General features: G+C 65.4%; 48 protein-coding genes (1 of these 48 running past the window's edge). 14 read left to right on the top strand and 34 right to left on the bottom strand.

What is annotated here, in order from left to right:
- Positions 1-10: the 5' end (the start) of a response regulator gene (locus B9N72_RS06315; RefSeq protein WP_085275735.1), read on the bottom strand. Its footprint begins 560 nt before the window's first position; 10 of the gene's 570 nt are visible here — the first part of the coding sequence; its start codon is at positions 8-10; the stop codon falls past the left edge of the window.
- A 583-nt stretch (positions 11-593) separates the two neighbouring features.
- Entirely contained in the window at positions 594-1,982 is a 1,389-nt protein-coding gene (hflX, locus tag B9N72_RS06310) for a GTPase HflX (RefSeq protein ID WP_085275585.1), read from the bottom strand.
- Between the two features lie 242 nt (positions 1,983-2,224).
- On the opposite strand from hflX, the gene B9N72_RS06305 reads away from it, so the two are divergent.
- Positions 2,225-3,493, top strand: a complete 1,269-nt coding sequence (locus tag B9N72_RS06305) for a DEAD/DEAH box helicase (RefSeq protein ID WP_234985894.1) — start codon at positions 2,225-2,227, stop codon at positions 3,491-3,493.
- A 122-nt stretch (positions 3,494-3,615) separates the two neighbouring features.
- Here B9N72_RS06305 and B9N72_RS06300 read toward each other — a convergent pair whose 3' ends face one another.
- Complete coding sequence (locus tag B9N72_RS06300) at positions 3,616-5,250, bottom strand: trimethylamine N-oxide permease (protein ID WP_234985893.1); 1,635 nt, start codon at positions 5,248-5,250, stop codon at positions 3,616-3,618.
- A 491-nt stretch (positions 5,251-5,741) separates the two neighbouring features.
- Between B9N72_RS06300 and B9N72_RS06295 the strand changes: the two genes are divergently transcribed.
- Positions 5,742-6,341, top strand: a complete 600-nt coding sequence (locus B9N72_RS06295) for a TMEM175 family protein (RefSeq protein ID WP_085275584.1) — start codon at positions 5,742-5,744, stop codon at positions 6,339-6,341.
- Between the two features lie 117 nt (positions 6,342-6,458).
- Here B9N72_RS06295 and B9N72_RS06290 read toward each other — a convergent pair whose 3' ends face one another.
- Together B9N72_RS06290 and B9N72_RS06285 are read right to left on the bottom strand one after the other, a co-directional pair.
- Entirely contained in the window at positions 6,459-7,361 is a 903-nt protein-coding gene (locus B9N72_RS06290) for a ribose-phosphate diphosphokinase (RefSeq protein ID WP_085275583.1), read from the bottom strand.
- Entirely contained in the window at positions 7,358-8,863 is a 1,506-nt protein-coding gene (locus tag B9N72_RS06285) for a thymidine phosphorylase family protein (RefSeq protein WP_085275582.1), read from the bottom strand. The genes B9N72_RS06290 and B9N72_RS06285 overlap by 4 nt, the downstream gene beginning before the upstream one ends.
- Before the next feature lie 273 nt (positions 8,864-9,136).
- Here B9N72_RS06285 and mgtA point away from each other — a divergent pair, with 273 nt between their 5' ends.
- Together mgtA and B9N72_RS06275 are read left to right on the top strand one after the other, a co-directional pair.
- Entirely contained in the window at positions 9,137-11,716 is a 2,580-nt protein-coding gene (gene mgtA, locus B9N72_RS06280) for a magnesium-translocating P-type ATPase (protein ID WP_085275581.1), read from the top strand.
- 327 nt (positions 11,717-12,043) lie between these two features.
- Positions 12,044-13,537, top strand: coding sequence for an AMP nucleosidase (locus tag B9N72_RS06275; protein WP_085275580.1), 1,494 nt, complete (start codon positions 12,044-12,046; stop codon positions 13,535-13,537).
- A 24-nt stretch (positions 13,538-13,561) separates the two neighbouring features.
- Here the strand turns inward: B9N72_RS06275 and B9N72_RS06270 are convergent, their stop codons facing one another.
- From B9N72_RS06270 to B9N72_RS06260, 3 genes are all read right to left on the bottom strand, one after another.
- On the bottom strand, positions 13,562-15,544 hold the full coding sequence (locus B9N72_RS06270) for a sigma-54-dependent Fis family transcriptional regulator (RefSeq protein WP_085275579.1): 1,983 nt from the start codon (positions 15,542-15,544) through the stop codon (positions 13,562-13,564).
- Positions 15,545-15,796: 252 nt separating this feature from the next.
- A complete protein-coding gene (locus B9N72_RS06265) occupies positions 15,797-17,371 on the bottom strand; it encodes a GMC family oxidoreductase (RefSeq protein WP_085275578.1) in 1,575 nt (524 codons plus the stop codon).
- A gap of 59 nt (positions 17,372-17,430) precedes the next feature.
- Positions 17,431-17,976: a gluconate 2-dehydrogenase subunit 3 family protein gene (locus B9N72_RS06260; RefSeq protein ID WP_085275577.1), complete on the bottom strand. Its 546-nt coding sequence runs from the start codon at positions 17,974-17,976 to the stop codon at positions 17,431-17,433.
- 546 nt (positions 17,977-18,522) lie between these two features.
- Here B9N72_RS06260 and B9N72_RS06255 point away from each other — a divergent pair.
- Positions 18,523-19,614, top strand: a complete 1,092-nt coding sequence (locus B9N72_RS06255; RefSeq protein WP_085275576.1) for a 2,3-butanediol dehydrogenase — start codon at positions 18,523-18,525, stop codon at positions 19,612-19,614.
- Between the two features lie 86 nt (positions 19,615-19,700).
- On the opposite strand, the gene tatA is transcribed toward B9N72_RS06255, so the two are convergent.
- The 7 genes from tatA to B9N72_RS06220 all read right to left on the bottom strand — a co-directional run bounded on the left by tatA (position 19,701) and on the right by B9N72_RS06220 (position 24,369).
- The gene (gene tatA / locus B9N72_RS06250; RefSeq protein ID WP_085275575.1) at positions 19,701-19,868 is read right to left on the bottom strand and encodes a Sec-independent protein translocase subunit TatA; all 168 of its coding nucleotides are present in this window, start codon (positions 19,866-19,868) and stop codon (positions 19,701-19,703) included.
- Between the two features lie 87 nt (positions 19,869-19,955).
- Positions 19,956-20,531 carry a VOC family protein gene (locus B9N72_RS06245; protein ID WP_085275574.1) on the bottom strand — a complete coding sequence of 192 codons (576 nt, stop codon included), beginning with the start codon at positions 20,529-20,531 and terminating at the stop codon, positions 19,956-19,958.
- Between the two features lie 71 nt (positions 20,532-20,602).
- Entirely contained in the window at positions 20,603-21,328 is a 726-nt protein-coding gene (locus B9N72_RS06240; RefSeq protein ID WP_085275573.1) for a lipoate--protein ligase family protein, read from the bottom strand.
- A 2-nt stretch (positions 21,329-21,330) separates the two neighbouring features.
- Entirely contained in the window at positions 21,331-22,032 is a 702-nt protein-coding gene (locus B9N72_RS06235; RefSeq protein WP_085275572.1) for a dihydrolipoamide acetyltransferase family protein, read from the bottom strand.
- A gap of 3 nt (positions 22,033-22,035) precedes the next feature.
- The gene (locus B9N72_RS06230) at positions 22,036-22,281 is read right to left on the bottom strand and encodes a biotin/lipoyl-containing protein (protein WP_085275571.1); all 246 of its coding nucleotides are present in this window, start codon (positions 22,279-22,281) and stop codon (positions 22,036-22,038) included.
- 13 nt (positions 22,282-22,294) lie between these two features.
- A complete protein-coding gene (locus B9N72_RS06225) occupies positions 22,295-23,332 on the bottom strand; it encodes an alpha-ketoacid dehydrogenase subunit beta (RefSeq protein ID WP_085275570.1) in 1,038 nt (345 codons plus the stop codon).
- Positions 23,333-23,358: 26 nt separating this feature from the next.
- Positions 23,359-24,369 carry a thiamine pyrophosphate-dependent dehydrogenase E1 component subunit alpha gene (locus B9N72_RS06220; protein ID WP_085275569.1) on the bottom strand — a complete coding sequence of 337 codons (1,011 nt, stop codon included), beginning with the start codon at positions 24,367-24,369 and terminating at the stop codon, positions 23,359-23,361.
- A 692-nt stretch (positions 24,370-25,061) separates the two neighbouring features.
- On the opposite strand from B9N72_RS06220, the gene B9N72_RS06210 reads away from it, so the two are divergent.
- From B9N72_RS06210 to pcaG, 5 genes are all read left to right on the top strand, one after another.
- A complete protein-coding gene (locus B9N72_RS06210) occupies positions 25,062-26,735 on the top strand; it encodes a PHA/PHB synthase family protein (protein ID WP_085275567.1) in 1,674 nt (557 codons plus the stop codon).
- A 330-nt stretch (positions 26,736-27,065) separates the two neighbouring features.
- On the top strand, positions 27,066-27,407 hold the full coding sequence (locus B9N72_RS06205) for a zinc ribbon domain-containing protein YjdM (RefSeq protein WP_085275566.1): 342 nt from the start codon (positions 27,066-27,068) through the stop codon (positions 27,405-27,407).
- Positions 27,408-27,519: 112 nt separating this feature from the next.
- A complete protein-coding gene (locus tag B9N72_RS06200) occupies positions 27,520-29,415 on the top strand; it encodes a putative bifunctional diguanylate cyclase/phosphodiesterase (protein ID WP_085275565.1) in 1,896 nt (631 codons plus the stop codon).
- A 291-nt stretch (positions 29,416-29,706) separates the two neighbouring features.
- Positions 29,707-30,447, top strand: a complete 741-nt coding sequence (gene pcaH, locus B9N72_RS06195) for a protocatechuate 3,4-dioxygenase subunit beta (RefSeq protein WP_085275564.1) — start codon at positions 29,707-29,709, stop codon at positions 30,445-30,447.
- Positions 30,444-31,073: a protocatechuate 3,4-dioxygenase subunit alpha gene (pcaG, locus tag B9N72_RS06190; RefSeq protein ID WP_085275563.1), complete on the top strand. Its 630-nt coding sequence runs from the start codon at positions 30,444-30,446 to the stop codon at positions 31,071-31,073. The genes pcaH and pcaG overlap by 4 nt, the downstream gene beginning before the upstream one ends.
- 132 nt (positions 31,074-31,205) lie before the next feature.
- On the opposite strand, the gene B9N72_RS06185 is transcribed toward pcaG, so the two are convergent.
- Positions 31,206-33,731: a PEP/pyruvate-binding domain-containing protein gene (locus tag B9N72_RS06185; protein ID WP_085275562.1), complete on the bottom strand. Its 2,526-nt coding sequence runs from the start codon at positions 33,729-33,731 to the stop codon at positions 31,206-31,208.
- Positions 33,728-34,378 (bottom strand): TetR/AcrR family transcriptional regulator, encoded by a 651-nt coding sequence (locus B9N72_RS06180; protein WP_085275561.1) that lies wholly within the window; start codon positions 34,376-34,378, stop codon positions 33,728-33,730. The genes B9N72_RS06185 and B9N72_RS06180 overlap by 4 nt, the downstream gene beginning before the upstream one ends.
- Before the next feature lie 154 nt (positions 34,379-34,532).
- Between B9N72_RS06180 and B9N72_RS06175 the strand changes: the two genes are divergently transcribed.
- Entirely contained in the window at positions 34,533-35,483 is a 951-nt protein-coding gene (locus B9N72_RS06175) for a LysR substrate-binding domain-containing protein (protein WP_085275560.1), read from the top strand.
- A 78-nt stretch (positions 35,484-35,561) separates the two neighbouring features.
- Here the strand turns inward: B9N72_RS06175 and B9N72_RS06170 are convergent, their stop codons facing one another.
- From B9N72_RS06170 to B9N72_RS06135, 8 genes are all read right to left on the bottom strand, one after another.
- Positions 35,562-35,990: a universal stress protein gene (locus tag B9N72_RS06170; RefSeq protein WP_085275559.1), complete on the bottom strand. Its 429-nt coding sequence runs from the start codon at positions 35,988-35,990 to the stop codon at positions 35,562-35,564.
- A gap of 15 nt (positions 35,991-36,005) precedes the next feature.
- The gene (locus B9N72_RS06165) at positions 36,006-36,743 is read right to left on the bottom strand and encodes a TerC family protein (protein ID WP_085275558.1); all 738 of its coding nucleotides are present in this window, start codon (positions 36,741-36,743) and stop codon (positions 36,006-36,008) included.
- Between the two features lie 218 nt (positions 36,744-36,961).
- A complete protein-coding gene (gene pcaC / locus B9N72_RS06160) occupies positions 36,962-37,348 on the bottom strand; it encodes a 4-carboxymuconolactone decarboxylase (protein WP_014087559.1) in 387 nt (128 codons plus the stop codon).
- Positions 37,349-37,379: 31 nt separating this feature from the next.
- Positions 37,380-38,159, bottom strand: a complete 780-nt coding sequence (pcaD, locus tag B9N72_RS06155; RefSeq protein ID WP_085275557.1) for a 3-oxoadipate enol-lactonase — start codon at positions 38,157-38,159, stop codon at positions 37,380-37,382.
- A gap of 2 nt (positions 38,160-38,161) precedes the next feature.
- A complete protein-coding gene (locus B9N72_RS06150) occupies positions 38,162-39,505 on the bottom strand; it encodes a 3-carboxy-cis,cis-muconate cycloisomerase (RefSeq protein WP_085275556.1) in 1,344 nt (447 codons plus the stop codon).
- 117 nt (positions 39,506-39,622) lie between these two features.
- Positions 39,623-40,825 carry a 3-oxoadipyl-CoA thiolase gene (pcaF, locus tag B9N72_RS06145; RefSeq protein ID WP_085275555.1) on the bottom strand — a complete coding sequence of 401 codons (1,203 nt, stop codon included), beginning with the start codon at positions 40,823-40,825 and terminating at the stop codon, positions 39,623-39,625.
- Positions 40,826-40,833: 8 nt separating this feature from the next.
- A complete protein-coding gene (locus tag B9N72_RS06140; RefSeq protein WP_085275554.1) occupies positions 40,834-41,490 on the bottom strand; it encodes a 3-oxoacid CoA-transferase subunit B in 657 nt (218 codons plus the stop codon).
- Positions 41,491-41,502: 12 nt separating this feature from the next.
- Positions 41,503-42,186: a 3-oxoacid CoA-transferase subunit A gene (locus B9N72_RS06135; RefSeq protein WP_085275553.1), complete on the bottom strand. Its 684-nt coding sequence runs from the start codon at positions 42,184-42,186 to the stop codon at positions 41,503-41,505.
- A 623-nt stretch (positions 42,187-42,809) separates the two neighbouring features.
- On the opposite strand from B9N72_RS06135, the gene B9N72_RS06130 reads away from it, so the two are divergent.
- The 3 genes from B9N72_RS06130 (at position 42,810) to aroQ (ending at position 46,141) form a co-directional block, all read left to right on the top strand.
- Positions 42,810-44,747: a bifunctional sugar phosphate isomerase/epimerase/4-hydroxyphenylpyruvate dioxygenase family protein gene (locus tag B9N72_RS06130; protein WP_085275552.1), complete on the top strand. Its 1,938-nt coding sequence runs from the start codon at positions 42,810-42,812 to the stop codon at positions 44,745-44,747.
- Between the two features lie 91 nt (positions 44,748-44,838).
- Complete coding sequence (locus tag B9N72_RS06125) at positions 44,839-45,672, top strand: shikimate dehydrogenase family protein (RefSeq protein WP_085275551.1); 834 nt, start codon at positions 44,839-44,841, stop codon at positions 45,670-45,672.
- Between the two features lie 13 nt (positions 45,673-45,685).
- A complete protein-coding gene (gene aroQ, locus B9N72_RS06120) occupies positions 45,686-46,141 on the top strand; it encodes a type II 3-dehydroquinate dehydratase (RefSeq protein WP_085275550.1) in 456 nt (151 codons plus the stop codon).
- An 81-nt stretch (positions 46,142-46,222) separates the two neighbouring features.
- Here aroQ and B9N72_RS06115 read toward each other — a convergent pair whose 3' ends face one another.
- From B9N72_RS06115 to B9N72_RS06075, 9 genes are all read right to left on the bottom strand, one after another.
- On the bottom strand, positions 46,223-46,969 hold the full coding sequence (locus B9N72_RS06115; RefSeq protein ID WP_085275549.1) for a 4'-phosphopantetheinyl transferase family protein: 747 nt from the start codon (positions 46,967-46,969) through the stop codon (positions 46,223-46,225).
- A gap of 199 nt (positions 46,970-47,168) precedes the next feature.
- A complete protein-coding gene (locus B9N72_RS06110) occupies positions 47,169-48,185 on the bottom strand; it encodes an NAD(P)-dependent oxidoreductase (protein ID WP_085275548.1) in 1,017 nt (338 codons plus the stop codon).
- Positions 48,186-48,207: 22 nt separating this feature from the next.
- Entirely contained in the window at positions 48,208-49,230 is a 1,023-nt protein-coding gene (locus B9N72_RS06105) for a TauD/TfdA family dioxygenase (RefSeq protein ID WP_085275547.1), read from the bottom strand.
- A gap of 212 nt (positions 49,231-49,442) precedes the next feature.
- Positions 49,443-51,950, bottom strand: coding sequence for a non-ribosomal peptide synthetase (locus B9N72_RS06100; RefSeq protein WP_085275546.1), 2,508 nt, complete (start codon positions 51,948-51,950; stop codon positions 49,443-49,445).
- Position 51,951: 1 nt separating this feature from the next.
- Positions 51,952-54,411: a Pls/PosA family non-ribosomal peptide synthetase gene (locus tag B9N72_RS06095; protein WP_234985892.1), complete on the bottom strand. Its 2,460-nt coding sequence runs from the start codon at positions 54,409-54,411 to the stop codon at positions 51,952-51,954.
- 14 nt (positions 54,412-54,425) lie between these two features.
- On the bottom strand, positions 54,426-55,439 hold the full coding sequence (gene sbnB, locus B9N72_RS06090) for a 2,3-diaminopropionate biosynthesis protein SbnB (RefSeq protein WP_085275544.1): 1,014 nt from the start codon (positions 55,437-55,439) through the stop codon (positions 54,426-54,428).
- Between the two features lie 11 nt (positions 55,440-55,450).
- Complete coding sequence (gene sbnA / locus B9N72_RS06085) at positions 55,451-56,482, bottom strand: 2,3-diaminopropionate biosynthesis protein SbnA (protein WP_085275543.1); 1,032 nt, start codon at positions 56,480-56,482, stop codon at positions 55,451-55,453.
- Between the two features lie 413 nt (positions 56,483-56,895).
- On the bottom strand, positions 56,896-57,312 hold the full coding sequence (locus B9N72_RS06080) for a cupin domain-containing protein (RefSeq protein ID WP_085275542.1): 417 nt from the start codon (positions 57,310-57,312) through the stop codon (positions 56,896-56,898).
- A 29-nt stretch (positions 57,313-57,341) separates the two neighbouring features.
- A partial coding sequence (locus B9N72_RS06075) for a carboxymuconolactone decarboxylase family protein (protein ID WP_085275541.1) occupies positions 57,342-57,671 on the bottom strand: 330 nt, incomplete at its 5' end.

Raw genomic sequence — 57,671 nt, 5'->3', positions numbered from 1 at the left:
AAATACGCATGGTCTGACCCCTCTCTTCTGACATCTTGTTGGCAAACGCGGGCGGGCAAAATCCCCGCCAGTGGATGAAACTTTCATGGAGTGAGCAGTATGCAGAAGTTGGCCGCACGCCGTTATCGTGGTTAGAAGCGCTGGGGCGTAGGTGAAACCGGTCAAAAACGTGTAGGGGTTCGACGACAAGTCGCTGGATGAGCATGCCGGCCTGCTGTTGCAGTCATCCCTGCAACTAACAGGCTTTTTCAACAACTTTGCAGAAAGATTGGGGTTTTCAGGAACGCTGTGTCTATTCGGCTTCGTTGCAAGCACACAAAAATGAAAAAAGCCTTGTTTGGCAAGGCAGGAAGTTTTCACTAACGTTGCATCCCTACAGTAGGTTTTCTAAGTTATTGAAAACCTTATTCATACAGTTGAGAAATACACCAAAGCAGGGCGTAACCTTGTAAAGTTACGTTTTGCTTTACTCATGCGGTAAGCCTACCGAAGTTCGCGGACCCCTACCGGTTCGCTTACTTCTGGAACAACGCCCCCGGCTGGCCATGGGAAAGGCCTGAGCGGTTTGGCTCAGGCGCTGCTTAAACCACGCCTCAGACTTCCCAATATTCCTTTTCCCGGCCCTGCGAGCCGGGATTGAGCTGCTCGTGCAGACTGCGCAGTCTTTCCGGCTCGCCACGCACGCGGAACCAGCTGCCCTCTTCCTCGGCACGCTCATCCAGCACCTGGCAGTGGCTGTAGATTTCGCCGCGCAACTGCTGAGCCGACCACGGCAGCAGCAGCTCGTCTTCCACCAGATCCCGCTGGAAGAAGGAGACGATGGCCGCGTGCAGGCTGGCCACTTCTTCCGGACGACGCGCACTCATCACCACGCAGCCCGGATAGCGTTCCTGCAGTTCGGCAGTCCAGGCAGCCTGCTCGGCTTCATCACCAACATGGTCGATCTTGTTGAACACGCAAATGCGCGGCACTTCGTCGGCGCCGATTTCCTGCAGCACCTCGTCGGTCACTTCCAGCTGGCGCTGGAAACCGGGGTCACTGGCATCAATCACATGCAGCAACAGCGCCGCATCCAGCGCTTCTTCCAGCGTCGACTTGAAAGAGGCCACCAGTCCGTGAGGCAGGTTCTTGATGAAGCCGACAGTATCGCTGACCAACACGCGCGGCACACTTTCCGGGTGGAGGGCACGCACCGTGGTGTCCAGCGTGGCGAACAGCTTGTTGGCCACTAGCACCTCGCTGCCGGTCAGCGCCCGCATCAGCGTGGACTTGCCGGCATTGGTATAACCCACCAGTGACACCCCGCCCAGGCCCTGGCCCTGACGTTCCAGACGGCGCGCGCGCTGGGTCTTGCGCTCCAGTTCCATGGCGATGATTTCGCGTTGCAGCTCGGCGATGCGATCACGGACCTTGCGACGGTCCAGCTCGGTATGCGATTCACCGGCACCACGACCACCCGTACCGCTGCGCTGCCGGCCTTGCGGACCGGCCAACTTGGCCGCTTCGCGCAGGCGCGGAGCCATATAGCCAAGACGGGCGATTTCCACCTGCGCGCGTGCCGCGCGCGAGCGGGCATTGCGATGGAAAATCTCCAGGATGACCATGGTGCGGTCCATCACCTCGCAACCAATGGCCAGTTCCAGATTGCGCGCCTGCGACGGCGAGATTTCGTGGTCCACCAGCAGCACGTCGAACTCGACAGTACTGGGGTCCAGCTCTTGAGGTTCTTCTTCCAGTTCGTCGTTGCGGATGCCTCGATTGACGAACATGCTGATTTCTTCCAGCTTGCCCACGCCCAGATAGGCCGTGCGGTCGAAGCTGTTACGCTTTTGAACAAAGGTCTGCACCACCTGGAAACCCAGCGTCTTGGCCAACTCGCTCAGTTCGGTGAGCGAGGCCTCGAACTCGGCATCACTGACATCCGGCAACTGGACCGAGGTCACAAGGGCGTAGCGAAGCTTTTCTTCGACTTCTGTTTGCATGTGCAGATTGCTTTACTTGATGGCGAGCCCAGATATTACTCACAAATGGCACTTCCCGCTGGCAGGATGAGTGACTGGCAATCGATCCCCAGCCACCTACTGCCCCCTGACAAGCAAGCGCCGCCATCTGGGCGCACACCGGCAGCCGCCACGCCACGCCTTCCTTGACCGCGTGGCTGGGGCAGCCGATACTCCTGCGGCCCCAGGCCGCAAGGCCCTCACACTTATGCTCTTGATCATTCATGCCATTCACTTCTCTGGGCCTGCAACCATCACTGGCCCAAGCCGCCCTCAGCCAGGGCTACATTGCCCCCACCGCCATCCAGGGCGCCGCCATTCCTGCCATTTTGCAGGGCCGTGATGTACTGGCCACCGCGCAGACTGGCTCCGGCAAGACAGCGGCCTTCTGCCTGCCGCTGCTGCAGCAATGGCTGGCGAGTCGCCCGGGTTCGCGACGTCAGGTCCAGACACTGATCCTGCTGCCCACTCGTGAACTGGCGGTTCAGGTCGGCAACACCCTGCGCGAACTGGCCCTGTCCCTACCACGGGGCGTGAAAGTTGCCGTGGTCTATGGCGGCGTCTCCATCAACCCGCAGATGATGGCCCTGCGCGGCGGTGCCGACATCGTGGTGGCTACCCCCGGACGGCTGCTGGACTTGATCGCGCACAATGCACTGAATATTTCCACCGTCAGCACCTTGGTACTAGACGAGGCCGACCGTCTGCTCGACCTCGGTTTTGCCGACGAACTGGGCAGCCTGCTGGCCTTGCTGCCACCCTACCGACAGAACCTGCTGTTTTCCGCCACTTTTCCACCCGCCGTTCACACCCTGGCGGAACAACTCCTGAGCGAGCCTCTGCATATCGACATTGCGCAGACCGCCACCACTGCACCGGATATCCGCCAGCGCGCCATCGAAGTGGACGCAGGCCAGCGCACCATGCTGTTGCGCCACCTGTTGCAGACGCATGGGTGGGATCGAGTACTGGTGTTCGTGGCCAGCCGACAGGCTGCCGACCGTGTAACCGGCAAGCTGCAACGTGCCGGCATCCGTGCGGCGGCCCTGCATGGCGATTGCAGCCAGGGACAGCGCGGCCAAGTACTGGCCGATCTCAAGTTGGGACAGTTGCAGGTCCTGGTGGCCACCGACGTGGCAGCTCGCGGCATCGACATTCCCCTCCTGCCGGTGGTGGTCAACTACGATCTGCCACGCTCGCCGGTGGACTACACCCACCGTATCGGCCGTACCGGCCGGGCCGGTGCTAGCGGTGAAGCCATCAGTTTCATCAGCGCCGACTGCGCCGCCCATTTCCAGCTGATCGAAAAGCGCCAGCAGGTACGGCTGCAGCGCGAACAGATTGCCGGTTTCGAGCCAACCGTCACCGCAAACGTCGCTAGCGCAGGCCACACCGCCGAACAAGCCGGCAACGGAGGCATCAAGGGCAAACGCAAGAGCAAGAAAGACAAGCTGCGCGAAGCCGCCGCTCAGCAGCAGGCTGGCAACAGCTAGGACGAGTCATGGCGACAGTGCTTCGCCATCACCCCCTATGGGTAACGGTCGCTGCCCCCTTGCAGCAAAGCCGGCAGCAGAGGATGGAAGACGCGCCCCCAACCTCTACCGCCAACCACCGGCTAGACGATGACCGTCAGCTTGGCCGAAACCCAGACCACCACAACCGCCAGCAGAAGGGAAAGGTACGGCAGGACGCCGGCGCGGGCGTGCGGTAACTCCATGTCCTTGCGCATGGACGCCGGAAACTGCCCCTTGTCCTGCCAGTAATGGCGGTAGATGAACACCGGCACGATCAGGAAAGTGGCAATCAGCCCATTGCGCAGCGTGTTCTCGCCCTGGAAGTTGGCGCCGGCGCCAACGAACACCAGGTCGAGATAACCGCACAGCACGCCCAGTGCCAGCAGCCAGTTGGCGCACTTGTATGGACGCGGCCAGTCGGCACGGTCGAGGCGGTGAATCCAGCCAGACTGCAAGTTGAGGAACACGAAGATCATGTAGCAGACGTTGGAGATCGACAGCACGGCCATGTAGTTCGACATCAACAGCAGGAACAGGTTGAACACCAGGTCGGTCCACATCGCGCGGGTCGGGGCGCCGTGCTCGTTGACGTGCGACAGGTATTTCGGCAGCCAGCCGTCAACCGATGCCTGGTACAGGGTGCGCGACGACCCCATCATCGACGTCATCACAATCAGCAGGATCGACATCACCAGCATCACCACGATGACGTTGAACACCACCACTCCACCACCGACAAACTTGGCCATGGCGGCGCCGACACCCGAGCCATCGACAATGGCCGGGGCGAGCATGCCGGAGAGACCCAGTTCACCCTGAAAGGCGATCGGCACCGCGATGAACATGAACAGGCACAAGAGCCCCGACGACACGATCGCCTTGAAGGTGTCCTGCTGCGGGTTCTTGAACTCCCGGGTGTAGCACACGGCGGTTTCGAAGCCGAAGGTCGACCAACAGGCAAGGAACATCGCGCCCATTGCGGTACTGATGCCGGCGGCGTTCCAGCTTCCCATCACCGAGGCGCCGGTGGCGTCATGCATCAGTGGCAGCAACGGCAGGAAATTCGTCGAGGGCATGTCGCCGGTGAACAGGGGAACCAGTGCAATCACCACCAGCGGCGTCAGCGAAGCGATGCCGAGAATGCGCTGGGTTCGGGCGGCGGCCGAGGCGCCGCTGTGCTGCAACTTGAACGTGATCAGCAGGAAGATTACCGCCAGGACAAAGGTGGAATTGATCCGCAGCGTCAGGTCCTTGCTGATGAAGCCCAGATCCAGCAATGTGACCTGCCAGGTGTTGATGGCGGCGTCGGCCGGGAACAGGTTGCTCAGCATGTAGCCGGCAGCCAGACTGGTACCGAGCGCCAGCATCGGCGACCAGGCGATCCAGTTGCACCACACCGATACCGGGGCCACGAACTTGCTGTAGCGGACCCAGCCGAGTGCGCCGTACACCGATGCCCCACCCGACTTGTGCGGGTAGAGCCCGGAGATTTCGGCATAGGTAAAACACTGCGCGAATCCGACCAGGATGGCCAGAATCCAGATGATCCACGCTGGCTGGCCAATGGTGGAGGACACGCCACCGATGGTGAACAGCACGCCGGCAGGTACGCCGCTGGTCACCCAGAACGCATCCCTCCAGGTGAGGTTGCGATGCAGGTCCTGGGTTTGCCCGGAAACGTGCGTCCGGGCACCGCCTGCTGCGGGAAAAGGCAGCACTTCTTCTTGCAAACTCACACTACGTCTCCTTTGGTGCTGCATTTGATGGTTTGGCCCGCGAAACGCGGGCGCAGACCATTGCTGCCTGTCATGGCAGTCGTTTTTTATAGGCAGGGAAATTTAGCTGGCTTTTCTCATTCCTTGTAGCCAGCCAACGGCAAGGCAAACCACGCTACTGTCCCGACAAACACGATTTGTTCGGCACAGTGCGACCTGCCAGGCGGGACCGAGCAAGGTTGCACGGTTACCGTTGTAAGGCATGCCGGGCTAGCTCTCTTGTCCTGACCGGTACCTGACTGGCCAAATTGCGTCATCGTGAGTGGTGACGCCAGGAGAGCCGTCCGCCGGTCGGGCAAGAGCGCAAGCACGGAAAGGAGAGTCCGCAGGCCCGATGCTCATATCGACACAAAGCAACTGGAGAAGCCAGGGCGGCTCAGGGTATGCTCAAGCACGGAACCGCTCATTGTTGGCGGGCTCGTCCCTTATCCTTCTTCCTGATACCGGGTGCCATGGAAAAAAATCGGCTTGAAGCGTTCAGCGACGGTGTGCTGGCCATCATCATCACCATCATGGTGCTGGAACTCAAAGTACCGCATGGAGAATCGCTCTCCGCCCTGCTGCCCTTGTGGCCGGTCGTCATCAGCTACGTGCTGAGCTTTATCTACGTCGGCATCTATTGGAACAACCACCATCACATGATGCACGCCACCAAGAGTGTCAACGGCGCTGTTTTGTGGTCGAACCTCCACCTGCTGTTCTGGCTGTCCTTGCTGCCTTTTACCACGGGTTGGATGGGCGAGAATCATTTTGCACGCTGGCCGACCATGCTCTATGGCCTGAATCTGCTGTTGTGCGCGGTGGCCTACAACATGTTGCAGACTTGCCTGATCCGCCATCACGGGCCGGACAGTCTGCTGGCACGCGCCATCGGGCGGGATCTGAAGGGTAAAGCGTCACCAGTGCTCTACCTGCTAGGTATCGTGACTGCCGGCCTGGACTACCCCCATGGCGGGATGATTATTTTCGTCGGCGTCGCCCTGCTGTGGTTGGTGCCTGATCGGCGGATGGAAAGGGCCATGGCGGCGAGGCATCCCACCGCCGGGAAATAAGCCTTCTTCACAGCCCGATGCAGCGAGGCCACGACCATCTACCCGTCGTTTGGCGCGCTTTCCTCGCCACGTTGCATAGCCTCATGGCTTATGGAAGGGCGTAAGGCATCCTGCTCTTCATCCTACTGGCATCGACTGAATCGCCTCGGCCAGCCAACGCTCGAGCGCGATGGCGTTGCTGGGATGGACCACCGTATTGCAACTCACCACCCGTGCGGCCCCGGCACCGGTCAGCAGGTCGACGGCTCCCGCGGTGAAGATGGCATGCACGGCGACGCAGACTGCCGGGTTGGCCCCGAGTTGCCTCAGGTGCTGCAAGGTTTCGGCCATGGTGTGGGCGGTGGACACGATGTCATCGACCAAGACCGGCGTGTGACCGGACAAGCGGGTTATGTCGGGACGGGACACCTCCACCTGCCGGTCGCCATGCCGGGTCTTGCTCAGGACCAGATAGGGAGCCTGGGCCAAGGCCGCGACCTCGGCGACCCATTGCCTGCTTTCCTCGTCCGGGCCGATCAAGAGCGGCATGGGCACGTTGGCAGCGATCCACTCGGCCATGGCAGGCGCGGCATGGACCACACGCGTGGCGCAGCGGTAGACCTGTTCCAGGCGGGCAATCCGATGCAGGTGCGGGTCGACCGTGACCAACCAGTCGAGACGTGGCGACAAGGTCTCGGCAAAATAGCGCGCCGTCACGCCTTCTCCGGGATGGAAGCGGGTGTCCTGCCGCATATAGGCGAGGTAAGGCGCCAGCAGGCCAACCTCCGCCGCGCCGTAGTCGCGCACCAGTGCAGCGGCGAACAACAAGGGCAGCAGCTTGCTGTCGGGGCGGTCCAGCGTGGCGACCAGAACCACCTTGGCGCCAGCCACGTCGCACAACAGCTGCAGGTGGGTTTCTCCATCGGGGAAGGAGCGGACCAGCAGCTCCCCGCCCTCCGCCTGGCCGGCGAGTGCCGGCTGCGCCAGCAAGGCGGCGGCCAACGCCTCGTTGCCGGGCAAAGGCAGCAGCACGGTTTTCATCGCTCCTCCACCTTCACGATCCGAGGGTGTATGTCCAGATAGCTGAGGGCATACTCGAGCTCGCCCGGTGTCTCGGCGTGCACCGTGAACAGGGGCATGCCGATTTCAACCGGGCTGTCGACCATCACGTGCAGGTTGATGCCGGCGGACGCCGCGCGCGGGGCACCGGCCAATTTGGCGGCCCGGCTGACCAGGCGATTGTCGATGGCGGTAACGCGGCCAGCCTTCACGGCGCAGACAGGGTGAGTATGGGGAGCAACAGGAGGCGTGCGCAAACCGCCCTGGGCGTTGGCAATGGCGACGAATTTGGCCCACGCCTGACCCGAATCGAGCAGGCGCCGGGCATGGGCCACGCCGGTGCCGATCGCGGCGGTGCCGCAAAACTCGAGCAGGGTGCCCGCCAGCGTCAGCGAGCGCTCACGCAGATCGACCGGCGCATCGGCTTCATTGCGCAATACCGCCAGAATGTCGCGGGCCTCCAGGGCCGGCCCCACCCCCCGCCCGACCGGCTGGCTGCCGTCGGTGAACACCACCTGAATGGCCAACCCGAGGTTCCCCGCCACGTATTCGAGCAGGGTTTTCAACATGGTCGCCGCGTGCTGCGAGCGTATCTTGGCCGTGTACCCGACGGGAATGTCGATCAGCGCATGGCTGGAACCGGCGGCCAGTTTCTTGGACAGTACGGAGGCGACCAGCTGGCCTTCGCTGTCGAGGTCCATCGGGCGTTCGACGCGGATCAGGATATCGTCGGCCGGGCTCAGGTTGACGGCGCCGCCCCAGACGATGCACCCGCCCTCTTTCCCGACGACACGGCGAATGGCCGGCAGATCGAGGGCGACGGGAGCCAGGGTTTCCATGGTATCGGCCGTGCCCGCCGGCGACGTGATGGCACGGGAAGAGGTCTTGGGCATGATCAGCCCGGCTGCGGTCACGATCGCCACCACGATGGGAGTGGTGCGATTGCCGGGCAAACCGCCGACGCAGTGCTTGTCGACGACGGGGGCGCTGCCCCAATCCAGGCGTTGCCCCACATTCACCATGGCGCGCGTCAGGGATACGGTCTCGTCGGCATCCAGGCGGCCGCCGGCGCAGGCCGCGACAAATGCGGCCAGATAGATGTTGGGGTAGCGCCCTCTCGCCACGTCCTCGATGATGCAGTACATCTGCTCATCGTTCAGACGATGGCCGTAGATTTTGCTGCGCAAGGCGATCAGCGATTCCAGCGGCGGCAGAGGCCGGACCCGGATGGTGTCACCTTCACGGCCGTCCAGCTGACGCCAGGCCGCCGAAGACAGACTGGCCTGATGCGGAGCAAGCAGGTCGGAATCGATGACATTGAGCGTGGCGACGATCTCCACGCCGTTGCGCGCCACGCGCACGCGCGACTGCGCCTCGAACCCCTCCGAGCGGCATACCTCGCAGTCGCGCCGCATGTAGATCACGGCCTCCTGGTAGGTGTCGATGCCGAGCCACTTCAAGCGCAATTTATGTCCAGCGTTCACCGTTAGCTCCCCCTTTTTGGTTCTTCTCTGTTTTTTGTCGTTGGTCGGATCATGCCGAGCGGCTGAAGCGAAAAGTGCTGTGTTTGTTTTTGAAAATTAGACGAATTCAAATCGTACTGGCAACGTCGGCGCCGAAGCCTCGGCGCCACGAGTGGGCCGGCCTCTGCGAAGTACGGCACGACACAGGTCGTGCACTACTATCAATGAGGAAGGATGACGCCCGCCCGTCGACGCCACCGTTGCCTACCCGCCAACCACACCCAAGGACTCGCCTTGCACGAACCGTCCGAAGCACCGCTGGTGCCGTTCTGGACCCGACCGCTGAGCGCCCTCAAGACCGAACTCGGTGGTGACGAACGCGGCCTGTCGGAGGCTGCCGCCTTGGCACGGCGGGCGCGATACGGCGACAACGTGCTGCGCGCCCGGAGGCGGCGCCACCCGGTGCTGGAGTACCTGGCCCACTTCCGCAACCCCCTGGTGCTGCTGTTGCTGGCCGCCAGCGCGGTATCGGCCCAACTGGGCGACGTCACCAGCTTTGTCGTCATCAGCCTGATCGTGATCGGCAGCGTGACCTTGGACTTCGTGCAGGAGCACCGCGCCGGCAACGCGGCCGAGCGCTTGCGCGAATCGGTGGCCTTGCGCGCCAGCGTGCTGCGCGACGGCCACATCGTGCAACGGCCGGCAGCCCAGCTCGTTCCGGGTGATCTGGTACAGCTGGCTGCGGGCGACCTGGTTCCGGCCGACGGGCGCATCGTCGAGGCGCGCGACTTCTTCGTGCGCCAGTCGATGCTCACCGGCGAGTCGTACCCGGTCGAAAAACATGCCGTGGAGCTGACAGCGGAGGCGCGCGAGATCGCCGATGCCGTCAACGCGGCGTTCATGGGGTCGTCGGTGCTGAGCGGCAGCGCCACGCTGATGATCTGCCATACCGGGCCGGCCACCTTTCTGGGCGGGATTGCCGATACTTTGCGCACACCGGCCGAACCGACCGCGTTCGAGCTCGGCACCCGCCGCTTCGGCCAACTCATCATCAAGATGACCTTCGCCCTGGTACTGTTTATCGTCTTCGTGCACACGCTGGCGCACCGCCCGGTGCATCAGACCTTCATGTTCGCGGTCGCCCTGGCGGTGGGACTGACGCCCGAACTCTTGCCGATGATCATATCGGTGACCCTGTCGCGCGGCGCCCTGCGCATGGCGGCCAAGAAGGTGGTGGTGAAGCGGCTGGCGGCAATTCAGGACATGGGCAGCATGGACGTGCTGTGCACCGACAAGACGGGCACCCTCACCGAGGCATCGATCCGCCTCGAACAGCATGTCGACCTGCTGGGACACGACAGCGCACGCGTGCTGCAGCTGGCGTACCTCAACAGCTTTTTCGAATCCGGTCTGCGCAGTCCGCTCGACGACGCCATCCTGCACCACGAGGAAATCGACATCGGCGGCTGGAACAAGATCGACGAGGTGCCGTTCGGTTTCGAACGCCGGCGCGTCTCGGTGCTGGTGGAGCACGCAGGAGAACGGCTGCTGATCGTCAAGGGCGCGCCGGAGGACATGCTGCGCCTGTGCACCGAGGTCGAAACCGGCTCACCGGATTCGTCGCCCGTGGTGCGGTCGATGGACGAGGCCACGCGCGAGCGCGCCCTGGCGCAATTCGAGGCGCTGAGCCGCGACGGCTTCCGCGTGCTGGCGATCGCGTGGCGCGCCGTGCCGCCGGACCATGCGCACGCCGTGGTCGACGACGAAACCCGGCTGGTGCTGTGCGGCTTTGCCGCCTTCCTCGACCCGGCCAAGGCCAGCGCGGCGACCGCGCTGGAGGAACTGCGGCGCAGCCACGTCCACGTCAAGGTGCTGACCGGCGACAACGAGTGGGTGACGCGTCACGTCTGCGCCCAGGTCGGCCTGCCGGTGAAGGCATTACTGACCGGCGCGCAGATCGACCAGCTCGACGACCCCGCGCTGGCGGCACAAGCCCAGCACACCGACGTGTTCTGCCGCGTCTCGCCGCCGCAGAAGAGCCGCGTTCTGCGCGCGCTGCGCCGCCGCGGGCACGTGGTCGGCTTTCTTGGCGACGGCGTCAACGACGCGCCGTCGCTGCACGACGCCGACGTCGGCATCTCGGTGGACTCGGGGGTCGACGTGGCCAAGGACGCCGCCGACATGATCCTGCTCGAACACGATCTCGGCGTGCTGCACGACGGCGTGATCGAGGGACGCCGTACCTTCGCCAACGTGATGAAGTACATCATGATGGGAACCAGCTCGAACTTCGGCAACATGTTCAGCATGGCCGGGGCATCGCTGGCACTGCCCTTCCTGCCGATGCTGCCGGTGCAGATTCTGCTCAACAACCTGCTCTACGACACGTCGGAAATTCCGATCCCGCTGGACGACGTCGACGCCGCCTACCTGCGCTACCCGCACGACTGGGACGCCGGCTTCATCCTGCGTTTCATGCTGACGCTGGGGCCGGTGAGTTCGCTGTTCGACTTTCTCACTTTCTACCTGCTGCTCCGCGTATTCCATGCCCAGGAGGCGCTGTTTCACACCGGCTGGTTCATCGAATCGATTGCCACGCAGGTGCTGGTGATCTTCGTCATCCGCACCCGTGCCGCCCCCTGGCTCAGCCGGCCCAATCCGTGGCTGGCGGGAACCGCGCTCGCGGTGGTCGGGGCCGCCGTGCTGCTGCCGTTCACCGCGCTGGCAGAGCTGCTTGGCTTCGTCGCGCCGCCGGCGGAACTCTTGCTGCTGATCGCGGCGCTGACGCTGGTCTACCTGTGCGGCGCGGAGGCGGCCAAGCGCTGGTTCTACCATGCCGGGCGACGGCACCGGGCGCATGCCCGGCACGGATGAAGACCCGCCGCGCACCACTCGCTGGTTTCATCGCCGCCGCCGTCGACCAGCGTGGTCGCGACCCGCAAGCGTCCAAGGCGGCTGGCCCACCCCGAGATGGCGGACACTACGGCGTCGCCTTGCCCGACCGCGTTTCCCGCGGCGCGTTATGCCACCACCGGCAGTTGTCGCAGCAAGGGCTTTGCCCAATAATCCACATCGAAAGCATCGCTCTGCCCCGGGGCGAACAGGCCTCATGACGGCAACGCGCGGGCTCCCTTCCCCGCTCCACCCGGCCCCCGGGACGGAGCAGTACTGCACTGAACACGTCTCCTGGAGACTGGCGCCATGCCTTATTTACCCACGTTCATCCCGCCCAGCCGTTTCGATGATCCTGCCGCCGCGCTGGCCCAGGTTCGCCACATTTACCAGAACAGCCTTGCCCACTTGCGCGGGACGATGCAGCGCTTTGTCGCCGGCGAAGACCTGCCGGGCCATGTGCGGGCCTGCTATCCCTTCGTCCGCATCCAGACCGATACCGTGTCGCGGCTGAAGCCCATGGAGGGTGCGCGCCGGAGCTACGGCTTTGTTGCCGGTCCGGGCCGCTTCGACACCACGCTGACCCGCCCGGACCTGTTCGAGGAGTATTACCTCGAGCAATTCACCTTGCTGCTGCAAAACCACGGGGTGGCGCTGGAGGTCGGCAGTAGCGCACAGCCGATCCCGGTGCATTTCTCGTTTGCGGAGAGCGATCACCTCGAAGGCAGCCTGAGCCCCGAGCGCCGACTGCTGATGCGGGACCTGTTCGATCTGCCCGACCTCACGGCGATGGACGATGGCATCGCCAACGGTACCTACGAACCGCGTGGCGGCGAGCCACGGCCGCTGGCGCTGTTCACCGCGCCGCGCGTCGACTATTCGCTGCATCGCCTGCGGCATTACACCGGCACCTTGCCCGAGCACTTCCAGAACTTCGTGCTGTTCACCAACTACCAGTTCTACATCGACGAATTCATCCGTCTCGGCCACGAATGCATGGCCGACCCCGCCAGCGACTACACCGCCTTCGTCGAGCCCGGCAACGTGATCACGCGCCGCGTGGGGATGGCGGCCGAAGCCGGCGACGAGCTGGGCAAGGCGCCGCCGCGCCTGCCGCAGATGCCGGCCTATCACCTGATGCGCGGCGACCGCAGCGGCATCACCATGGTGAATATCGGCGTCGGCCCGGCCAATGCCAAAACCATCACCGACCACATTGCCGTGCTGCGCCCGCACGCCTGGGTCATGCTGGGCCACTGCGCCGGTCTGCGCCAGACGCAGCAGCTCGGCGACTACGTGCTGGCGCACGGTTACGTGCGGGACGATCACGTGCTCGACCAGGACCTACCGCTCTGGGTGCCGATTCCCGCCCTGGCGGAAATCCAGCTGGCGCTGGCCGCCGCGGTGTCCGACATCACGCAGATCCAGGGGTCCGAACTCAAGCGCATCATGCGCACCGGCACGGTGGCCAGTACCGACAACCGCAACTGGGAGCTGCTGCCGGAGAATGCGCCGCAACGCCGCTTCAGCCAGAGCCGCGCCGTGGCGCTGGACATGGAAAGCGCCACCATCGCCGGCAACGGCTTTCGTTTCCGGGTGCCCTACGGCACCTTGCTGTGCGTGAGCGACAAACCCTTGCACGGCGAGATCAAGCTGCCGGGAATGGCCGATCAGTTCTACCGGGAACGCGTCGATCAGCATCTGCGCATCGGCATCCGGGCGATGGAGCTGCTGCGCGAACAGGGTGTCGATCAGCTGCACAGCCGCAAGCTGCGCAGCTTTGCGGAGGTGGCGTTCCAGTAGGGCCCTGCTCGCCTTTCACGCCGGCTACAGGTCGAGCGGCGAGACAATGCTGAACTTCTTCATGTGGCGGTATACCGTGGCGCGGCAGATGCCCAGTTCGGCCGCCGCCGCGGTGACGTTCCACTTGTTGCGCCTGAGCGCCGCCAGCAGCAGCCCGGCTTCGTCCAGAGCCGCCGGGAGGCCCTCTTCCCTTTCGGCCTCTGGCAGGATCAAGGTTTCCTCCAGCGGCGGCCGTCCCTCCACCAGTTCGTGCGGCAGGTCGCCGAGTTCGACGCTGACACCGTCCGACAGCGCCAGCGCAAAACGCAGCACATTGCGCAGCTGCCGCACGTTGCCCGGCCACGGGTAGTCTATCAGGCAGGTCAGCGCCGCTTCGGCGAGGACGGGAGATTGCCCGCTCTGGGCCGCCTCCTCGGCAAAGAGGCGTTCGATCAGGTAGCGCTTGTCCTGGCGTTCGCGCAGCGGCGGCAGGAACAGCGTCGCGCCACACAGCCGGTAATAGAGATCCTCGCGGAATTGCCCGCCGGCGATCAGCTTGCGTAGGTCGCGGTGCGAGGCGGCGATCACGGTCAGTTCCACCCGCACCGGCTTGTCGGCCCCCAGCGGCAGCACTTCGCGCTCGGACAGCACGCGCAACAGGCGCGTCTGCAGGTGCAGCGGCATGTCGCCGATTTCGTCGAGGAACAGCGTGCCGCGGTCGGACTGCTGGATCAGGCCCTTCATGCCCTTGTTGCGCGCCCCGGTAAAGGTGCCGGGGGCGTAGCCGAACAGCTCGCTTTCGATCAGCGAATCGGGAATGGCGGCGCAGTTGACGGCGATGAACGGGCGGGCAGCGCGCTCGCTCGATTCGTGCAGGGCCTTGGCGAACACTTCCTTGCCGGTGCCGGTCTCGCCGTGGATGAGGATGTTGACGCCCTTGTTCACCAGGCGCTTGGACTGTTCCAGGATGCGCTGCATCTGGCGGTCATCGCCGGCCAGCCGGTCGAGCGCGGGACAGGCGGGCAACGGTACGCTCTCGCGCGGAGTGGCGGAGACGGCCGGCCGCGGGGCAATGCGCGGCGGCGTGACCGAGGCGTGGAAGAGGTCGTGGTCGAAAGTGGCCAGGAGCGCGGCGTCGCCCATGGCCGGCGTGCTCGCGAGCCGACGGATGTCGTCCATGCTGCAGCGGAAGATGTCGGTCAGGAGATGGCCGAGCAGGCCGGCACCGGCATCGTTGGCCTGCATCCGACCCAGCCGCTGGCGGGCGCCGGAGTTGGCCCCGACCACGACGCCGTCGGCATCGAAGGCCAGCATCAGCTCGCCGCAGACGTCGACCAGCGCCGCCGCCGTGCCCAGGCGCAGGATCCAGCGATTGGCGAAGTGGCGCAGGAAGTTGGCGTCCTCGATCAGTTGCGCGTAGAGCAGGGTCAGGTGCAAGGCGAGGTGCTGGCTCTCGCGCGCCTGCGGCGAGGCGAGCATGGAGACGTCGAGCACGCCCATGAATTCGCCGTCGGGCTGGAACAGCGGTGCGGAATTGCAGCTCAGGGCGATGTGGGTGGCGTCGAAGTGATCTTCGCGGTGGCAGGTCAGCGGCGCCTGCTCGACGATGCAGGTGCCGACGGCACAGGTGCCGGCGTGCTCTTCGTTCCAGTCCGCGCCGAGGTAGAGCCCGGCTTTTTTCAGGTCCGTTTCCAGCGCGTCGTTGCCGATGTAGTCGATGGTGACGCCCTGGGCGTCGGTCAGCAGCAGCACGTAGCCCAGCGACGAGACGCGTTTGTAGAGCTGTTCCATGCCGGCGCGGGCGACGTGCAGGAAGTCTTCGGCCTGTTCGCGGTGATCGCGCAGTTCGTGCGCAGTCAGGATGCGCGCGCGGCGGCGGGCGGCCGGGTCGAGGCCGTAGTCGTGCACGCAGCGCGACCAGGAGCGCTTGATCAGGTCGTACGCCGATGAATCCTGGCTCAGTCCGCTATCGTGCGTGGCGACCGCCAGCACGCGCTCGATGTGCTGGCGCTCGGAAAGGTTCGCCATCTGTTCTCCTCCATGGATACCCCGTGATCGTGCGCGCAACGCGCCTGGGCTGTGCCGCCCCGGGGTTCTTTATTTTGCTGCCGCCCGCGTCGTGCGCCGGCCACGTCTTGCAGTATAGCCATCCTCACCCCTCCCCGAGCAGCCCCGCTGGATGCCGCCCCGGCTCAGTATCGTGACGGGGAAAAAAAGGGCGCCCCAGCAGGCGCCCAAACACCACGACAAAGGGGAGGATGTCCTACGTGGTGGGAGTGATCAGAGCTCCTTTCTCTGCATCGCGCCCGCGATGTACTCGGCCTGGCGGATGGCCAGCGCGACGATGGTGAGCGTCGGGTTGGCCGCCGAGCTGGAGGTGAACTGGCTGCCGTCGGAGATGAACAGGTTCTTGATGTCGTGCGCCTGGCCCCACTTGTTGACCACGCCGTCGCGCGCCTTGGCGCTCATGCGGTTGGTGCCCATGTTGTGGCTGGCCGGGTACGGCGGCATGTCGATGACGCGGGTGGCGCCGACCGCCTCGGACACCTTGCGGAACTGCGCCAGGCCGTGCCGGCGGATGGCGGCATCGTTGGCGTGGTCGGTCTTGCTGACGATGGGCACCGGCAGGCCGTACTGGTCTTTCTCGGTGGGGTGCAGGGTGACGCCGTTCTGCTCCTGCGCGAAGTCCTCGCCGCATACCCAGACGCAGCTCATGTGGTCGTACATCTCCAGCGCCGAGGTAACGTCACGCCCCCAGCCGCCGGGCTTCATGAAGGCGGCGGTGTACGGCAGGCCGAGCGCCAGCCCTTCGAGGTGATAACCGCCGAAGAAGCCGCGATCCGGGTTGGGGTCGGCCTCATCCGAGATCACCGCCGCCAGCGCGGTGCCGCGGTACATGTGCACCGGCTTCTTGTGGATGGCCACGGCGGCGGCAGTGGTGTGGGTGAGGTAGTTTCGGCCAACCTGGCCCGAGGAGTTGGCGAGCCCGTCCGGGAACATCGATGACGCCGAGTTGAGCAGCAGGCGCGGCGATTCGATCGAGTTGCCGGCCACGCAGACCACGCGTGCCGCCTGGCGCTGTGTGCGGCCATGCTGGTCGACGTAGACCACGCCGCTGACCTTGCCAGTCTTGTCGTGCTCGATCTTCAGCACCATGCTCTGCGGGCGCAACTCGACCCGGCCGGTCTCGAGCGCCTTGGGGATTTCGGTGTAGAGCGTCGACCACTTGGCAGTCATCTTGCAGCCCTGCATGCAGAAGCCGAGCTGCTGGCAGCCGGGGCGGCCATCGTACGCCTGCGAGTTGATCGCCATCGGCCGCACGATCTGCTTGTAGCCGACCTTGCGCGCCCCGGCGGCGATCACCTTGTAGTGGTTATTCTCGGGCAGCAGCGGCAGGCCGCTGGCTGCGCTGCCGGCCACGCCCATCTTCTTCTCGGCGCGGAAGTAATAGGGTTCGAGGTCGTCGTAGCCGATCGGCCAGTCGAGCAGGTTGGCGCCGTCGACGTGGCCGTAGGTCGACTTATTGCGAAAGTCGTGCGGCAAAAAGCGTAGCGCGAGGCCGGCCCAATGGATGGTGGAGCCGCCCACGCCCTTGACGATCCAGGCGGGCAGATTGGGGTAGGTCTTGGTGTGATGCCAGCCGCCCGCCGAGATGCGCTTGTCGAGCCAGGAAATCTTGTTGAACATCGCCCACTCGTCGTTCTCGAAATCGTCGGGCTGGTAGTGCTTGCCCGCCTCCAGCACCACGCACTTGACGCCCTTTTGCGCCAGTTCGTTGGCGAGTGTGCCGCCGCCGGCACCGGAGCCAACGATCACTACCACTTGGTCATCGTCCAAACGGAATTGCGTTGCCATTGCTTCTGTCTCCTCAGCTTGCCGGTCATCCGTGAACGCCGGCTTGTGCTCGTGGCCGCTTACAGCCAGTCGATGTCGTCGAAACCGCGATGCAGGTAGCCGCCCTTCTCCCAGGACGAACCTTCGTAGCCGAACTGCGGCCACAGCGCCTTGTTGTTGTAGAGCCCGGTCACCAGGTTGCCGCGCACCTTCTGGAAGAAGGGGCCGGATTCGATCGCCTTGAGCAGTGCCACGCGATCTTCTTCCTTGGCGACCGCGGTGTAGGGGCGTCCATAACGCTGGCGTGCGGCGGCATCCAGCGCGCTCACCCCGTCGGCCAGCAAGCTGGCGGTCGCCGCATTTTTGCCGGCCTCGGCATCCAGCGGCGCGATGGCTTGGCGGTAGTACGGGTCGGCGAGCTTGTCGTGCGGGAAGATATCCCGTGCCATTCTCTCCAGGGTTTTGGCCGCCGCCGGGCTCAGCGTCTTGAACGGCTTGGCCGCCATGGCATTCGGGCTGGCCAGCAGCGCCGACAGCGGCACCAGGGTGACGCCGAGCGCGGCCAGTCCGCTGCCCTTGAGGAAGCTGCGCCGGCTCAAGCCGGTTTCGCCAATCGATGTTGTCATCTTTGTCTCTCCCAATCTCCAAATCAGGCTGAACCAGCCTGTCTTGACGGCACCGTCTTTTTTAGCGGTGCCCTCCTCGCTTCAGCCGCGCTTGATGGGCGCCGGGCAATAGGGGCGGGGAATACTCCTCGCCTTATCGGAATTAGCCGGAAGCCCTGTCCAATCAGCAAAATCGGTGCCAGTTTTTACATTCGCCTTGCCGACGCCGAAAACGTGATGAATTTCAATGGATTACACAACGAAACCCCATCAATCGGGCGCACAGGCAGTTTGAAGCGAGGTTGATATGGCAAAGCCCGCCGAATAGGAAGCGACACCTGTTGCTTATTCAGTAGCTCGATGCGACAGGTGTAACAGGTGAAATGACTCAGGAGACAAAATGAATCAATAGAGCGACACACGCCCTATACAGGTTTTGAATGGATTAACTGGCTCAAGTGAGTGCTGATTTATGTCTGCTCGATTCTGGCATATGGATTGCATAAAGCCTCTTCGGCCAACCTGCCTTAATGCAGAGGCCGTTCAAACTAAACCGAGGAGACAATCATGAATCATCCTGAATCGACACCGACCATGCGTGCAGCGGTGTGGCACGGTAAAAACGATATTCGCGTCAGCGATGTTCCCCTTCCGCTCCCCCCCGGCCCTGGCCACGTCCAGATCCGGGTCGAATGGTGCGGCATATGTGGTTCCGATCTGCACGAATATCTGGCCGGGCCGATTTTCATCCCGGTCGACACGCCGCATCCGCTGACCGGCCATAAGGGCCAGTGCATTCTTGGCCATGAATTTTGCGGCGAGATTACCGAGCTTGGCAGCGGCGTCAGCGGTTTCAGGACAGGACAACGGGTGGCGGCCGACGCCTGCCAGCATTGCGGCCAATGTCATTATTGCCAGCACGGCCAATACAATTTATGCGAAAGCCTGGCGTTTACCGGGCTGATGACCAATGGCGCCTTCGCCCAATACGTGAACGTGCCGGCCAACCTGTTGTATCCCTTGCCGGAGCACTTCCCGCCCGAAGCGGGGGCGCTGATCGAGCCTTTGGCCGTGGGGGTCCATGCCGTCAAGCAGGCCGGCTCGCTGGTCGGCAAGACGGTGGTGGTGATCGGCGCCGGCACCATCGGCTTGTGTACCATCATGGCGGCCCGGGCGGCGGGCGCCAGCAAGATCATTACCCTAGAAATGGCCGATGCCCGCAAGCGCAAGGCGCTGGAAGTGGGCGCCACGCAGGTACTCGATACCTCGCAATGCGACGCCGTGGCTGTCATCAAGGAAATGACGGACGGCTACGGAGCCGATATTTCTTTCGAATGTATCGGGCACAAGACCACCGGACCGCTCGCGGTCGAGGTGATCCGCAAGGGCGGTAAGGCGATACTGGTCGGCATTTTCGAAGAGCCGGGCGCGTTCAATTTCTTTGATCTGGTCGCGACCGAGAAACAGGTGATTGGCTCCCTCGCCTACGCCGGCGAATTTGCCCATGTCATCGACCTGATCAGCGATGGCCGTTTCGATGTCACCCCGCTGATTACCGGCAGGATTCATCTCGAGGAGATTGTCGAAAAGGGCTTCAAGGAACTGGTCGCCAATAAGGACCGGAACGTGAAGATAATCGTCAGCCCGCAGCCGAAGTAAATCTGTTCTAAATCATGATGCTCGTCCACGGCCACCCGGGCGCGCGGACGAGCCAATCACCCTCCTTTTTCAGGGCGACCCGTTTTTCATTTGCCGCCTTTTTCACCCTCGTTATCTTCCTCCGCCATGCCCTTCTTGAACCCCCGTACGGCCCCGCCCAAATCCTCGCCGACATGGCGCAATTTTTTGGTTCCGAATATCAACACGATGACCAGCAAGGCAACGACCCAATGCATGATGCTGAACGATCCCATGGCCTGCTCCTTTTTCCACCTGCAGTAAAAAAAGGCGCCCCGACAAGCGCCCAATACCCCACCATCACCCAATGCCTGGACGAGCTGTCATCTTTCCGGAAACCGGGGGTCCCACAGCAGGCGCGACTGGTCCCGCTCGTATCCCATACCGACCGGAAAACTCACCAACTCCAGTTGCAATCCCCAGGGGGCGAGAAAATAGACCCAGGTCAGTCCGGCGGCGGGGCCGTCGGTAAACGTGCTGGGCTCGTCCAGTACCGTGACATGGCGTGACTTGAGATAGGCCACCGCTTCGGCCATATCGTCGACATAAAAGGCCAGATGATGGCCGCCGACATCGCTGTTGCGGGGCAGCCTGGTGTTTTGGTCCGGCGCGGCGTATTCGAAGATTTCCAGATTGGTGCCGTTGCCGCAGCGAACCATCTGGAAATCCCGGATTTCGGCACGGGGATGAACGTTGAGGTGCCGCGTCATCCAGTCGTCGTCGAATTTGAACGGGCCAAACGTGAAGTACGGCTCGCACCCGAGCACCTCGACGAAGAAATCCACCGCCTCCTGCAGGTTCGGCACCGTGATGCCGATATGCTGCAATCCGCGCATGCCGGGAAGGCCGGCAGCGGACGGTCTGGACTGTTTCGACTCCGGATCTTTCAACAAAGACATGCTGTCCCTCCTTTGATTTGGCAGGCGTCGGCGACGCCCACTGTTGCTTGCACTACCCTTGCACTCGCACTTCAGGTCGGCCCGGACGGGTCCCCCAGGCTCGCCCACAGCCGCTGCTGCAAAGAGCACAGCAAAGCCAGCGGCGACAGCGTCTCGCCGGCCTCGTCCACGCAGCAGGTGTTGCCGTCGGCCAGCCGTTGCGCCTCGTCTGGCGGCCGCCCGAAGGCACGGCACAGCAGGGCCCAGTCGGTCCGGCCAAACAGCAGGCCGGCGACGAACAGCACGCCGGTGCGCCGCCGCACCTGGGCGAGCCCCACCAGCTTGCGCCGCCCCACCACCACCTCGCCGGGCGAGAATCCGCCGTAGCAGGCCCAGCCGATATCCGGGTCGGCCTCGCGCTGCAAGTGGCGCGCCGTCTCGGGGGTCAGTACCGCGCTGGTGATGCCGACTTCTGCCAGCGCCGCGCGGTAGGCTTCGCCCAGCCAGTGGTAGCTCAGCGCCGGTGGCTGCTGCGCGTAGCGGTGCCCGAGCGGCAGCAGGATCGAGGCGCTCAGCATCCCCGGCCCGACCAACACCGCACCGCCGCCGGCATCGCGCGCGGCAAGATCGAGTCCGGCACGCTCGCGCACCGTCTCGGGCGACACCAGCCGGCGCTGCGAGCAGCCCAGCACCAGCGCCGGCTCGCGGTAGCCCCAGAAGCGGATGGCCGGCGCCGTCACCGGCTCGGCCAGGTGGCGCCGGTTCCAGGCCTGCTCCTCCTCGGCCGAGATGATGTCCAAGGTGAGCGGCGCGTCCATGGCTAGAGCTCCTCGGCGCTTTCCAGGCGGCGCTTGAGGTCGCCCAGGAACAGCGCCGCCGGGTAGCCGTCCACGGCGCGGTGGTCGAACACCAGGCTCAACCCCATCAGCGGTGCCGGCACGATGGCGCCGTGACGCACCACCGGCTTGTCGATCACCCGGCTGACACCGAGGATGGCGACCTGCGGCGGATTGATCACCGGCGAGAAGCCGTCGATGTCGGTCATGCCGAGATTGGTGACAGTGAAGGTGCCGCGCTGGAACACGCCGGCGCCAAGGCTGCCGTTGCGCGCCCCCTCGGCCAGCCGGCGTGACTCGGCGGCCAGCTCCAGCACCGACAGGTTGTCGGCCTGGCGGATCACCGGCGCCATCAGCCCGCCGGGCACGCTCACCGCCAGCGCGAGGTTGATGTCGTCGACCAGCTCGACCTCCTTGTCGCGCATCAGCGCGTTGAGGTGCGGATGCTCGCGCAAGGTCAGCGCCAGGGCGCGCAGCACGAAGGCGGTGAGTGTCACCTTGAAGCCGGGGTGCTCGGTCATCAGGCGGGCGCGTTTGAGCTGGCAGGCGGTGACGTCGACCTCGGCCCACATCGCCACGCGCGGCGCCTGCCAGCCCTGGCTCATGTTGCGGGCGATGGCGCCGCGCAGGCCGGTGAGCGGGATGCGCTTCACTTCCGCGTGCGCCGTCTCTACAGCGGTGGACATGGCCTAGTCCTCCAGCACGATCAGCACCGCGCCGCGCGGAAAGGTCTCCTGAGCCGCCACCTTGATCGCCGCCACGGTGGCATCCACCGGTGCCATCAGCTCGTGGCTGGTCTTGACCAGCTCCACGGTGCCCAGCACCTGGCCGGCGGCGACGCGCTCGCCCACCGCCACGGTCCATTCGTCCACCAGCGCCTCGGTGCCGTCTTCCACGTCGGCCCAGGCCGCGTCGTCCAGAATGATGTCGATCATGTTGTGTTTCCTTTCACAGTCCGATGGGGGTAGCCAGTTGCGCCTTGACCGCGGCGACGATGCCGTCGACCTGCGGGATGACGTGCTGTTCGAGCGGGCGGCTGAACGGGATCGGCACGGCGTCGACCGCGAGGCGGCGCACCGGTGCCTTCAGACGAACGCTATCGAGGTGCTCGGCCACCAGCGCGGCGATCTCGCCGGAGAGGCCGAAGTGCAGGTAGTCCTCGTCGGCCACCAAAAGGCGCCCGGTCTTGGCGACCGAGGCGAGCACCGTCTCGGTGTCGAGCGGGACGATGGTTCTCAGATCGATGATTTCGGCGCTGATGCCTTCTTCGGCCAACGTGTCGGCCGCCAGCACCGCCTTCTGCACCATCTGGCTCAGGGTGACGATGGTGACATCCGTGCCTTCGCGCACCACGCGCGCCTTGCCGAAGGGGATGGCGTAGGCTTCTTCGGGCACTTCGTTGGTGCTGCCCTCGAAGTAGGACATCCACGACAGGCCCATGATGCCCTTGTGGTAGCAGTACACCACCGGGTTGTCGTCGCGGATCGCCTGGATCATCAGGCCCTTGGCGTCGTAGGCGTTGGACGGCACCACCACCTTCATGCCCGGCATGTGGGCGAAGCTGGCGTAGAGGCACTGCGAGTGCTGCGCAGCATCGTTGTAGCCGCCGCCGATGCCGGTCATCACCACCGCCGGCAGCGTGAGGTTGCCGCCCGCCATGTAAGTGTTCTTGGCGAGATGGTTGTAGATCTGGTCGAAACAGACACCGAAGAAGTCGACGAACATCAGCTCGGCGATGGGGCGCAGCCCCTCGGCGGCGGCGCCGATCGCCGCGCCCATGAAGGCGGTCTCGGAAATCGGCGTGTCCATGATGCGTTCCTTGCCGAAACGCTCGTAGAGGCCGGTGGTGGCACTGAAGATGCCGCCGTATTTGCCGACGTCCTCGCCCATCACGAACACGCGCTCGTCGCGCTCCATCTCCTGGCCGATGGCCTCGGAAATGGCCTGCGCCATGGTCAGCGTGCGGGTTTTCTGTTGCGTAGTCATGCTCTCTCTCCTCGCTGTGCGCTGACTTAATCGACAAATACGTGCTGATGGGCTTCGGCCACGTCCGGGTAGGGGCTGTGGCGGGCGAAGTCGAACGCCGCCTGCACCTTGGACCGGATTGCCTCGCGCAGCTCGGCGTCGCGCGCGTCGTCGAGCAAGCCCTGCTCGCGCAGCACGGCACCCAGCGCCGGGATCGGGTCGTGTTCGCGCAGCGCCTTCACCTCGCCCTTGGGACGGTAGGTTTCCGGGTCGCCCTGGAAATGGCCGTAGTAGCGGTCGGTCTTGACCTCGATCAGCGTCGGCCCCTCGCCGCGGCGGGCGCGGTCGATGGCCACACCGGCCGCCTCGAACACCGCCAGCGCGTCGTTTCTCTCCACCAGCACGCCCGGCATGCCGTAGCCGGCGGCGCGGTCGGCATTGCTGGCGATGGCGGTCGAATCGCCCTTCTCTACCGAGATGCCGTACTTGTTGTCCTCGCACACGAACACCACCGGCAGCTTCCACAGCGCCGCCAGGTTCAAGGCCTCGTGGAAGGCCCCCTGGTTGGCCGCGCCCTCGCCGAAGAAGGCGATCGCCACCCAGTCCTTGCCGAGCTTCTTGGCCGCCAGCGCCGCGCCGCAGGCCTGCGGCGCGCCGGCGCCGACGATGCCGCTGCAGCTGAACTTGTGCGCCGGATCGAACAGATGCATATGCCCGCCCTTGCCACGCCCGAGCCCGGTGACCTTGCCGAACATCTCGGCGGTCATCTCGTTCAGCGGCACCCCCTTGGCGATGGCGAAATGATGCGGACGATGTGCGCCGACCACGCTGTCCTCGTCGCGCAAGTGGGCGCACACCCCCACCGCCACCGGTTCCTGCCCCGCCGCCAGGTGCATCTCCCCTGGCACCGGTCCGGCGCCGATGTCGAAGGCCAGACCCTTCTGGATCTTGGGCGGCAGTTTGCCCTCCAGATAGACCTTGGCCATGGTCTCTTCGTATTCGCGAATCTCCACCATCGTCCGGTACATCCAGAGCAGGCGGTCTGATGTCGTTTCCATGTCTCTCGTCCTCCTTTGCGAACGTGTTGCCGGAGCCTCTCGTCGATGCACTGCGCGACTGTCACGGACACCGAGCTCCTGGTCCCTTAATGGCAAGAACGGTGCCAGCTCCGCCGCGACGGCCAGCCAGCGGCGCGAAAATCCATTTATTCGATTAAAAATCAGATGGTTACAGGAAAATAACTAGTCCGAGCGACATCCGGCACGCAGCGCCGGCGTCGATTTCAAGGAGGGAAATCGAGAAAAAGGGGAAAGAAGGCTGCGACAGCTGTCGCATTGCTACGGCCGGATTGCGACAGGTGCCACAGACATGACCGTCGCGGTGGTCATGACGGGATGGGGGCCGGTGCGGCGGCGGCGCGTTCGCAGATTGAATTAGCCAGTTTAAGGTTCTTTAATTAACTTCACTCTCGCATCACACCGCGCACCGCACACACCCGGTGCCGACGCAGGAGCACGGCGTCGTCAGCCGGCGGGCAGCCGCATGCCCCGGGCACGGCGTCGCACCTCAGACCTGGACCAAGAGCCTGTCCACGGTCTTGTTGCGGCGGGAACAGACCTTGAACCGGCTCTTAAGGGTAACGATCATGACCACACCGCGTTCTTCCGCCGGCGCATCGCCCCAACCGGGTCGCCCGCCAGCCATGCCAGCGGACGACGAGCCACCCGCCCCGCACGCGTCGGAAGCGCGGATGGACGGAACCGCCGGCACCATCGACCCGCTCGGCATCGCCACCCCGATCATCCAGGCGCAGCTCGGCTGGCTGCTGCACCCGCAGGAGCTGACCGCGCGCCTGACCCGGCTGTCATCCGACCTGTGGCAGCTGCAGCGGCACAGCTGGCAGCGCCAGCTCGGCTTGGCGGACGCCGATCCGATCCCGGCCAAGGCCGACGACGACCGCTTCGCCGACCCGATCTGGTCCGACTCGCCGGCGTGGGATCTGGTCAAGGAGTGGTATCTGGTCTACACCCACCACACCCAGGACATGCTCTACGACACCCCCGGCCTCGCGGACAAGGAACGCCGCCGCGCCGCCTTCTGGTGGCGCAACTGGCTGAATACGGCCGCCCCCACCAACTACCTGTGGAGCAACCCGGTGGCACTGCGCAAGGCGCTGGAGAGCCGTGGCGAGAGCCTGGTGCAGGGATTCCAGAACTTCCTCGCCGATGCCCGGGCCGGCAGCGTGCGCATGACCGACCCGGAGGATTTCGCGGTCGGCGTCAATCTCGCCACCACACCCGGTGCCGTGGTGTACCGCAACCGCCTGCTCGAGGTGATTCACTACGCCCCGCGCCAGGCGCAGGTACACGCCGAGCCGGTGGTGATCGTCACGCCGTGGATCAACAAGTTCTACGTGCTCGACCTCACTCCGAAAAACAGCATGATCCGCTTCCTGCTCGATCAGGGGCTGGACGTTTTCATCACCAGCTGGAAGAACCCGGACGCCTCGATGAGCGAGGTGCGCTTCGACGACTACCTCACCGAGGGCGTCGACACCATCGTGCAACTGGCCCGCCAGTTCAGCGGCAGCGCCAAGGTCCACGCCGTCGGCTACTGCATCGGCGGCACCGCGCTGGCGATGTACCTGGCCTGGGCCAACCGGCACTATGGCGCGGACGCCACGCCCGTGGCCGACGCCACCTTGCTCACCACGCTGATCGACTTCCACAAACCGGGCGACATCGAGGTCTTCATCGACGACACCAGCGTGCGTCACCTGTGCACGCGGATGGAACAGCAGGGCTTCCTCGACGGCAAGGACATGGCCGCGGCGTTCCGCCTGCTGCGCACCAACAGCCTGATCTGGCACTACGTGGTGCATGGCTGGCTGTACGGCGAAACGCTGCCCGCCTTCGACGTGCTGTACTGGAACATGGACACCACGCGCATGCCGAAGGCCATGCACGCCTGGTACCTGACCGAGCTCTACCTCAACAACCGGCTGATCGTGCCCAACGCGCTGACGGTAGCCGGCGAGATGCTCGACCTCGCCGCGATCGACCAGCCGCTGTACGTGGTGTCCGCCGAGGACGACCACATCACGCCGTGGGACCAGACCTTCAAGATCATCAACCACGGCATCGGCGAGAAGCGCTTCATCCTGTCGAGCTCCGGCCACATCGCCGGCATCGTCAACCCTCCGGTCACCCCGCCCAAACGCCGCTACTGGGCCGACATCGCGCACCGCTCCGACCGCCCCGAGCATTGGCGCCAGCGCGCCGAGGAGCACCCGGGCAGTTGGTGGGAAGACTGGATGGCATGGCTCAAGCCGAAAGCCGGAGCGCTGATCGACGCCCCGCCCACTTCGACGAAGGAGTTTCCCGAGCTGGCGCCGGCCCCCGGCAGCTACGTGCTGGAGCGCTGAGCACCCCACGAATGGGGACGGTGGCGCCGCCGTCCGACAGGGTGTCAAGCGACAGGAGTTCAACTCCCGCCCTGTCCACGGCGCTCAATCGCGGCCGCTCCGGCGTAGCCACGAAGCCGCCGGCACCAACCCGGAGAGGCTAGCTTGTTAGAGAATCCCCTCTGGCAGCGTGCCTTTTTTGTCACCGTTTAGTAAAATTCGGTAGTAACACTCGGGCGCGACCGGGTTTTCACTGAAATTTCCTCATTCCTCACAAGCAGGCGGGCGCCGTAGCTGATCGGTCGTCCGTCTTCTTTACTTTCACCCTTGACCTCAGAAGCAGGATGCCACATGAGCAGTTTGCCCAAATGCCCCCAATGCAATTCGGAATACACCTACGAGGATGGCAGTCTTTATGTCTGTCCGGAATGCGCACATGAGTGGGCCAAAGACGCAGCAGAAGAAAGCACAAACGAAACACGCGTCATACACGATGCCAACGGCAATGTGCTGCAAGACGGCGACACGGTTACCGTGATCAAGGACCTGAAGGTCAAGGGCTCTTCGCTCGTAGTGAAGGTCGGCACCAAGGTCAAGAACATCCGCTTGATCGAAGGCGATCATGATATCGACTGCAAGATCGACGGCATCGGCGCCATGCAGTTGAAATCCGAGTTCGTGAAGAAAGCCTAGCTATCGAACGGCGAGGCATGCCGTCGTACGCTCGCCCTGCTCCTCCCAGCCCCGTACAAAGCCGTTTTCCCGTCCCGACCTATACTGAAAAGTACGGTTGGAGGCAAAGATCATGGCAAGATCCAAGGTCACGGAAAACGGCGCCATCGGGGCCAGCTGCGTCACCCCGGACGACTACGCCCGCCTGTACCGCGCGCTGCGCACCCTGAGCGCGGGTAACCGGGCGCTGGCGCGGGCGCCGGACGAGCAAACCTTGCTGCAGGACATGTGCAACGCCATCGTCGAGCAAGGCGGCTACCGCATGGCCTGGATCGGCTACATCGAGCACGACGAGCACCAGACCATCCGCCCGATGGCGCACGCCGGTGTCGAAGAAGGCTTCCTGCAGTTGCTCGACCTGACCTGGTCCGAGCAGAGCGCCACGCCATCCGGCCTCGCCATCCGCACCGGCACGCCGCAGGTCGGCCACGACGTCCTGCACGACCCCGCCCTGGCCAAACTGTTCGAGGAGCAAAAACGGCGTGGCTACGCCGCGGTGAGCGCCTATCCGCTGGTGATCGACGGCGAGATCGGCGGCAACCTGAGCATCGTCTCCAGCGAGTACAACGCTTTCGGTGAGGAAGAGCTGCGCGTGCTCAGCGAGTTGGCCGAAGACGTCGCCTACGGCATCAGCGCCCTGCGCAGCCGGGTGCGCCACCAGGAAGTCGAAGCGGCCATGCACCGCATGGCGTATTACGACCAGCTCACCGGACTGCCCAACCGTACCCTGTTTCTCGATCAGCTCGGGCGCATGATTGCTTCCTCGAGCCCTCCTTTCCGACCGTTCACGGTGGGCATTCTCAACGTCACCCAGTTCAGGGAAATCAACGACGTACTGGGCTACCAGCAAGCCAACGAACTCTTGCTGCAGGTGGCCGCCCGCCTGCAGCCGCAGATCGACCAGGGCTATTTCCTCGGGCGCGTGAGCGACAACGAGTTCGCCATCCTGCAGCCCAACACCGACGCCGAGCGCGCCTCGCAAGAGGCGGTGCGGTTGTTGCGCCAGTTCGACGAGCCGCTCACCGTGGCCGGCGTCCAGGTCGATGCCCGGTTGCGTATCGGACTCTCGCTGTTTCCGGGGCACGGCCAGGAGCCGGACGCGCTGATGCGGCGCGCCACCATGGCGTCGCGCCAGGCGTTGCGCTCGGCGGTGAACTACACCATCTTCAACGGCAGTCTCGACAAGGAATGCACCCGCCACGTCTCGCTGATCGCCGAATTGCATCATGCCATCGAGCATGACGAGCTTCGCCTCTACTGCCAGCCCAAGATTCAGTTCGACACCGGCAAGCTGTGCGGCGCCGAAGCGCTGGTGCGCTGGCAGCACCCCGAGCGCGGGCTGGTCGAACCCGACCTCTTCATCAAGCTGGCAGAGCAGGCCGGCATGATCACCTCGCTCACCCATTGGATACTGGAAGCGGCCTTCCGGCATATCTACACACTGGAACAGGCCGGGCGCCCCAGCCCGCTGGCGGTCAACCTGTCGGCGCGCGACCTGCTCGACCCGCGCCTGGCCGAGCGCATCCGCGGCCTGTTCCTCACCTGGGGCATCGACCCCGCCCACCTGCAATTCGAACTGACCGAAAGCGCCCTGATGGACGACCCCGGCGGCGCGCTGGCCACGCTCAATCAGCTCAAGGCGCTCGGGGTGCAACTGGCGGTGGACGACTTCGGCACCGGCTATTCCAGCCTGAGCTACCTGCAGCGGCTGCCGGCCGACACCATCAAGATCGACCAGTCGTTCGTCGGCGCGATGATCGCCGACCAGGAGTCGGACACGATCGTACGCTCGACCATCGACCTGGGGCACAACCTCGGGCTACACGTGGTGGCCGAAGGCGTGGAAAACCGCGACATCTGGAACCGGCTGGCGACGCTGGGTTGCGACATCGCCCAGGGCTACTTCGTCAGCCGGCCGATCCCGGTCGAGCAGTTCGACAGCTCGTGGCACGCCACGCTCGCAGCCTGACCCCGGCCCGCCCGCTCAGCCCACCCGCCGCACCAGCCAGGATGGCATGTCACTCTGCGCGCCACAGCCGATAAGCCGGCGATGGCAGCGCGTCGCCACGGCGCCACAAAACCATAATTAAAGGTTATGGATAATTCGACAATAACTCATTATCCATAACATTGTTTCTTACATAAACTCTCCCTACCGACCTTGCTGCACATCAAGCACTCGCAAGATCAGGCAACAGGGTGAGGCAACACGCAGTACCAGCCCCACCCAAAGATAGTGGCACCTACCAAGGAGACATGCATGAACCGCTCTAGCGATCAGTACGGCGAGTTCTACCAGCGCGACCGCAGCGTGCACCCGCCCGCTTACGCGCCCGACTACAAGACCAGCATTCTGCGTTCGCCCAAGAACGCCCTGATTTCGCTGCAGAACTCGCTGTCGGAAATCACCGGCCCGGTGTTCCGCCAGGACGAACTGGGGCCGCTCGACAACGACCTGATCCTGAACTATGCCAAGGACGGCCTGCCGATCGGCGAGCGCATCATCGTGCATGGCTTCGTGCGCGACGAGAACGGCCGCCCGGTCAAGAACTCCCTGGTGGAAGTGTGGCAAGCCAACGCCGGCGGTCGCTACCGCCACAAGAAGGACCAGTACCTGGCGCCGATCGACCCCAACTTCGGCGGCTGTGGCCGCGTGCTGACCGACGACAACGGCTACTACTTCTTCCGCACCATCAAGCCCGGCCCGTACCCGTGGCGCAACCGCGTCAACGACTGGCGTCCGGCGCACATCCACTTCTCGCTGTCGGGCGACGGCTTCGCCCAGCGCCTGATCACCCAGATGTACTTCGAGGGCGACCCGCTGATCGCCACCTGCCCGATCGTGCGTTCCATCAACAACGAAGAAGCCGTGCGCACTCTGATCGCCCCGCTCGACCGCAATGCCTTCGTGCAGCTCGACAGCATGGCGTACCGCTTCGACATCGTGCTGCGTGGCCGCCGTGCCACCTTGTTTGAAAACCGCATCCAGGGGGCGAAATGATGGTCAACCAGTTCAACTACCTGAAAGAAACCGCCTCCCAGACCGCCGGCCCATACGTGCACATCGGCCTGGCGCCGCACGCCGCCGGTTTCGACATCTTCGAGAACAATTTCTCCAACGTGCTGACCACCCCCGCTACCCGCGGCGAGCGCATCCGCATCGAAGGCAGGGTGATCGACGGCTCCGGCACGCCGCTGCGCGACGTGCTGCTGGAAATCTGGCAGGCCAACGTCGATGGCCGCTACAACCACCCGGCCGATACGCAGGACAAGCCGCTCGACGACAGCTTCCGCGGCTGGGGCCGCGCCTGCTCCGACTTCGAAAGCGGCCTCTATACCTTCGAAACCATCAAGCCGGGTGCCGTCGAGGGCCGCCACGGCCGCACCATGGCCCCACACATCAACCTGTGGATCGTGGCGCGCGGCATCAACATCGGCCTCAACACCCGCATCTACTTCTCGGATGAAGCCGAAGCCAACGCCAAGGACCCGGTGCTCAACCTGATCGAATGGGAAGTGCGCCGCAAGACGCTGATCGCCCAGCGCGAAGAGCGCGACGGTGACGTGGTGTACCGCTTCGACGTGCGCATCCAGGGCGACAACGAAACGGTGTTCTTCGACGTCTGATCCTCCTCACTTGCGTTTCTCCCTCGAGTTGTTCAGGGGCCGCTCAGCGGCCCCTTCTTTTTTGCAAGATCCGGTTGGCCGAACGCGTCACGCGCCCCCCTGAAACGCCTGGCGCGACGGGCCCGCCCCCGGCTACGTCGCCTGGCCCGCCGACCTTTCCATCGTATTCCGGCCCAGGTGGCGCACCTCGCCGCTCAGGCCGTCGACTTCGATCTCGTCGCCATCCTGCAGGGCATCGAGGATGCCTGGCAGGTTGACCACGGCCGGCAGGGCGAATTCGCGGGCGACGATGGCGCCATGCGAGAGATAGCCGCCGGTTTCGACCACCAGTCCGCCCGCCCTCAGGAAGAGCGGCGTCCAGCCGGGATCGGTCGATGGCGCGACGAGAATCTCGCCGGCCTGCAGGCGCCCGCCGTCGGAGGGGTGGCGCAAAATGCGTACCCTGCCCTGCACCCGCCCCGTGCCGGTGGCGACGCCACGCCAGCGATGGCTGCCGTTGCCGACTCCCGACGGCGAAGCCTTGGCAGGCAGCGTCGTACCGGTCGCTTCGACCAACAGGAACTCCGGCGCCTCTTCTGCCTGCCACTGGCGGAACAACGCCTGCCGCGCCGCGATGCGCGCCTGCAGGCCGGCGGCAGGGGTCTGCCCGCTCATGGCGGCGCGCTCGGCTTCGCAAGGCAGCAGCCAGAAAACATCCTCCGCCGTCTGCAGCCAGCCCTGCGACTGCATCCAGGCGGCGGCGCCCAACCAGGCGTGGCGCACCGCGTCGAGACTGGCGATCAGGGCGCTGCGCGCCGCCTCGCGCTGGTTGGATTCGCGATTGGCGGCCTTGACCAGCCCCTTGATGAACACCGTCTTCCACCACGGCGCCTGTTGGCGCAGGCGTTGCCAGGCCGCGTCGGCGGCGGCCTGCTGGCGCGCCGCTATCGCTTTCTCGTCGACTTGGGCCAGCGCCGGGAGTTGTTCGAGAATCGTCTCGGGCTGTTCGCGCCAGCGCGGCGAGCCGATATAGGTCTCGTAATGGCCGCGATGACCGTATTCGTCGAGAAAGGCGGCAAACGCGCGGGCAAACTCGGGGTGGTCCTGCGGGCTGTGGCCGCAGCGGGCCGCCAGGCGGGCCAGTGCCAGCAACGCGTAGCCCTGCTGCGCCGTGACACTGGCTTCGCCGCCCGCCAGCAGGGCGGCGCCCAGCGCCGCCCCTTCGCCAGGGAAGGTTTTTTCCAGCGTCTCGACCAGCAGGGAGAGGCTGCCGCCCCCCGACCCTTGCAGGAACAGCAGATCGACTTCCTCCCGCGCCGGCCGGCACAGCTGCTGCAGCCGTTCACGCCAGCCCGCGGCATCACAAGGTGGCGTCTGCCCCAGGGCCTGGCGGGCGTTTGTCCGCACCCGGGCGATGGCCGCTTCACCGCGTCGGCGTACGGCCGGCGCCCCCAGGGCGTAGCGCAGGATGCGCCCCAGGCGTCGCAGCCGTGTGCCGAACGTGGGCGGATTCACCGAGATCGCCGGCTGATGGCCGCCCAGCAGCGTATTGAAATGCTCGGGGGTCAACCCGATGGCGTCCCAGCCTTCCCACTGCATGATGGCCGCTTCGAGGTAGAGCCGGCCGTGAAACAGCCCGGCACGCTGGACGCCTGGCAACAGCGGGTAGCCGGCGAGCTTCCAGCCCTGCTCCAGCAGGTGGTTGACGCCGCGCCGGGAGAAGCTCCAGTCCATCGGCTGCAGCGGCTCGGGCATGATTTCGCGGGTATTGCCGCGCGTCCAGATCGACGGCTGGCCTTGCAATGCGGCATAGGTACGACGCGGCCGCCGTGTCACCGGCCGCGCCTGGGTCAGCCAGAAGCGCGTGCCGTCCCAGACCCATTCGAGATCGTAGAAAGGCGCGACGAAGTCGAGCGCGACGGCGGCGTCCCACAGCAAGGCGGCCAGCGCTTCGGCTTGCGCGGTATCGAAGACGGCCGCCGAGGCCTTGCCCGCGGGGACCGCGATGCGCACCGTGCCACCGCCCGCCGCGCTCATGCTCATCGTCGCCTTGCTGCCTTGGCGGCGCTCGATCAGGCGCCAGATGTCGCTGGTATCCTCGGCGAGAACGTATTCGTCACCCGCCGCCTCGCCCCCCACCAGCGACTCGCCCAGTCCCCAGTTGGCGTGCACGATCAGGCGATCCTCGCGGCCGCTGACGGGGTCGCACGTGAACGCGATGCCGGATGCCTCGGCGGCGAGCAGCGGCATTACGATCACCGCCATCGTCGCCGGCTGCCGCTGGCCGATACCCTGGCGATAGGCGCATGCCGTGTCGCTGTCGAGCGACGTCCAGACCTCGGCGATCGCCGCCAGCAACGCGGGCAGGCCGCACACATTGAGGCAAGTGCGATAGATGCCGGCGAACGAGGCCATCGTCGAATCTTCGCCCACCGCCGACGAGCGCACGGCGAGCGGGCGGTCGAGCCAGCCCCGTTCGGCCAACGTTGCGGCCAGCTGCGACGCCAGTTCCTCCGGAAACGCGCCGTGCCGCGCCTCGCTCCAGCGCGCCGGAATCGCGACGAAATCCGGTACCGGCAGGCCGAAATGGCGCAACTGCGCGAGTTGCCAGGCCTTGCCGCCGACTGCGGTGGCGCCCAGCGCGAGGATCTCTGCTTCATGGATGATGGCCGCCGTCATACCCGTACCTCCAGGCCGCCGAAGAAGACATCGAGCATGCTCTCGAACTCGCCGGGCAGCGAGGACGCCGCCTCGGTCAGCCAGCGCAGCAGGGCGGCGAGATAGAGGAATTCGAGGTACACCGCCAGCACCGTGGGGCTGACGTCACGGCGGAAACAGCCGGCCTCCTGGCCGTCGGCGATCAAGGCCGTGAAGATCCGCTCCAGACCGCTGCGTTGGCGGTCATCGTTCGGATGGCGCGGCTCGGCCAGGCGGTATTGCACGTAGGGCAGCAGGTAGCGGCGGTGCCGTTCCGACCATTCGGCGCTCAGCGCGAAGAACCGGCGCAGACGGGCCGCGCCGGGCGCTTCGGCCTGGATCACCGGCACCAGCCCGGCCTGGCTCTCGCGCAATTCACGGTGAAAGCGATGGCGCAGCAGCGCCTCCTTGACCGGGAAGTGCTTGTACAAGGTGCCCTTGGCGACATCGGCGGCCTCGGCGATACGTTCCATGGTCACCGCTTCGTAGCCTTCTGCCTCGAACAAGGCCCAGGCGGTGTCGGCGAGATGGTCGAGTTGTTGCTGGCGCTTGCGTTCGCGCCGGCCGGTTTGCGCCGCCGACAGTTCGTCTGGCGTCGGGACGACGGAGTTGGACAGGTTGCCGGGCATGGCGACACCCCATAAAAATATAGACGATATCTATTTTTATACGTCGTTCAGTTTTTATCAAGGCCACGCAGCCATGGCACCCGCCCACCCTCGAAAACCGGCATCGGAATTCATGGAAATTGCCACGACACGGCTTCTTTCATAACATCAGGCTATGGAAAATGACCGTTTCACCAGCCGCATCCGGCTGCGCCACCTGCATTGCTTCGTCGCCGTGGCCCAGGAGCAGAACCTGGGGCGTGCCGCGGCGCGCCTGATGCTGAGCCAGCCGGCGGTCTCGAAGACCCTGGCCGAACTGGAAGAGATCGCCGGCAGCCGGCTGTTCGAGCGCGGGCGGCTGGGTGCCACGCTGACGGAAGACGGCGAGGCGTTTCTGGTGCATGCGGTCGCGGTGCTCGACACCCTGGGCGCGGCAGGACGCGCCGTGCGCAAGCATGACGCGCCGTCGCCGACCCTGCTGCGTATCGGCGCCCTGCCCACCGTGGCGATCGACCTGCTGCCGCTGGCGCTGGGCGAGTTTCGCGCCAACCGCCCGCACACCTCGGTACAGGTGCAGACCGCCGCCAACGCCCCGTTGCTGGCCAGTCTCAAGGCCGGCGAGTACGACTTGGCGATCGGCCGCATGGCCGATCCGGAAATGATGGTCGGATTGAGTTTCGAACTGCTCTACGTCGAACCGGTGATCATGGTGACCCGACCCGGCCACCCGCTGCTGGTCGACGGCCCGCCCTCGCTCGAAGCGGTCCTGGACTACCCGCTGATCGTCTCGCCCAAGGGCACGACCCCGCGCCACAACACCGAGAGCTTCCTGCAATCGCGCGGCCTGCGCCTGCCCGAGAGCCTGGTGGAAACCTTGTCGGTGTCGCTGGCGCGGCTGCTGGCGCTGCGCTTCGATTACGTGTGGTTCATTTCGGCGGGAGCGGTGCGCGACGATCTGGAACGGGGCCTGCTCACTCGCCTGCCCCTGGCCACCGGCGGTACCGAGGAGCCGGTGGGGCTGCTGACGCGCAGCGAGGGCCGGCTGTCGATGCCGGCCCAGGAATTGATCGCCACCCTCCGCGATTCCGCGGCGCGGCAACGCGAGCGCCTGAAGGGCCAGGAATAAGCCCCCGCCGGATGCCTCGATGGCTCCCGGCGGGGGCTTCGTTGCGTATCGAGATGACAGGCTGCCGGCGGCGCTCGCCTACTTCGCCACGGTCACCGGGATGTCGGCCAGCCGGATGACTTCCGACGTCACCGACCCCAGCAGCAGATGGCCGATCCCGCTGTGGCCGTGCGAGCCCATGACGATGGTGTCGATGCCGCGTTCGCGCGCGAACTGGGTGATGGTTTGCGCACTATGCCCCACCGCGACGTGCGACGTGCAAGCGATCCCGGCCTGTTCCAGCCGCTCGCGCCCTGCCTTGAGCGCCGCCTGGCCTTGTTCGCGGTAATACTCCTGCAGATCCTCGTGGCTGATGAACATGCGCACGTGGCCGGATTCGAGCGGTATCTGCACGTTGAGCAGATGGACGTCCAGATCGCCCGCGGCGGCATGCAGCCGAAGGAGGTAGTCGATGGCGCGCAGCGACGGCTCGGAGCCGTCCAGTGCCACCAGAATTCGCATCGTCATGACAGATTCCCCCAGTTAGTCTTTGCCGCTGCGCGGCGTCTCGCCGCTCAGCGCGATCTCGTTGAGTGGTGCGGCGGCAGCCCGTTTTGCCAGCTGCGTGCCGACGGCCACCACCAGCACCGCGCCCACGGTGCCCGAGACGTAGTGCAACCAGTGCGGCGCGTCGGCCAGGTACGGCTTGACCATCACGTCGCCCAGCACCATGTCGCCGGCGATCCAGCCCAACAGCGCCGCACCCAGCGTGATCACCAGCGGGAAGCGGTCCATCAGCTTGAGCACGAACTGGCTGCCCCAGACGATGATGGGAATGCTGATGGCGATACCGAACGCCACCAGGCCGAGCTCGCCCTTGGCGGCGCCGGCCACGGCGATGACGTTGTCCAGGCTCATCACGGCGTCGGCCACGATGATGGTCTTAATGGCGCCCAGCAGATGGGTGCTGCCTTCGACGTTGGCGTGGCCGTCGCCGTCTTCCGGCTGCAGCAGTTTGACGCCGATCCACAGCAACAGCAGCGCGCCCCCCACCTTCAGCAAGGGCAGCGCCAGGAGCTGCAGCGCAAAGAAGATCAGCACGATGCGCAGGGCGACGGCGCCGGCCACGCCCCACAGAATGCCTTTGCGGCGCTGCGCTTCGGGTAGTTTGCGGCAGGCCAGTGCGATCACCACGGCGTTGTCGCCGCCCAGCAGGATGTCGATGGCGACGATCTGCAATACCGCCAACCAGAACGTGGCATCGAACAAAAATTCGAGCATCTCGTAAATACCTTATTAAATAAACAAAACCGGCTCCGTATTGCCCCTTGTTTCACCGGGTACTTGCGCGCCCAGAGGATCAGGTGTCGGCCCAATACTGAATTCTACGCGAACAACGCTTTCAATCCGCTTGCAACGGCGCATGTTATTGGACCGCCCAAGTAACAAAGCCGGGCTCTCGGCCCGGCTCATCTTGCTGACGAACATACCACACGGGTCTAGCCCTGCGCCTCCATCTCGGCGAACACCGCTTCGGCCAGATGGAAGGCGGCGTTGGCGGCGGGCAGGCCGCAATAGATACCGGACTGCATCAGGACTTCCTTCAGCTCGTCGCGCGTCACGCCGTTATTAAACGCGGCCTTCAGGTGCATGCGCAACTCGTCTTCGCGGTTGAGCGCAATCAGCATGGCGATGGTGATCAGGCTGCGGCTGTGGCGCGGCAGGCCGGGACGGGTCCAGATGTCGCCCCAGGCGTAGCGGGTGATGAACTCCTGGAACTCGGTATTGAAGTCGTTGCGCTTGGCCAGGGTGCGGTCGACGTGGGCGTCGCCCAGCACGGCACGACGCACCGTCATACCGTTCTCGTAGCGGTCTTTTTCATCCATTTATTTATGATCCTCGATGGGGTGCAGCCGCTCAGGCGAGCAGGAAATCCACCACGGCACGGTTGAATTCGGTGGCGGCTTCGACGTTGGAGAGGTGGGAGGCGTCCAGTTCCACCCCTTTCGACCCGGCAATCTGCTCGACCAAGTAGCGCGCATCCTCGGTAGTGGTCACCGGGTCATGCCGGCCGCTGATCACCAGCGTCGGTACGCTGATGCGGGCGACGTCCTGACGCAGATCGGCCTTCTCCAGCGCATCGCAGCACGCGGCGTAGCCGGCCTGCGGACTGGAGCGTAATTGTTGAAGCAGCATGTCGACCAGCCCCGGCTGGTGCTGGATGAAATGCGGGGTGAACCAGCGGCTGGCGGCGCCATCGGCCACCTCGGGCATGCCTTCGTCACGCACCAGGCGGGCACGGTCCTGCCAGCCCTCGGCGGTGCCGACGCGTGCGGCGGTGTTGCTCACCACCAGCTTGTTGAGGCGCTCGGGAGCATTGACACCCAACCACAGGCCGGTGAGCCCCCCCATCGAAATACCGCAGAAGTGCGCGCGCTCGATATCGAGTGCATCCAGCAGGCCCAGTACGTCGCGGCCGAGCCTGTCGATCGTGTACGGGCCGGGCACCGGGGTCGATTTGCCATGACCACGGGTGTCGTAGCGGAGCAGTTGGAATTTCCAGCGCAGCGCGTCCAGCTGAGGCGCCCACATGTCCATGGTGGTGCCGAGCGAGTTGGACAGCACCAGCACCGGCGCACCAGCCGGGCCGTCCAGATCGTAGTTGATGGTGCAGGTATCGAGTTTGATGGTAGACATGATCAGTTTCCTGCCAGTGCGGCGGTCAGTACGCGCTCGATCAGCGCGTCGGCAACGCCGATGTAGTTGACGGGGTCCAACAGGTGACTCAATTCTTCATAGGACAAATGCGCGGTGACGCGAGGCTCCTGTTGCAACACGTCCTTCAGGTGACGGCCTTCGCTGAGTGCCTGGCGGCACTTCTGCTCCACCAGCTTGTGCGCATCCAGCCGCCCGAGCCGCTCGCCCAAGGCCATCGTCACCGCCTCGGCCATGATCAGGCCGCCGGTCTTGTCGAGGTTGGCGCGCATGGTGTCGGCATGGACCTCGAGCCCCTCGACCAGCTCCGCGCTCACGGCCAGGGCGCCGGCCGACAGTCCGATCAGCTCGGGCAGCGCCTCCCATTCGGCGTGCCAGCCGCCGAGGCCGCGCTCGTGCTCCTGCACCATCGCCGCGAACACGGTGCCGACCAGCCCCGGCACGCGCACGGCGGCGGACAGCACGATGGCCGAGCTCACCGGGTTGCGCTTGTGCGGCATCGTCGAGGAACCACCGCGGCCGGCACCAGCCGGCTCGAACACTTCGGCCACGTCGGTCTGCATCAGCAGCGACACGTCGCGCGCCAGCTTGCCCAGCACCCCGGTCAGAGTGCCGAACCAGGCCGCCACTTCGGCGACGCGGTCGCGCTGGCCGTGCCACGGCGTGGCGGGCAGGGTCAAATCCAGTTCTTCGGCCAACCTTTGACCGACAGCGAGGCCGGCATCGCCAAGCGAGGCCAGCGTGCCGGCGGCACCGCCGAACTGCACTGCCAATACGCGCGGCTTGAGCTCGGCCAGCCGTTCGCGCTGACGCAGCAGCGCGTCGAGGGTGCCGGCGAGCTTGAGACCGAAGGTGGTGGGCAGCGCGTGCTGCATCCAGGTGCGCCCCACCATCACGGTGTGGCGGTGCTCGGCCACGCGCTGCGCCAGCGCCGCGATCAGCCGCTCCAGATCGGCCTCGACCGCGACCAGCGCCTGCTTGAGCTGCAGCACGAAGCCGCTGTCGATGGCGTCCTGGCTGGTGGCGCCCCAGTGCACGAAGCGCGCTGCCGCCTCATCGGTGGCTTTGACTTGCGCGGTCAGGTGCTTGACCAGCGGAATCGCCAGGTTGCCGGCGCGCGCGGCATCGGCGGCGATACCGTCCAGGTCCAGCCGCTCGGCGCGGCAGGCCGCCTCGATCGCAGGCACCGCAGCCGGCGGGATCACGCCAGCCGCCGCTTCGGCACGCGCCAGCGCCGCCTCGAAGTCGAGCATGCCCTGCACCGTGGCGGCGTCGCTGAAGGCGGCCTGGCATGCACCACCCCGGAACAAGGGGTCCAGGAGTTTCATTCTTGGCTTTCCTTGAAAAGCCGACAGGCCCGGCCGGTTTGGGCGAGCCTGTCGGCGTCGTTGCAACGGGTTTTCACCCTTGCGGCGTGGTTAACGACTAACGACACGCCCTATGCATCATACGCGTTCGATGATCAGCGCGATGCCCTGCCCCACGCCGATGCACATGGTGCACAGCGCGTAACGGCCGCCGGTGCGGGCCAGCTGGTACGCCGCCGTGGTCACCAGGCGCGCGCCGGAGGCGCCGAGCGGGTGGCCGATGGCGATGGCGCCGCCGTTCGGGTTGACGCGGGCGTCGTCGTCGGCCAAGCCGTGGTCGCGAGTCACCGCTAGGGCCTGCGCGGCGAACGCCTCGTTCAGCTCGATCAGGTCGATCTGGTCCAGCGTCAGGCCGGCCTTGGCCAGCACCTTGCGGATCGCCGGCGCCGGGCCGAAGCCCATGATGCGCGGCGCCACGCCAGCGGTGGCCATGGCCACGATGCGGGCGCGCGGAGTCAGGCCATAACGGCCGGCGGCGGCTTCGTTGGCCAGCAGCACGGCGCAGGCGCCGTCGTTGACGCCGGAGGCGTTGCCGGCGGTCACGCTGCCATCCGGGCGCACCACACCCTTCAGCTTAGCCAATGCTTCCGGCGTGGTGGCACGCGGGTGCTCGTCCTTGGCGAACACGATGGCCTCGCCCTTCTTCTGGGCGATGGTGACCGGGATCAGTTCATCGGCAAAGCGGCCGGCTTCGTGCGCGGCGGCGTAGCGCTGCTGGCTGCGCAGCGCGAAGGCGTCCTGGTCGGCGCGGCTGATGGCGAAGTCAACGGCCACGTTCTCGGCGGTTTCCGGCATCGAATCCACGCCGTACTGCGCCTTCATCAGCGGGTTGACGAAACGCCAGCCGATGGTGGTGTCCTCGATCTTCATATTGCGCGAGAAGGCGGTATCAGCCTTGCCCATCACGAAGGGGGCGCGGCTCATGCTCTCGACGCCACCGGCGATCATCAGGCTGGTTTCGCCGCTCTTGATGGCGCGCGCGGCGATGCCGATGGCGTCCAGGCTGGAGCCGCACAGGCGGTTGACGGTGCTGCCCGGCACGTCTTGCGGCAGGCCGGCCAGCAGCGACGACATGCGCGCCACGTTGCGGTTGTCTTCGCCGGCCTGGTTGGCGCAGCCGTAGATCACGTCGTCGATGGCGCCCCAGTCGACGTTGGGGTTGCGTTCGATCAGGGCCTTGATCGGCAAGGCGCCCAGGTCGTCGGCGCGCACCGAGGACAGGGTGCCGCCGTAGCGGCCGAACGGGGTGCGGATGGCGTCGCAGATGTAGGCGTTTTCCATGCTTGTCCTTATGCGGCGGCGGCCAGCGAGGCCATCTTGAGGGGAACCGGGACGAGGCGCTGCAACTCGTCGAAGCTGTTGCCTTCGACCAGCTCGCGCACCACCAGACCATCCGGGGTGACGTCGATGACGGCCACGTCGGTATAGATGCGGTCGACGCAGCCCACGCCGGTCAGCGGATAGCTGCACGCCTCGACCAGCTTGCTCTCGCCGGTTTTGGTGAGCAGGTCCATCATCACGAACACCTGCTTGGCGCCGACCGCCAGGTCCATGGCGCCGCCGACCGCCGGGATCGCCCCCGGTGCGCCGGTGTGCCAGTTAGCCAAGTCGCCGCGGGCCGACACCTGGAAGGCGCCCAGCACGCAGATGTCGAGGTGGCCGCCGCGCATCATCGCGAACGAGTCGCCGTGGTGGAAGAAGCTGCCGCCTTCGAGCAGCGTCACCGGCTCCTTGCCGGCGTTGATCAGTTCCGGGTCCTCTTCGCCCGGTTCCGGCGCTTCGCCCATGCCGAGCAAGCCGTTTTCGCTGTGCAGGAAGATTTCGCGCTCTTTCGGCAGGAAGTTGGCCACCTTGGTCGGCAGACCGATGCCGAGGTTGACGTAGGAGCCTTCGGGGATGTCGCGGGCGACGCGTTCGGCCATCTGGTCACGGGTGAGTTTGTTCATGTCGCTACTCCTTTACGCCGCTTGCGCCACGGCGTTGCCGATGGCGACGACGCGCTGCACGAAAATGCCCGGGGTCACGATGACTTCGGGGTCCAGGTCGCCCAAGGGCACGATTTCGGACACCTGCGCGATGGTGACGCCAGCCGCCGTCGCCATGATCGGGCCGAAGTTGCGCGCCGCCTTGCGGTAGATCAGGTTGCCCCAGCGGTCGCCCTTCAGCGCCTTGATCAGCGCGAAGTCGGCCTTGATCGGGTATTCCAGCACGTAGTGCTTGCCATCGATCTCGCGCGTTTCCTTGCCTTCGGCCAACAGCGTGCCGTAGCCGGTCGGGGTGAAGATGGCGCCAAGACCAGCGCCGGCAGCCTGGATGCGCGCGGCGAGGTTGCCCTGCGGCACCAGTTCCAGCTCGATCTCGCCGGCGCGGTAGAGCGCGTCGAACACGTGCGAATCGGCCTGACGCGGGAACGAGCAGATGATCTTCTTGACGCGGCGGGCCTTCAACAGCGCGGCCAGCCCGATGTCACCGTTGCCGGCGTTGTTGTTGACGATGGTGAGGTCTTTCGCGCCCTGCGCGATCAGCGCATCGATCAGCTCGGCCGGCTGTCCCGCCGTGCCGAAGCCGCCGATCATCACGGTGGCACCGTCGAAGATGCCGGCCACCGCCTCCTCAAGGGAGGCAACGGTCTTGTCGATCATGGTCTCGCTCCCGCCCCACCCTTCTATATAGAGGGTGAGATCCTTTGCTTGGGTTGATGAACATGCCCGGCCAGACGGCGCCAACCACAAAACGGGCGCTGACCGAACACTGCGTCTATTAATGAACACAATGTAGGGTTCGCCATACCCAGCGTCAAGGGCGATTATCGAAGTATAGTGCGACTATCGCACAAACATTTCTGACCATCGCTCGCCCCGGATGGCGCCGAAGGCAATGCGCCTGGGCCTTGCAGCGCTCGCGCTCACCGCACCGGGGTGAAAACGACACGCTCGTGGGGCACGCACAAAGCTATAGCAATTGTCCGAATACAGAACATATAATCGACTATCGAACAAAACTCCACCTCAGCGAAGGCGGAGACTATCCTGAGAATCTGTTCACGATCTGTCGCGAGCCGCCCTCAGCGGGGTGAACGCAGCGCAGGAACCGGAATGTGCTGGAGTACATGAGGATTCCTGATCGCCAAGCGAATCTCTGCGTGCACATCTTCGATGTGCCCGGCGAAAGATTCGCACGCAGTGCACATAAGCCCCGATCAGGGTGCGCGGCACGATCGGGAACGGGTTCGGAGAAATACGCTCATTTCTTGAGAGGACCGACCATGCAGCATTCCATTGCCACGGTGTCGCTGAGCGGCACGCTGCCGGAGAAGCTCGAGGCGATCGCCGCCGCCGGGTTCGACGGGGTGGAGATTTTCGAGAACGACCTGCTGTACTTCGAAGGCTCGCCGCGTGACGCCAAGCGCCTCTGCGACGACCTCGGGCTCAAGATCATGCTGTTCCAGCCGTTCCGCGACTTCGAAGGCGGCCGCCGCGACAAGCTGCAGCACAACCTCGACCGCGCCGAGCGCAAGTTCGACCTGATGCAGGAACTCGGCACCGACCGCATCCTGGTGTGCAGCAGCGTGCAGCCCGACGTAATCCGCGACGACGCCGTGATCGCCGACGACCTGCACCAGTTGGCCGAACGCGCCGCCAAGCGCGGCATCCTGGTCGGCTACGAGGCGCTGGCCTGGGGGCGTTACGTCAACTCCTATCGCCACGTGTGGGACATCGTGAAGGCGGTCGACCACCCCAACCTCGGCATCATCCTCGACAGCTTCCACACCCTGTCGATCAAGGACGACCTGTCGCGGCTATCGGAGATTCCCGGCGACAAGATCGTGTTCCTGCAGATGGCCGACGCCCCGGTGCTGGCGATGGACGTCATGGAGTGGAGCCGCCACTTCCGCTGTTTCCCCGGCCAGGGCGAGTTCGACCTGCCAGCCTTCCTCGCCCCGATCCTGCAAAGCGGCTACCACGGCCCGCTGTCGCTGGAAATCTTCAACGACGGCTTCCGCGCCGCGCCGACCCGCATCACCGCGGCCGACGGCCTGCGCTCGCTGCTCTACCTGGAAGAAACCACGCGCCAGGCGCTGCAGGCGTCTTCGGCCAACCTTGAGAACGCGAAAAGTGCCGAGGCGCTGTTCGCGCCGCCCGCGCCGTCCCGCTTCGACGGCGTCGAGTTCCTCGAATTCGCCGTCGACGACGACGCTGCGCGCCGCCTCGCCACGTGGTTCCAGAAGCTCGGCTTCGCCCATGCCGCACGCCACAAATCGAAGAACGTCGACCTGTACCGCCACGGCAGCGTCAACCTGATTCTCAACGCCGAGCCCGACTCGTTCGCCCACGCCTTCTTCGTCGCCCACGGCCCCTCGCTGTGCGCGGCGGCGTTCCGCGTCGACGACAGCCGCGCCGCGCTGGAGCGCGCCAAGCTGTACCGCGCTCGCCCGTTCGAAAGCCGCGTCGGCCCCAACGAGCGCCAGATTCCGGCGGTGCGCGCCCCGGACGGCAGCCTGCAATACCTGGTGGACAAGGGCCTGGACGGCCGCTCGATCTACGACAGCGACTTCGATCCGCTGCCGGGCGGCGTCGCCGCCGCGGCACGCACCACGCTGTCGGCCATCGATCACTTCGCGCTCGGCCTGCCGGCCGAAACGCTGGATACCTGGTCGCTCTATTTCCGCGCCGTGTACGGCTTCGAAGCCGAGCACGAGTGGGTGCTGCCCGATCCGTACGGCCTGGTGAAGAGCCGCGTGCTGCGCAGCGCCGACCGCACCATCCGCATCCCGCTCAACATCTCGGAAAACCGCAACACCGCCATCGCCCGCTCGGTGTCGACCTACCGCGGCTCCGGCCTGCAGCACGTCGCCTTCGCCGCCGACGACATCTTTGCGGCGGTGGCGGCGGCGCGCGAGGCCGGCCTGCCGCTGCTGGAGATTCCACGCAACTACTACGACGATCTGGCCGCGCGCTTCGACCTGGAGCCGGCGTTCATCGCACGGATCGCCGCCGCCAACGTGCTGTACGACCGCGACCCGGACGGCGGCGAGCTCTTGCACGTCTACACCGAGCCGTTCGAGGAACGCTTCTTCTTCGAGATCATCGAACGGCGCGGTGGCTACCAGCAGTACGGCGCGGCCAACGTGGCGGTGCGGCTGGCCGCCCTGGCGCAGACCCGCGCGCGCGCCGGCCAGCGCGGCGCGAGCTGGGCCGACTGAGCCCCGACAAACGACAGCGCCCCCATGCAGGGGGCGCCATGACCAACCACCAGCGTGTTCATGAATAATCAAACAATGGAGGAGTGACTCGATGATTAGCGGCAAAACCACCCTGATCGCCCACCTCGGCTACCCGACCGAAGCCTTCAAGGCGCCGATGATTTACAACCCGTGGTTCGAGAAACAAGGCATCGACGCCGTGGTGGTGCCGATGGGCGTCAAGCCCGACGACTACGCGGTCTTTCTCAAATCGCTGTTCCGGCTGCGCAATATCCGCGGCGCGCTGGTGACCATGCCGCACAAGATCACCACGCTCGACCTGGTCGACGACGCCACCCCGACCGCCAAAATCGCCGGCGCCTGCAATGCCATCCTGCTGCGCCCGGACGGCACCCTGCTGGGCGACCAGTTCGACGGCGCCGGTTTCGTGCGCGGCGTCGAGCGCAAGGGCCGCAAGCTGGCCGGCACCCGCGTGCTCGTGTCCGGCTGCGGCGGCGTCGGCTCGGCCATCGCCGCGTCGCTGGCCGCCGCCGGCGTGGCGGAACTGGCCCTGTTCGACACCCGCGATGCCCAGGCTATGGCCCTGGCGGGGCGCCTCGCCGAGCACTACCCGCAGCTCGTCATCACCACCGGTTCCAACGACCCGGCCGGTTACGACGTAGTGGTCAACGCCACGCCGGTGGGCATGAACGATGACGATCCGCTGCCGTTCGACGTCTCGCACATCGCCCCCGGCACCTTCGTTGGCGAGGTGGTGATGAAGTCCGAATACACCCCGCTGCTGCGCGCCGCGATGGAAAAGGGTTGCCAAGTGCAGGTCGGCACCGACATGCTGTTCGAGATGATTCCCGCCTACCTGGAGTTCTTCGGCTTCGGCACCGCCACCCCGGACGAACTGCGTGCGGTATCGCAGATCACGTATTGAACGAGGACGAACGATGAAAAAAATTCTGGTACTGAACGGCCCCAACCTGAACCTGCTGGGGACGCGCGAGCCGGCCCAGTACGGCCACACCACGCTGGCCGACGTCGAGGCGATGTGCAAGGAAACCGGCGAGCGCCTGGGCTACGAAGTGGAATGCTTCCAGAGCAACTGGGAAGGCGCCCTGCTCGACAAGGTCCACGAAGCCGGCCAGGCGTTTCGTGACGGCACCCTGCTCGGCGTCGTCATCAACCCCGGCGCGCTGACGCACACCTCGATTGCGCTGCACGACGCCATCAAGGGTGTCGGCGACCTGCCGGTGATCGAAATCCACATCTCCAACGTGCACGCCCGCGAGTCGTTCCGCCACCACTCCTACGTCTCGCCGGCCGCCGCCGGCATCGTGGTCGGCTTCGGCGTCACCGGCTACATCCTGGCGATGGAAGGGCTGGTGCGCAAACTCCAGGGCTAAGGGGCTTGCGGGATTGATCAGGCCGCGACAGGCCGCCCCGCGCCAGTCACCAAGACAAGCCATGACAGCGATGATGCGTTGTCATGGCTTTTGTGCGTTTTCGACGGATTCCGCCATGTCCCACTGGCGTTCACTCACGCTCCAGCCACGCCCCTCGATGGCCAGCGCCCCGATATAACCCGGAGCCGGCTGGAGCGTATACAGCGACCACGGCCTTGCCGGAACGATCTCGCCGGAAGCGCCGTCGAGGTCTGCCGGCACCTCATCCGGATCGGTCGTCAGGGGGACGGAAAAACCATCCAGCTGCCCGGCAAGGCCGTTGCCGCAGGCTTTCAGGTACGCCTCCTTCTTGGTCCAGCAGGCGAGAAAGGCATCGGCGTAAAGCGGTTCCGGGAGCGCACTCAGCTGGTCGGCTTCGGCCGCCGAGAAGAAATAGCGCGCGATGTCGGCGTAATCGGATTGCGCCCGGATGCGTTCGAGATCGATGCCGAGCCTGGCGTCGGCGGCGATGGCGACGAGGGCCAGATCGCCCGAGTGGGACAGATTAAATGCCAGCCGGCCGTCGAATTCAGGGCTGAGGCCCGGTTTGCCGAAGGCGTTGCACACGTAGCGTACCCGGTCGGCCGGGGTCTGAAGATAGCTCCCCAGGAGCGCACGCAGCACGCCATGCGCGACGACAAAACGCCGGCGATCGCGCTCGAAGCGAAACCGTGCGCTACGGCGGCATTCGTCATCAGAGAGCGTCGCCTGGAGGCGCGCCGAGGTTTCAGGAGAAACGTCCAGACGGGCGCGCCAGACATGCACTTCATGGGAGGGTAATTGACACATTCCGGTCTCCGATGCCGTGCCGAGAACCTGCTCACGATCTGTCGCGAGCAGCCCTCAGCGGGGTGAAGAGCAGCGCAGGAACCGGAATGTACTGGAGTACATGAGGATTCCTGATCGCTGAGCCAATCGAAGATTGGCACGCAGAGCACATGAGCCTCGATCAGGGATGCGCAGCAAGATCGTGAACAGGTTCTGAGCGCTACAGCTGCTCCAGCAGGATCTGAGCGATCTCCACGCCGATCCGGGCCTGGGCCTCCCGCGTCGAGGCGCCCAGGTGCGGCGTGCAGATGACATGAGGATGGCGGGCGAGCCGCAGGTCACGGGGCGGTTCCCCGGCGAACACATCGAGGGCGGCCCCGCGCACCTTGCCCGACTCGAGCGCCGCGAGGAGCGCCTCCTCGTCCACCAAGCCGCCGCGCGCGCAATTGACCAGCAGGACCCCCTCCTTCATGCGCGCGAACTCCTCCCAGCCGATCACGGCGCGCCCCTCCTCGCTCGGCGGGGTGTGCAGCGAGACCAAGTCGGCACGCGCCAGGAGTTCCTCGAGCGAGAGCAGTTCGAGCCCCTCGAAGCGGCCCACGGGCTCGGCGGCCTTGTCGGCCCCGACGACGGCCATGCCGAGGGCCGAGGCACAACGCCCCAGGGTTCCCCCGATCCGGCCGACACCGATGATGCCGAGCGTCTTGCCCGCCAGCTCGATCCCGTCCGAGAACGCCTTCTTCGGCCAACGTCCCGACTTCACGGCGGCATCGGCCTGTGGAATCCGCCGCGCCAGGGCGAGGAACAAGCCCAGGGCCAGCTCGGCCACCGAGCCGGTCGAGGCCTTGGGCGTATTCAGTACCGCGATGTCCCGCGACGCCGCGGCAGCGAGATCGATGTTGTCGGTACCGACCCCGGCGCGGACGATGACCCGCAGCCGCCGCGCCGCCGCGATCTGCCGCGCACCGAGCCGCGTGGCGGAGCGCACGACGACGGCGTCGTAACCGCCGATCAGGGTCTCCAGCGCCTCGGGCGACAGTCCGTCCTTCTCGTCCACCCCGAGCCCGCCAGCGCGCATCCGTTCGATGGCCACCGCGGGGATCGGGTCACAGACCAGGACACGGGCACGGTCCACCGGGAGAACGGCTTCCCTTTCCGACTGGCGGCTCGGTCTCTGCTCGACATCCCAGAACACCGGCTCATCCTGCAACAACGTCTCGAATTTTCCTGCTGACATTTGCAAGCTCCTTTGGTCTTCGTCAATCGCCGGCCACCTCGATGGTCGGCGAGCATTCCGCCACGTTCAGCGCGTCGGCCATGCCGACCAGTACCTCGCGCGGCCCCTCGAAGCGTTCCCTGGCGTGCGCGGTGCGGATGTTGTCCACCAGCATCAGGTCGCCGGACTGCCAGGCGTCGCGCACGGTGTGGGCGGTGTAGACCTCGTTGATCGTTTGCACGATGTCCGGGCCGATCGGGTCGCCGTTGCCGAAACGGGTATTGAACGGCAGCCCGTCCTCGCCGTAGACGTCCACCAGGTACTCGCGCACCTCCGGGTCTATCGTCCACTCGTTGAGGAAGGCGATCTGGTTGAACCAGCAGCGCTGGCCGGTACGCGGATGGCGCACCACGGCGCTGCGGCGCTGCCAGGTGCGCAAGGCGCCGCCGGGCTGCCACTCGAAGCGGATCGCATGCGCTCGGCAGTAGCTCTCGACGGCCTGGCGCTCGTCGCTGCCGAAGGCTTCGGCGATCGACGCCCCGATATCGTCGTTGTAGTTGCGGACCAGCAGCCACCCGAGCCGCTCGAAGCGGTCGACCAGATCCGCCGGCAGCGCTGGCCCTATCACCGTCTCGTCGGCCAGCGGCGTCGCGCCCTCCCCGGTAGGCGCGGTGAGACAGGCGAACAGCATGAGGGAGGGGAATTCGAGCGCATAGCTGAGCTCGTGGTGCATGCACATGGGCTGGCTGGGCGGCCACTTCGAGGAGGAATAGAGCCCATCGGCGTAGCGCTGCCGGGTGGCGAACGCCTCCCGCTCGATCATCAGGCGGCCCAGTTGCCGGAACACGACGCCCACCTCCTCCACGTCGCGCAAGCCGAGGCCGCGCACCAGCAGCGCGCCGTGTTCGACGACGGCGGCGCGCAGTTCGTCGCGATGCTCGGCGACCCAACGGCCTGCATCTCCGCTGGCGTCCGCCTGCACCAGCGGCGGCTTGCCGGATCGCAGCGCCACATCGAGCGACGAGGTCGGCGTTGAAGACGATGCGGTTGCAAAGAGTGATGACATTTCGGATTACCTCCTTTGCTGACTTGGTGGTGGCTGAAGGGCTGCCCTTCTGAGAACCTATTCACGATCTTGCTGCGCATCCCTGATCGAGGCTCATGTGCTGCTCGGAATCCTCATGTACTCCAGTACATTCCGGTTCCTGCGCTGCTCTTCACCCCGCTGAGGGCTGCTCGCGACAGATCGTTAACAGGTTCAAGCACAGCCCGCCCCCGCTACGCCGACCGCGCGTCCACCAGGCCGGCCAGATCGGCGAGCACCGGGTGATCCGCCAGGTCCTTCACCGACACCGCGCGGTTCAACTTGATCGCCAGCCGCAGTGCCGACAGCGAGGTGCCGCCGAGTTCGAAAAAGTGAGCCGCCCGGCCCACCTGCTCCGGCGGAATGCCGAGAATCTCGGCCCAGGCGGCCGCCAGCCGTTGCTCGGTCGGCGTGCTGGCGTGCTCGCCATCGGGTTTGGCCAGGCCCAACTGGCCGGCGAGCGCCGTCAAGGCCTTCCGGTCGATCTTGCCGTTGCCCGTCAAGGGCAGCGTTCTTTGCCAAAGAAACGCCGACGGCACCATGTACGTGGGCAGCGACTCGCCAAGCTGCTTCTGCAGCGCGTCGGCATCGAGCTGCCGCTCGCCGGAATAAAAAGCCAGCAGGCGCTTGCCGCGGTCTGCCCGCTCGGCGACGACAACCGCGCCGTCCCGCACGCCCGGCAAGCGCAACAGCGTGTTCTCGATCTCGCCCAGCTCGATCCGGAAGCCGCTGATCTTGACCTGCGCATCACGGCGGCCGAGGAACTCCAGCTTGCCTTCGGGCAGCCAGCGGCCAAAGTCGCCGCTGCGGTACAGCCGCTGCCCCGGGCGGTTCGGGTCGGGCATGAAGGCGCGTTGCGTGCGCTCCGGATCGTTGACGTAGCCGCGCCCGACACAGATCCCGGAGAACACGATCTCGCCCGGCGCACCGAGCGGCACCGGCGACAGCTGCTCGTCGACGACGTAGACATGCGCATTGTTGACGGGGCGGCCGAGCGGCACGCGCTCGCGGCAGGGCACGCTGTCCATCACCTCGTGATTGGTGTCGTCGGAGGTCTCGGTCAGCCCGTAGACATTCACCAGCCGGATACCGGGCTGGGCCGCGAACCAGCGTTGCGTCAGCTCCTTCTTCAGCGCCTCGCCGGTGACCGCCACGCAGCGCAGGTCCGGCAGCGCGCGCGGGTGCTGCTTCAGCTCGCTCAGGACGACGTCGAGATAGGACGGCACCACCTGCAGCACGTTGACCCTGGCCTCGACGATCTTGTCGACAAAGCGCCTGGCGTCCAGGATCGTGTCCTGCTCCACCAGCAGCGTCCGCCCGCCGACCAGCAGCGCCGACACCAGCTGCCACAGCGAGATATCGAAGCACTGCGGCGCCGTCTGCGCGACCACCGTTTCGGCATCGATGTTCAGGTCGTCGATCTTGGCGAACAGGTGGTTGAGCATGCCGGCGTGCTCGCACATCGCCCCCTTCGGTTCGCCGGTCGAGCCGGAGGTGAAGTAGATGTAGGCGAGCTGATCGGGCGTGACCTCGACCCCGACATCGCCGTCGGGAAAACCCGCCGCCCAGGCCGCGTCGATGAACAATTTCTCGATGCCCTCGGGGATTCCGGTTTGTGCCTCGAGCGCCTGATCCAGCATCCCGGTGCTGCCGCGTTCGGTCAGCACCAGCCGGCAATCGGCCCGGCTGAGCGTGCGCGCGATGCGGTCGGCGGGGAAGTGCGGCTCGATCGGCAGGTAGGCGCCACCGGACTTGAAGATGGCGAGCACCGCGCTCAGCCAGTCCAGGTTGCGCTCGGTCACCACGGCGACCACGCCTTCACGGCCCAGGCCGTGCGCCAACAGCATCCGTGCCAGCTGGTTGGCGCGCGCATTGAGCTGGCGGTAGGTCAGGAGCCTGTCGCCGTGCACGGCCGCCACGGCGTCCGGGCGCGCCCGCGCCTGCGCTTCGAACAGCTCGTGCACCCGCCGCTCCGGCAGCGTGCGCGGCGGCCCGGCGAGCCCATGCAGCTGAAAATGCCGCTCCTCGGGGGACAGCAGACTCTGCCAGGCGTGCTCGGCATCCGGATCGGCCACGAGAGCCGCCAGCGCGGCGAGGTGATAGCCGGCGATTCTGGTGGCGCAGTCGCCATCGATGACATCCGTCCGGAACCGCAGCCGCAGCGCGAGCCCCTCGTCTTGCATCAGGGCGATACGAAGCACGATGCCGTCGTCCAGCTCGGCACCGCCCGCCGGGGTGGTGTCGAACACGGTTTCGAACACGGGCTCGGTGAGGCCCAGTTCGCGCCTCAGCGCCTCGACCGGAAAATGCAGGTGCGACAGCAGTGCCGCCTCCGCTCGCGCGGTTTCCAGCAGCACCTGCCGCCACGACCGGGGCCCGAGCGACATGGGGAGCGGCAAGGGCGGGCCGCCCGGCACGGCGTAGCCGGTGGTCACCTCGCTCTCACCGCACAGCGCGCCCAGCACCTTGGCGTGCGCGGTCAACAGCACCGAACTGAGCGGTACCGCCAGCCCATCCACCAGCCGGTACAGTGCCGTCACGAGTTCATCGGGAATCGCTGCTTCCACTTGCCCGACACCGGGCACCGGATCGAGGGTCCAGCGCGGCAGCACGGCGAAGCCGCCGGCGAGCAGGACATCGCGCCAGAACGCCCGGCTGTGCTCGGCCGTGGCGCCGTCTTTTCGTAATGCGATAGGGTTCATCTCAGATCTCCCTGGCCGGGTTCCCGCCCCACTGCGCGTTGGCGGGCACCGTCTCCCCCTTCATGAGGAAGGAATCCACGGCGAGTGCCGAACCATCGCTCATCGTCACCCCGTAGTGCACGAAGGCCCCCATTCCGAGCGTGCAGCCAGCGCCGAGCGCGGTATGGCCGGACTTGTAGGTCCCGTCCTCCTGCGAGTCGCACTGGATCTTGCTGCGGTGATTGAGAACGCATTCGTCCCCGATGGTGGTCAGGGTCGGCTCGGAAATATGGGTACCGTCATCGAACACCCGCTTGCCCATGCGCACCCCGATCAACCGCCACAGCACACTCTTGAAGGGCGTGCCGTCGAAGATGTGGAGGAAGTTGATCGGATGCAGCTTCCAGTTGCGCTCGACCCACCAGAAACCCGGGTCGTAGATGGAACAGATGGCCGGCGGTGGCGGGCCGAGCGCTTCGAAGCCGCGCTCCACCAGGGCGTAGTAGACCGCGGCGACCACCGCGCTCAGCGCGAAGAGCGCCGCCATGAGCGCATGGGCGAACACGTCGTAGAAAAACCGGATGGCGGCCACGTCGATGAGCACGATCAGGAAGACCCCGACCCACCGGGTCAGCAGGAAAATACCGATCGTCCGCAGGTTGAAGCGGTTCTTGGCGGCCAGGCCGCGCCGCATCGCCTCACCCGTGCGCAGATGATCGAACCGGCTGTCGCGCTCGACCGAGCGCGGAATCTCGAAGGGCGGCGAACCCAGCAGGCCCACCCCCTCGCGCACCTTGCCGTCGAGCGGCACCATCACCTTGATCGCGAGCAGGCAGTTGTCGGCCGTCCTCGCCCCCGGAGGGTAGGTCACGTAGTTGCCCACAAAATTGCGCGACCCGATCGCCGTCCGGGACACCTTGAATGAGGTGCTGGAGATCTCGTCGTTGATCAGGTACAGGCCATCGGAGACCATCGTTCCGCTGCCCACGGCGGTGAGCACCGGGTTCGTGGTGATCACCTCGCTGCCGAAATTCGATCCGGTCTGCACCACGGGTGACAGGCGATAGCCGATCCACCCCAGGAAGTGGACGATGTACGAACTGTCGCCGAACAGCACCGGGAAGAACCTCAGCCTGCCCAGGCCCGCAATGGCGCGATGCATCGCGTAGCGGAAGCCATAGAGCGGGTAGACCGTGTCCGGCTTGAGGAACAGGTTCAAGACGCGCGGAAGGGTGCCGACGGCCAGCAGGCCGACGAACAGCATGCCGAAGAAGAAGACGGCAGAGAACACCAGCGTCTCGGTCAACAGCCCTCGCGCCGTCAACACCCCGCTGCTCGTTTGCAGGCCCGGGTCCAGCGCCTCGACCAGCGACGACACCTGGAGGAACAGCAGACCGAGGCCCCACTCCAGGAACGGCGCCCACACAAAGAGGACGATGATCAGGGTCAAGGCGGCATACACGGCTCGACGCAGCCAACCGCACGGCGCCGGCGCCACTCTCACATAGTTGGTATCGGTGCGCTGTGCCGGGGAACCATGCCAGCGCTCGCCGGCCGGCACCGACTGGCCACGGTGCAAGGCGGAAGAATGGCCGAGCTGCGCCCCATCGCCCATCGCCGTGTCGATGTCGAGCACGGACATTTCACCGACAAACGCGTCCCGGCCCAACGTCACCGGCCCGATCTCGAGCCGGCCGGCCTGCGCCCGGTAGCAGAGGAATATCGCCTCCCGGCGGATCACGGTTCCCGCGCCGATCGTGAGTAGGTCGGTGCACACCGGAATGTGCCGCGACAGGATCACGACCCCCGGCCCGATGTTCGCGCCCAACGCCCTCAGATAGAAATTGTACAAGGGCGAACCGACGCACAAATAGACGCCGGGGTTCGACCAGATCAGGGCCTTGACCACCCAGAAGCGAACATAGCCCAAGCTCCAGAGCCGAATCTGCTGCGGCTTCCAGCGGCCGATCAGCAGCCACTTCACCGCGATCGGCAGCACGCTCACGGCGAAGAAAACCACGCTGCCGAACAGGGCCAGGCGTAGCGCCTTCTCGACGCCCACGGCATCGGCCACCAGCCACTGATAGCCGGCAATGGCGGCGATTACGCCAAGGTAGGAATACCCGAGGTAGAACAACGCTTGCAGCACACCGCACAAAACATGCTCGCGCGCGCTGGTCGGCGTCGCCGGCGCCAACGCTGCCGCCGTCGGCGGCTTGCCCGCGACGGGAGCCGCGTCCGCCAGCGCCGCGGCCAGGCTTCTGATCGTCGGGTGCGCGTAGATATCCTTCATCGATACCGACGGCAGGTCGCCGCGCTTCCTCAGCCGCGCGCAGAAATGGGCCATCACCAGCGAGTCGGCGCCCAACTCCTTGAAAAAGTGACTATCGGCTGACACGTGGTCGACATCCATGACCCCGGCCAGCACCTCGGCGAGGATGCTCTCGGTACGTATGGCGGTCCCGCCGTGCTGATCCGCCATCGTCGTTGCGGCCCTCATCGTACGACCTCGTAGAAGAAGTCGGACAGACGCAGGTCCTGGCCGGCGGCAACCGCCTGGTCGTACACCCACTTGCCGACCGCCAGGTCGAGTATCCCCATGCCGAATGGCGAAAAGATGATCGGGCGGCGGCGATCGACCGAGCGCTTCCCGAGCATGACTTCGGCCAACGTACCGGTCACGAAATCGCGGTTGCCCGTCTGCTGCAGGGCAAGATGAGGAGAGGTGTTGGCCTTCATGACGTGCTCGACATCGTCGACCACGTTCTGCGCACCCAGAAGTATCCCGGGCGCGAGGTCGCGCAGGGAGATGTGCAACACCAGCGGGTTCTGCTCGAACAGGGTCACATCAGAGATGTGGGGCTCGGAGGCGACGGTGGCGAAAACGATCAGATCGCAGGCCCTGATCAGCCCCTCCACGTCGGGGGCCACCGTCACCCTGCGGTGCCGCTCGGGGTGGCACGCCGTCTTGATGAATTTCTCGCTCTCGAGCGGCGAGCGATCGTACAGCCGCACCTCCTCGATCTCCCACCCCGTATCGACCAGGAACTCGTAGATGTAGCGGGCGATGAACCCGTTACCCACGATGCCCAGCGAGCGTGCGCGGCGCGATTGGCCGTTCAGCCAGAACGCGGCCAAGGTGGCCGACGCCGCGGTGCGCGAGGCCGAGATGATCGAACTCTCGAGAATGGCGAAGGGATAGCCGGTGTCGTAGCTGTTAAGGACGAGCACCGCCGAAGCGCGAGGGAAACCGCGCCGGACGTTGCCGGGAAAGCTCGCGATCCACTTCAACCCGGCCACGTCGAAGCCGTCCCCGAGATAGGCCGGCAGCGCGATGATGCGGCAATCGGGCTTCTCGGGGAAACGCAGAAAGTAACTGTCCGGGTTGACGGAATGCCCGTCAGCATGCGCGAGGTACGCGTTCTGGACGATCTCGACACAGTCGTCGCGCCGGGCGCGGATGATGTCGGAAACGGTCTTGCCGTTGATGATAGACAGCTCGAATTCCATGACATTCTCCTCTACTCCAGCCTGGCCGCCCACGCGGGGTCGTATACCGTGTCGAGGTAGGGCGTGCCACGGTCGGCGCACAGGAACAACACGGTAGGCCGCCCGGATTCCGTCATCTTCGGCGCCAGCCGCTTCACCGCCGCGAACGCCGTCCCGCTCGACCCGCCAACGAACAGCCCATGAGTCGTGAGGAGCTCCTGGCACGCTTCAACGGTTTCGCGCTCGGGAATCAAAACCACTTCGTCAATTTCCGCCTCCGCCACCAAGGGCGGGACGATGCTCGAGCCGAGGCCGGGAATATGACGTTTGCCCGGCGCGCCACCGAAGATGACGGAGCCTTCGCTATCGACGCCGACGATCTGGACCTTCGGGAAATGCTCCTTGAGACGGCGCGATACGCCGGCGATGGTGCCCGCCGTGCTGACGGCAATGAAAACATAATCGAGCGTGTCGAAATCGGCGCAGATCTCCCCTGCCGTGAGCTCGTAGTGCGCTTCCAGCGCGTCAGGGTTGCCGTACTGGTTGGTCCAGTAGGCATTTGGAATCGTGGCGCACAGATGCTTCACCATCTGCAGGCGGGTCTTGAGGAATCCGCCGGTATCGTCACGTTCCTCGACCTTCACCACCGTCGGGCACAAGCGCCGCAGGAAGGACTCGTAGAGGCCCGAAATGTTGGGGTCGATCACCGGAATGAATTCAAGGCCGACCAGGTGTGTGAAGGTAGCAAGCGCATTGGCGAAGTTGCCGGACGAGGACTCGATCACCGTCGTCGCTTCATTGATCTGCCCGCGCTCGGCGGCGCGTTTGAGTATCCAGTAAGCGGAGCGGTCCTTGATGCTCCCGATCGGGTTGACATACTCGAGCTTGGCGAAAAGATTCATCCCCGCCACGTCCAATCGCACATTGGGGGTGGGGCGCAGGGTCTTTCCGAGCATGTTGAGGCGGGAGGCAAGACGGGACGCGGGCTCCCGGCCTACCGCCGGGGGCTTTTCCGATCCCGCGGACCTACTCCGCGCGAGGACCTCGTTGGCTGGCAAACGCATGATATGACTCCTCTGGCAAGGCCGGACAAGGAGTACCACGGCGTTGGTGCTGGACCGAAGTGGACGCGCGGGCAGGAATGTAGAGGCACAGCGTCCCCTCAGCTGTGAAGCTGCCTTCTACACCCTTGGGGATGCGCTAAATGACTTTGTTGCTGGCGAGGTGGCGCTCCTCGAATAGCGAGGAACCCATGCGCTTATTTGAACGGGCCTTCGGCCCCCACCATTGCACGTACAGACGGTAACGTCTCCATTGAGCGGTGCGATGCGGTGGACTTACTTAAGTCCGACTGGCACCGGCAACGCAAGTTCCCGCTCGCGCCAGGCCATTCGAACGCAAACGCCCGGGCTGCGCCACTCCGCCCAGGCAAACGGGCCATCGCCGTGCTGGCGATGGCCCGTTGTCTTTGCATGCTTCAGTTCGCGTAGGGGGTCGTCAATTCCGCCTCGCCCGTATCCACCACGAACACCGCGAGGAGCTTGGCTGGCTGCGTCTCGCTGGCATTCGCGCTGACGGCGTGGCGGTCGCCGGGCATCTCGGCGAAGTTCTGCCCGGCCATGTAGACCGTCACCGGCCCGCCGTTCACTTGGCTCTTGATCGCCCCCTCCAGCACCGTCGCATAGATGAAGGCGGACTTGGCATGCATGTGACCAGGCGAGTAGCCCCCCGGGCCGTACTCAACGAGTACCCCCTTGATGCTCTTGCCGGGAGCATTCGGCAACTCGTGCTGGTAGACGAGGGTCACCTTGGCGTTCTTCGCCGACGGCGCCTCCGCAAGGGCGCTGCCGAACGGTAGGGTGGCGAGCAGCAGCGAACAGAGAATGCGTTTCATCGAACCTCCTGGCGGGACGACTTGCCCTGTTATGCCGGCATCTTGCGGAACGCGATGGCGTAGCGGTTCCAGCCGTTGATAGCCACGATCAGCAGCGTCAGATCAGAGATCTCGGCGTCGGTGAAATATGGCTTGACCGCCTGCCACGTCGCGTCCGGCACGTGGTCCTGCGCCACCAGGGTCAGCGACTCGGTCCACTCCAGCGCGGCCCGCTCGCGGTCGGTGAAGAACGGCGTTTCGCGCCATGCCGACAAGGTGGCGAGACGGCGCTCGCTCTCGCCGTTCTTGCGCGCATCGGTCACGTGCATGTCGAGGCAGAAGGCGCAGCCGTTGATCTGCGAGGCGCGCAGGCGCACCAG

The sequence above is a fragment of the Pseudogulbenkiania subflava DSM 22618 genome, assembly GCF_900177275.1.
Classification (GTDB): domain Bacteria; phylum Pseudomonadota; class Gammaproteobacteria; order Burkholderiales; family Chromobacteriaceae; genus Pseudogulbenkiania; species Pseudogulbenkiania subflava.
Note: the sequence above shows the minus strand (reverse complement) of the source record. Positions and strands in the feature narration are given on the sequence as shown.

Bases quoted from the DNA above. Each gene is read 5' to 3' on its own strand.
- hflX (WP_085275585.1), bottom strand. From the start codon at position 1,982: ATGCAAACAGAAGTCGAAGAAAAGCTTCGCTACGCCCTTGTGACCTCG.
- B9N72_RS06305 (WP_234985894.1), top strand. From the start codon at position 2,225: ATGCCATTCACTTCTCTGGGCCTGCAACCATCACTGGCCCAAGCCGCC.
- B9N72_RS06295 (WP_085275584.1), top strand. From the start codon at position 5,742: ATGGAAAAAAATCGGCTTGAAGCGTTCAGCGACGGTGTGCTGGCCATC.
- B9N72_RS06290 (WP_085275583.1), bottom strand. From the start codon at position 7,361: ATGAAAACCGTGCTGCTGCCTTTGCCCGGCAACGAGGCGTTGGCCGCC.
- B9N72_RS06275 (WP_085275580.1), top strand. From the start codon at position 12,044: ATGCCTTATTTACCCACGTTCATCCCGCCCAGCCGTTTCGATGATCCT.
- B9N72_RS06270 (WP_085275579.1), bottom strand. From the start codon at position 15,544: ATGGCGAACCTTTCCGAGCGCCAGCACATCGAGCGCGTGCTGGCGGTC.
- B9N72_RS06265 (WP_085275578.1), bottom strand. From the start codon at position 17,371: ATGGCAACGCAATTCCGTTTGGACGATGACCAAGTGGTAGTGATCGTT.
- B9N72_RS06260 (WP_085275577.1), bottom strand. From the start codon at position 17,976: ATGACAACATCGATTGGCGAAACCGGCTTGAGCCGGCGCAGCTTCCTC.
- B9N72_RS06255 (WP_085275576.1), top strand. From the start codon at position 18,523: ATGAATCATCCTGAATCGACACCGACCATGCGTGCAGCGGTGTGGCAC.
- tatA (WP_085275575.1), bottom strand. From the start codon at position 19,868: ATGGGATCGTTCAGCATCATGCATTGGGTCGTTGCCTTGCTGGTCATC.
- B9N72_RS06245 (WP_085275574.1), bottom strand. From the start codon at position 20,531: ATGTCTTTGTTGAAAGATCCGGAGTCGAAACAGTCCAGACCGTCCGCT.
- B9N72_RS06240 (WP_085275573.1), bottom strand. From the start codon at position 21,328: ATGGACGCGCCGCTCACCTTGGACATCATCTCGGCCGAGGAGGAGCAG.
- B9N72_RS06235 (WP_085275572.1), bottom strand. From the start codon at position 22,032: ATGTCCACCGCTGTAGAGACGGCGCACGCGGAAGTGAAGCGCATCCCG.
- B9N72_RS06230 (WP_085275571.1), bottom strand. From the start codon at position 22,281: ATGATCGACATCATTCTGGACGACGCGGCCTGGGCCGACGTGGAAGAC.
- B9N72_RS06225 (WP_085275570.1), bottom strand. From the start codon at position 23,332: ATGACTACGCAACAGAAAACCCGCACGCTGACCATGGCGCAGGCCATT.
- B9N72_RS06220 (WP_085275569.1), bottom strand. From the start codon at position 24,369: ATGGAAACGACATCAGACCGCCTGCTCTGGATGTACCGGACGATGGTG.
- B9N72_RS06210 (WP_085275567.1), top strand. From the start codon at position 25,062: ATGGACGGAACCGCCGGCACCATCGACCCGCTCGGCATCGCCACCCCG.
- B9N72_RS06205 (WP_085275566.1), top strand. From the start codon at position 27,066: ATGAGCAGTTTGCCCAAATGCCCCCAATGCAATTCGGAATACACCTAC.
- B9N72_RS06200 (WP_085275565.1), top strand. From the start codon at position 27,520: ATGGCAAGATCCAAGGTCACGGAAAACGGCGCCATCGGGGCCAGCTGC.
- pcaH (WP_085275564.1), top strand. From the start codon at position 29,707: ATGAACCGCTCTAGCGATCAGTACGGCGAGTTCTACCAGCGCGACCGC.
- pcaG (WP_085275563.1), top strand. From the start codon at position 30,444: ATGATGGTCAACCAGTTCAACTACCTGAAAGAAACCGCCTCCCAGACC.
- B9N72_RS06185 (WP_085275562.1), bottom strand. From the start codon at position 33,731: ATGACGGCGGCCATCATCCATGAAGCAGAGATCCTCGCGCTGGGCGCC.
- B9N72_RS06180 (WP_085275561.1), bottom strand. From the start codon at position 34,378: ATGCCCGGCAACCTGTCCAACTCCGTCGTCCCGACGCCAGACGAACTG.
- B9N72_RS06175 (WP_085275560.1), top strand. From the start codon at position 34,533: ATGGAAAATGACCGTTTCACCAGCCGCATCCGGCTGCGCCACCTGCAT.
- B9N72_RS06170 (WP_085275559.1), bottom strand. From the start codon at position 35,990: ATGACGATGCGAATTCTGGTGGCACTGGACGGCTCCGAGCCGTCGCTG.
- B9N72_RS06165 (WP_085275558.1), bottom strand. From the start codon at position 36,743: ATGCTCGAATTTTTGTTCGATGCCACGTTCTGGTTGGCGGTATTGCAG.
- pcaC (WP_014087559.1), bottom strand. From the start codon at position 37,348: ATGGATGAAAAAGACCGCTACGAGAACGGTATGACGGTGCGTCGTGCC.
- pcaD (WP_085275557.1), bottom strand. From the start codon at position 38,159: ATGTCTACCATCAAACTCGATACCTGCACCATCAACTACGATCTGGAC.
- B9N72_RS06150 (WP_085275556.1), bottom strand. From the start codon at position 39,505: ATGAAACTCCTGGACCCCTTGTTCCGGGGTGGTGCATGCCAGGCCGCC.
- pcaF (WP_085275555.1), bottom strand. From the start codon at position 40,825: ATGGAAAACGCCTACATCTGCGACGCCATCCGCACCCCGTTCGGCCGC.
- B9N72_RS06140 (WP_085275554.1), bottom strand. From the start codon at position 41,490: ATGAACAAACTCACCCGTGACCAGATGGCCGAACGCGTCGCCCGCGAC.
- B9N72_RS06135 (WP_085275553.1), bottom strand. From the start codon at position 42,186: ATGATCGACAAGACCGTTGCCTCCCTTGAGGAGGCGGTGGCCGGCATC.
- B9N72_RS06130 (WP_085275552.1), top strand. From the start codon at position 42,810: ATGCAGCATTCCATTGCCACGGTGTCGCTGAGCGGCACGCTGCCGGAG.
- B9N72_RS06125 (WP_085275551.1), top strand. From the start codon at position 44,839: ATGATTAGCGGCAAAACCACCCTGATCGCCCACCTCGGCTACCCGACC.
- aroQ (WP_085275550.1), top strand. From the start codon at position 45,686: ATGAAAAAAATTCTGGTACTGAACGGCCCCAACCTGAACCTGCTGGGG.
- B9N72_RS06115 (WP_085275549.1), bottom strand. From the start codon at position 46,969: ATGTGTCAATTACCCTCCCATGAAGTGCATGTCTGGCGCGCCCGTCTG.
- B9N72_RS06110 (WP_085275548.1), bottom strand. From the start codon at position 48,185: ATGTCAGCAGGAAAATTCGAGACGTTGTTGCAGGATGAGCCGGTGTTC.
- B9N72_RS06105 (WP_085275547.1), bottom strand. From the start codon at position 49,230: ATGTCATCACTCTTTGCAACCGCATCGTCTTCAACGCCGACCTCGTCG.
- B9N72_RS06100 (WP_085275546.1), bottom strand. From the start codon at position 51,950: ATGAACCCTATCGCATTACGAAAAGACGGCGCCACGGCCGAGCACAGC.
- B9N72_RS06095 (WP_234985892.1), bottom strand. From the start codon at position 54,411: ATGGCGGATCAGCACGGCGGGACCGCCATACGTACCGAGAGCATCCTC.
- sbnB (WP_085275544.1), bottom strand. From the start codon at position 55,439: ATGGAATTCGAGCTGTCTATCATCAACGGCAAGACCGTTTCCGACATC.
- sbnA (WP_085275543.1), bottom strand. From the start codon at position 56,482: ATGCGTTTGCCAGCCAACGAGGTCCTCGCGCGGAGTAGGTCCGCGGGA.
- B9N72_RS06080 (WP_085275542.1), bottom strand. From the start codon at position 57,312: ATGAAACGCATTCTCTGTTCGCTGCTGCTCGCCACCCTACCGTTCGGC.